Source organism: Chlorobaculum thiosulfatiphilum, assembly GCF_006265165.1.
GTDB lineage: Bacteria > Bacteroidota > Chlorobiia > Chlorobiales > Chlorobiaceae > Chlorobaculum > Chlorobaculum thiosulfatiphilum.
Genome location: NZ_VDCH01000007.1, coordinates 1 through 57,671, shown reverse-complemented (window position 1 = coordinate 57,671; position 57,671 = coordinate 1). Strand labels below are relative to the sequence as shown.

At 55.8% G+C, this 57,671-nt stretch carries 51 protein-coding genes (1 of these 51 running past the window's edge); 40 read left to right on the top strand and 11 right to left on the bottom strand.

Annotated features, from left to right (window positions below; all coding sequences use genetic code 11):
• The 6 genes from FGF66_RS05110 to FGF66_RS05085 form a co-directional block, all read left to right on the top strand.
• On the top strand, positions 1 to 1,227 hold the end of the coding sequence (locus tag FGF66_RS05110) for a molybdopterin-dependent oxidoreductase (RefSeq protein WP_139456617.1). Its footprint begins 1,566 nt before the window's first position; the window shows 1,227 of its 2,793 coding nt (coding positions 1,567–2,793); its start codon lies off the left edge, out of view; its stop codon occupies positions 1,225 to 1,227.
• Positions 1,228 to 1,245: 18 nt separating this feature from the next.
• Positions 1,246 to 1,845 (top strand): 4Fe-4S dicluster domain-containing protein, encoded by a 600-nt coding sequence (locus FGF66_RS05105; RefSeq protein WP_139456616.1) that lies wholly within the window; start codon positions 1,246 to 1,248, stop codon positions 1,843 to 1,845.
• 17 nt (positions 1,846 to 1,862) lie between these two features.
• Positions 1,863 to 2,786 (top strand): NrfD/PsrC family molybdoenzyme membrane anchor subunit, encoded by a 924-nt coding sequence (nrfD, locus tag FGF66_RS05100; protein ID WP_129052221.1) that lies wholly within the window; start codon positions 1,863 to 1,865, stop codon positions 2,784 to 2,786.
• Positions 2,787 to 2,862: 76 nt separating this feature from the next.
• Positions 2,863 to 3,429 carry a TorD/DmsD family molecular chaperone gene (locus FGF66_RS05095; protein WP_139456615.1) on the top strand — a complete coding sequence of 189 codons (567 nt, stop codon included), beginning with the start codon at positions 2,863 to 2,865 and terminating at the stop codon, positions 3,427 to 3,429.
• A 263-nt stretch (positions 3,430 to 3,692) separates the two neighbouring features.
• Entirely contained in the window at positions 3,693 to 5,831 is a 2,139-nt protein-coding gene (locus tag FGF66_RS05090; RefSeq protein ID WP_139456614.1) for a DEAD/DEAH box helicase, read from the top strand.
• Between the two features lie 10 nt (positions 5,832 to 5,841).
• The gene (locus FGF66_RS05085) at positions 5,842 to 6,510 is read left to right on the top strand and encodes a DUF2290 domain-containing protein (protein WP_139456613.1); all 669 of its coding nucleotides are present in this window, start codon (positions 5,842 to 5,844) and stop codon (positions 6,508 to 6,510) included.
• A gap of 220 nt (positions 6,511 to 6,730) precedes the next feature.
• On the opposite strand, the gene FGF66_RS05080 is transcribed toward FGF66_RS05085, so the two are convergent.
• Both FGF66_RS05080 and FGF66_RS05075 read right to left on the bottom strand, forming a co-directional pair.
• Positions 6,731 to 8,056 carry a DUF389 domain-containing protein gene (locus FGF66_RS05080; RefSeq protein WP_139456612.1) on the bottom strand — a complete coding sequence of 442 codons (1,326 nt, stop codon included), beginning with the start codon at positions 8,054 to 8,056 and terminating at the stop codon, positions 6,731 to 6,733.
• 93 nt (positions 8,057 to 8,149) lie between these two features.
• Positions 8,150 to 8,536, bottom strand: coding sequence for a hypothetical protein (locus FGF66_RS05075; RefSeq protein WP_139456611.1), 387 nt, complete (start codon positions 8,534 to 8,536; stop codon positions 8,150 to 8,152).
• A gap of 1,083 nt (positions 8,537 to 9,619) precedes the next feature.
• On the opposite strand from FGF66_RS05075, the gene FGF66_RS05070 reads away from it, so the two are divergent.
• From FGF66_RS05070 to FGF66_RS04940, 27 genes are all read left to right on the top strand, one after another.
• Positions 9,620 to 9,868 (top strand): hypothetical protein, encoded by a 249-nt coding sequence (locus FGF66_RS05070; protein WP_139456610.1) that lies wholly within the window; start codon positions 9,620 to 9,622, stop codon positions 9,866 to 9,868.
• Positions 9,865 to 11,946 (top strand): PAS domain S-box protein, encoded by a 2,082-nt coding sequence (locus FGF66_RS05065; RefSeq protein WP_139456609.1) that lies wholly within the window; start codon positions 9,865 to 9,867, stop codon positions 11,944 to 11,946. The genes FGF66_RS05070 and FGF66_RS05065 overlap by 4 nt, the downstream gene beginning before the upstream one ends.
• On the top strand, positions 11,943 to 13,598 hold the full coding sequence (locus tag FGF66_RS05060; RefSeq protein WP_139456608.1) for a SpoIIE family protein phosphatase: 1,656 nt from the start codon (positions 11,943 to 11,945) through the stop codon (positions 13,596 to 13,598). Before FGF66_RS05065 ends, FGF66_RS05060 begins: the two co-directional genes overlap by 4 nt.
• 91 nt (positions 13,599 to 13,689) lie before the next feature.
• Positions 13,690 to 15,039 carry a WecB/TagA/CpsF family glycosyltransferase gene (locus FGF66_RS05055; RefSeq protein ID WP_246046582.1) on the top strand — a complete coding sequence of 450 codons (1,350 nt, stop codon included), beginning with the start codon at positions 13,690 to 13,692 and terminating at the stop codon, positions 15,037 to 15,039.
• 5 nt (positions 15,040 to 15,044) lie between these two features.
• Positions 15,045 to 15,764, top strand: coding sequence for a sugar transferase (locus tag FGF66_RS05050; RefSeq protein ID WP_139456606.1), 720 nt, complete (start codon positions 15,045 to 15,047; stop codon positions 15,762 to 15,764).
• A gap of 11 nt (positions 15,765 to 15,775) precedes the next feature.
• Positions 15,776 to 16,141 (top strand): STAS domain-containing protein, encoded by a 366-nt coding sequence (locus FGF66_RS05045; protein WP_139456605.1) that lies wholly within the window; start codon positions 15,776 to 15,778, stop codon positions 16,139 to 16,141.
• The gene (locus tag FGF66_RS05040; protein WP_139456604.1) at positions 16,138 to 17,532 is read left to right on the top strand and encodes an NDP-sugar synthase; all 1,395 of its coding nucleotides are present in this window, start codon (positions 16,138 to 16,140) and stop codon (positions 17,530 to 17,532) included. The genes FGF66_RS05045 and FGF66_RS05040 overlap by 4 nt, the downstream gene beginning before the upstream one ends.
• A complete protein-coding gene (locus FGF66_RS05035) occupies positions 17,529 to 17,879 on the top strand; it encodes an STAS domain-containing protein (RefSeq protein WP_139456603.1) in 351 nt (116 codons plus the stop codon). The genes FGF66_RS05040 and FGF66_RS05035 overlap by 4 nt, the downstream gene beginning before the upstream one ends.
• Entirely contained in the window at positions 17,876 to 18,295 is a 420-nt protein-coding gene (locus FGF66_RS05030; RefSeq protein WP_139456602.1) for an ATP-binding protein, read from the top strand. Before FGF66_RS05035 ends, FGF66_RS05030 begins: the two co-directional genes overlap by 4 nt.
• 3 nt (positions 18,296 to 18,298) lie before the next feature.
• Positions 18,299 to 19,273: a glycosyltransferase family 2 protein gene (locus FGF66_RS05025; RefSeq protein ID WP_139456601.1), complete on the top strand. Its 975-nt coding sequence runs from the start codon at positions 18,299 to 18,301 to the stop codon at positions 19,271 to 19,273.
• A 6-nt stretch (positions 19,274 to 19,279) separates the two neighbouring features.
• Positions 19,280 to 19,789 carry a serine O-acetyltransferase gene (locus FGF66_RS05020; protein ID WP_139456600.1) on the top strand — a complete coding sequence of 170 codons (510 nt, stop codon included), beginning with the start codon at positions 19,280 to 19,282 and terminating at the stop codon, positions 19,787 to 19,789.
• 16 nt (positions 19,790 to 19,805) lie between these two features.
• Entirely contained in the window at positions 19,806 to 21,002 is a 1,197-nt protein-coding gene (locus tag FGF66_RS05015) for an SLBB domain-containing protein (RefSeq protein WP_139456599.1), read from the top strand.
• 53 nt (positions 21,003 to 21,055) lie between these two features.
• On the top strand, positions 21,056 to 22,210 hold the full coding sequence (locus FGF66_RS05010) for a glycosyltransferase (protein WP_246046581.1): 1,155 nt from the start codon (positions 21,056 to 21,058) through the stop codon (positions 22,208 to 22,210).
• Entirely contained in the window at positions 22,207 to 23,121 is a 915-nt protein-coding gene (locus FGF66_RS05005; protein WP_139456597.1) for a glycosyltransferase family 8 protein, read from the top strand. The genes FGF66_RS05010 and FGF66_RS05005 overlap by 4 nt, the downstream gene beginning before the upstream one ends.
• A 254-nt stretch (positions 23,122 to 23,375) precedes the next feature.
• Positions 23,376 to 25,127: a lipopolysaccharide biosynthesis protein gene (locus FGF66_RS05000; RefSeq protein WP_139456596.1), complete on the top strand. Its 1,752-nt coding sequence runs from the start codon at positions 23,376 to 23,378 to the stop codon at positions 25,125 to 25,127.
• Positions 25,124 to 27,421 (top strand): GumC family protein, encoded by a 2,298-nt coding sequence (locus FGF66_RS04995; RefSeq protein ID WP_139456595.1) that lies wholly within the window; start codon positions 25,124 to 25,126, stop codon positions 27,419 to 27,421. Before FGF66_RS05000 ends, FGF66_RS04995 begins: the two co-directional genes overlap by 4 nt.
• Before the next feature lie 7 nt (positions 27,422 to 27,428).
• Positions 27,429 to 28,568: a glycosyltransferase family 4 protein gene (locus tag FGF66_RS04990; protein ID WP_139456594.1), complete on the top strand. Its 1,140-nt coding sequence runs from the start codon at positions 27,429 to 27,431 to the stop codon at positions 28,566 to 28,568.
• Between the two features lie 19 nt (positions 28,569 to 28,587).
• Positions 28,588 to 29,118, top strand: coding sequence for a serine O-acetyltransferase (locus FGF66_RS04985; protein WP_139456593.1), 531 nt, complete (start codon positions 28,588 to 28,590; stop codon positions 29,116 to 29,118).
• A gap of 109 nt (positions 29,119 to 29,227) precedes the next feature.
• Positions 29,228 to 30,667, top strand: a complete 1,440-nt coding sequence (locus FGF66_RS04980; protein ID WP_139456592.1) for a hypothetical protein — start codon at positions 29,228 to 29,230, stop codon at positions 30,665 to 30,667.
• A gap of 12 nt (positions 30,668 to 30,679) precedes the next feature.
• Positions 30,680 to 31,084, top strand: coding sequence for a VanZ family protein (locus tag FGF66_RS04975; protein WP_139456591.1), 405 nt, complete (start codon positions 30,680 to 30,682; stop codon positions 31,082 to 31,084).
• Between the two features lie 12 nt (positions 31,085 to 31,096).
• Positions 31,097 to 32,191: a radical SAM protein gene (locus FGF66_RS04970; RefSeq protein WP_139456590.1), complete on the top strand. Its 1,095-nt coding sequence runs from the start codon at positions 31,097 to 31,099 to the stop codon at positions 32,189 to 32,191.
• 7 nt (positions 32,192 to 32,198) lie between these two features.
• Positions 32,199 to 33,299, top strand: coding sequence for a glycosyltransferase (locus FGF66_RS04965; RefSeq protein ID WP_139456589.1), 1,101 nt, complete (start codon positions 32,199 to 32,201; stop codon positions 33,297 to 33,299).
• Positions 33,300 to 33,359: 60 nt separating this feature from the next.
• Positions 33,360 to 34,433, top strand: a complete 1,074-nt coding sequence (locus tag FGF66_RS04960; protein WP_139456588.1) for a glycosyltransferase 61 family protein — start codon at positions 33,360 to 33,362, stop codon at positions 34,431 to 34,433.
• 61 nt (positions 34,434 to 34,494) lie between these two features.
• Complete coding sequence (locus tag FGF66_RS04955; RefSeq protein ID WP_139456587.1) at positions 34,495 to 35,715, top strand: glycosyltransferase family 4 protein; 1,221 nt, start codon at positions 34,495 to 34,497, stop codon at positions 35,713 to 35,715.
• Positions 35,715 to 36,917 (top strand): glycosyltransferase family 2 protein, encoded by a 1,203-nt coding sequence (locus FGF66_RS04950; RefSeq protein ID WP_139456586.1) that lies wholly within the window; start codon positions 35,715 to 35,717, stop codon positions 36,915 to 36,917. Before FGF66_RS04955 ends, FGF66_RS04950 begins: the two co-directional genes overlap by 1 nt.
• Before the next feature lie 447 nt (positions 36,918 to 37,364).
• Complete coding sequence (locus FGF66_RS04945; protein WP_139456585.1) at positions 37,365 to 37,769, top strand: DUF4332 domain-containing protein; 405 nt, start codon at positions 37,365 to 37,367, stop codon at positions 37,767 to 37,769.
• Between the two features lie 249 nt (positions 37,770 to 38,018).
• Complete coding sequence (locus FGF66_RS04940; protein ID WP_139456584.1) at positions 38,019 to 38,459, top strand: YidB family protein; 441 nt, start codon at positions 38,019 to 38,021, stop codon at positions 38,457 to 38,459.
• 84 nt (positions 38,460 to 38,543) lie between these two features.
• Here the strand turns inward: FGF66_RS04940 and FGF66_RS04935 are convergent, their stop codons facing one another.
• The 8 genes from FGF66_RS04935 to nifH all read right to left on the bottom strand — a co-directional run bounded on the left by FGF66_RS04935 (position 38,544) and on the right by nifH (position 50,322).
• On the bottom strand, positions 38,544 to 39,422 hold the full coding sequence (locus FGF66_RS04935; RefSeq protein ID WP_139456583.1) for an SDR family oxidoreductase: 879 nt from the start codon (positions 39,420 to 39,422) through the stop codon (positions 38,544 to 38,546).
• Positions 39,423 to 39,602: 180 nt separating this feature from the next.
• Complete coding sequence (locus FGF66_RS04930) at positions 39,603 to 40,358, bottom strand: HNH endonuclease (protein ID WP_139456582.1); 756 nt, start codon at positions 40,356 to 40,358, stop codon at positions 39,603 to 39,605.
• A gap of 128 nt (positions 40,359 to 40,486) precedes the next feature.
• Entirely contained in the window at positions 40,487 to 41,839 is a 1,353-nt protein-coding gene (locus FGF66_RS04925; RefSeq protein WP_139456581.1) for a sigma-54 interaction domain-containing protein, read from the bottom strand.
• Between the two features lie 77 nt (positions 41,840 to 41,916).
• Entirely contained in the window at positions 41,917 to 43,971 is a 2,055-nt protein-coding gene (locus FGF66_RS04920) for a hypothetical protein (RefSeq protein WP_170181219.1), read from the bottom strand.
• Positions 43,940 to 48,658 (bottom strand): hypothetical protein, encoded by a 4,719-nt coding sequence (locus FGF66_RS04915; protein ID WP_139456579.1) that lies wholly within the window; start codon positions 48,656 to 48,658, stop codon positions 43,940 to 43,942. The genes FGF66_RS04920 and FGF66_RS04915 overlap by 32 nt, the downstream gene beginning before the upstream one ends.
• A 119-nt stretch (positions 48,659 to 48,777) precedes the next feature.
• Positions 48,778 to 49,143 carry a P-II family nitrogen regulator gene (locus tag FGF66_RS04910; protein WP_139456578.1) on the bottom strand — a complete coding sequence of 122 codons (366 nt, stop codon included), beginning with the start codon at positions 49,141 to 49,143 and terminating at the stop codon, positions 48,778 to 48,780.
• A gap of 12 nt (positions 49,144 to 49,155) precedes the next feature.
• The gene (locus tag FGF66_RS04905) at positions 49,156 to 49,473 is read right to left on the bottom strand and encodes a P-II family nitrogen regulator (protein WP_139456577.1); all 318 of its coding nucleotides are present in this window, start codon (positions 49,471 to 49,473) and stop codon (positions 49,156 to 49,158) included.
• Positions 49,474 to 49,500: 27 nt separating this feature from the next.
• Complete coding sequence (nifH, locus tag FGF66_RS04900) at positions 49,501 to 50,322, bottom strand: nitrogenase iron protein (RefSeq protein ID WP_139456576.1); 822 nt, start codon at positions 50,320 to 50,322, stop codon at positions 49,501 to 49,503.
• A 574-nt stretch (positions 50,323 to 50,896) separates the two neighbouring features.
• Here nifH and FGF66_RS04895 point away from each other — a divergent pair.
• Complete coding sequence (locus FGF66_RS04895; protein ID WP_139456575.1) at positions 50,897 to 52,078, top strand: iron-containing alcohol dehydrogenase; 1,182 nt, start codon at positions 50,897 to 50,899, stop codon at positions 52,076 to 52,078.
• A gap of 480 nt (positions 52,079 to 52,558) precedes the next feature.
• Here the strand turns inward: FGF66_RS04895 and FGF66_RS04890 are convergent, their stop codons facing one another.
• A complete protein-coding gene (locus tag FGF66_RS04890) occupies positions 52,559 to 53,251 on the bottom strand; it encodes a hypothetical protein (RefSeq protein ID WP_170181218.1) in 693 nt (230 codons plus the stop codon).
• 474 nt (positions 53,252 to 53,725) lie between these two features.
• Between FGF66_RS04890 and FGF66_RS04885 the strand changes: the two genes are divergently transcribed.
• The 6 genes from FGF66_RS04885 (at position 53,726) to FGF66_RS04860 (ending at position 57,504) form a co-directional block, all read left to right on the top strand.
• Complete coding sequence (locus FGF66_RS04885) at positions 53,726 to 54,058, top strand: ArsR/SmtB family transcription factor (RefSeq protein WP_139456573.1); 333 nt, start codon at positions 53,726 to 53,728, stop codon at positions 54,056 to 54,058.
• A 74-nt stretch (positions 54,059 to 54,132) separates the two neighbouring features.
• Positions 54,133 to 54,438, top strand: coding sequence for a thioredoxin family protein (locus FGF66_RS04880; RefSeq protein WP_139456572.1), 306 nt, complete (start codon positions 54,133 to 54,135; stop codon positions 54,436 to 54,438).
• Positions 54,439 to 54,442: 4 nt separating this feature from the next.
• The gene (locus FGF66_RS04875; RefSeq protein ID WP_139456571.1) at positions 54,443 to 55,504 is read left to right on the top strand and encodes a permease; all 1,062 of its coding nucleotides are present in this window, start codon (positions 54,443 to 54,445) and stop codon (positions 55,502 to 55,504) included.
• 28 nt (positions 55,505 to 55,532) lie between these two features.
• Entirely contained in the window at positions 55,533 to 55,961 is a 429-nt protein-coding gene (locus FGF66_RS04870; protein ID WP_139456570.1) for an arsenate reductase ArsC, read from the top strand.
• A gap of 2 nt (positions 55,962 to 55,963) precedes the next feature.
• Positions 55,964 to 57,019 carry an ACR3 family arsenite efflux transporter gene (gene arsB / locus FGF66_RS04865; protein ID WP_139456569.1) on the top strand — a complete coding sequence of 352 codons (1,056 nt, stop codon included), beginning with the start codon at positions 55,964 to 55,966 and terminating at the stop codon, positions 57,017 to 57,019.
• Positions 57,020 to 57,066: 47 nt separating this feature from the next.
• Positions 57,067 to 57,504 (top strand): arsenate reductase ArsC, encoded by a 438-nt coding sequence (locus FGF66_RS04860; protein ID WP_139456568.1) that lies wholly within the window; start codon positions 57,067 to 57,069, stop codon positions 57,502 to 57,504.
• The last annotated feature ends 167 nt before the right edge of the window (positions 57,505 to 57,671 follow it).

Here is a 57,671-nt window from a genome sequence, read left to right as displayed (position 1 = left end):
TCGGCCTTCCTGCCCGCGATGGCCGACACCGGCCTGTACGAAGCGGTCAGGGGCGAACTGACCTTCAACGGCGAACCCTACCGGATGAAGGCGCTTATCATGAACGCGGCCAACCCGATCCGCCACTACTTCCCGGCAAAGCGCTGGGAGGAGATTCTCAGCAGCCCGAATCTCGACCTCGTCGTGGCCATCGATGTGCTGCCGTCCGACACGACGCTCTACGCGGACGTGATTCTGCCGAACCACACCTATCTGGAGCGCAACGAGCCGCTCCTCTATCCGCTCGGCCCCGAAACCGGCATCGGCTACACGACGCGCCTGCGGGCCATCGAGCCGCTCTACGACACGCGCGACACCACCGACATGCTCTGCGAAATCACGCGCCGCATGGGCAAGCTGGAGCCGTACCTCGACGGCATCGCCAACTACGCGGGTCTCGACGCCGACATGCTCAAGCGCGAAGTGAAAGCCGCGCAACAGGCCAAAAAGCCGCTCAACGAGGCGTTCCTCAAAACAGCTTACGTAGCGATGGGCAAGTTCTCCGGCAAGCTTACCGGCAAGGAGATGACCGGCGCAGAGGTCGAGGCCACCATCAGGGACAAGGGCCTGCTCTTGCTCAAAAACGCCGACGAGGTGGTCGAAGAGATGAATCTGCCGCGCAAGATTCCCGTGCCGACCATGTCGGGAAGGCTTGAGCTGTTCAGCCCGATTCTCGAATCGTTCACCGCAAAAGCCGGAGCGCAGCCGATCTTCAATCCCGTGCTCGGCTACGTGCCGCGCGTGCTCACCGAAAAGGGGGACAAGAACAATCTCGGCGCGGACGAGTTCTACTTCACCTACGGCAAGGTGCCGGTGGTCTCCCACGCCTCGACCAACAACAACAACGCGCTGCTCGCCGCGGTCACCGAACCGAAAAAAGGCCAGTTCATGGGGCTGTGGATGAACGCGACGAAGGCCAAAACGCTCGGCTTGTCGAACGGCCAGGAGGTCGAAATCACCAACCTGCGCTACGGCCCGAAGGTGAAAGCCACGCTCTTCACCACCGAAATGATCCGGCCCGACACGGTCTTTTTGCCCTCGGCCTACGGCAGCAGGAACAAAAAGCTCAGCGTCGCCGGAGGCAAGGGCACCGCGCTGAACGAACTGATGCCCTACAGCATCGAGCCGATCGCGGCGTCGTTCATGTCGCAGGAGTTCACCGTAAGCGTCAAGCCTGTAAACAGTTAACTGGAGGAGTAAGTATCTATGGCCCGTTATGGAATGGTAATGGATATGCGTACCTGCGTCGGCTGTCAGGCCTGCATGGCGGCATGTTCGACCGAAAACCAGACGCCGTTCTGGAGCGAGAAGTTCCGGACGCATGTCGAAGACAAGGAGCAGGGCGTCTTCCCTGATGTGCGCCGGGTGCAGCTTCCGCGCCTCTGTATGCACTGCGAAAACACGCCGTGCCTGTCGGCTTGCCCAACCGGAGCGACGCACATGGACAAGAACGGCATCGTGCTGGTCAACTACGACCGCTGCATCGGCTGCTACGCCTGCTGCATCGCCTGCCCCTACGACGCCCGCTACGCCTACGACGGCAAGGATGTTGACAAGGAGCGCGAGCTGTACGGCGAGAACGTTTCGCACGAAATGCCGCACGTTGACAAGTGCACCTTCTGCGTGCAGCGCCTGGCCGAGAAGCTGGAGCCTGCCTGCGTGGCGACCTGCCCGACGCACACGAGAATCTTCGGCGACCTGGACGACAGCAAGAGCGAGGTGCACAAGCTCGCCCGGAGTGGCAAGGCTCAACCGCTGAACCAGGGCCTTGGCACCTCTCCGAAAGTATTCTACATCCCATCATAGCAAGGAGGGCACTCATTATGACGTTTGTACATCAGGAAGTATGGCACTGGCAAATCGCGACCTACCTGTTTCTTGGAGGTCTGGGAGGCGCCACCTTCGCCATCAGCGCGATAATCCACCTCTTCGAGGGGTGCGACCGCAAAATGGTTTCCGTGGCCGTCATGTCATCGATCGCGTTTCTGGTCATCGGCACCGTCTTCCTGCTCGCCGACATGCTCCAGCCACTGAAAGCGATCTATGCCCTGACCAATCCAAAATCGTGGATTTTCTGGGGCGTGGTCTTCATCAACTTCTACTTCATTGCGGCCATCACCTATGTGATACCGCTGCTCGAAGCGTGGCCGAAGCTTGAGCCGTTCATCCGGAAAATTCCGGAACCGATCCTCGGCCTTCTGGAGCGCTTCAACAACCTGGCCGCTCTCGGCGGTTCGGCGGCGGGGTTTCTGGTGGCCATCTACACCGGCCTGTTGATTTCGGCGGCCCCGGCCATCAACTTCTGGAACACGCCCGCCCTGCCCCTGCTCTTCGTTATCTCCGGATTTTCGACCGGCGCGGCGTTCCTCTTGCTGCTCTCCACCTTCTCCGATAACGAGGGGGCGCACAAAATCGCATCCAGGCTCGAACAGCTCGACGCCGTGCTGATCGTCACCGAGCTGATTATCCTCGGCGCGTACTTCAACTTCGCGATGTTCCTGCCCACCGGCGCGCGAGCCTCCGCCGAGTTCCTGTTCCACAGCCCGGTCTTCATCGCCGGCTTCTTCGTGGCCGGCCTGATCGTGCCGCTGGCCATCGAGACCTACAGCATCTTCTTCAGAGGGCACGGCAACGAGGGCCGCAAGTCCGCCCTGCCGATTCTGGTCGCCAGTTCGCTGGTGCTCGTCGGCGGCTACCTTTTGCGTATCTACGTGCTCAAGGCCGGTATGTTCCAGTTTCCCTGGTAAGCCCGCCAGAACCCGACAATCCCGACGCCCGGCATCCGAAACAACGGAACGCCGGGCGTCCATCGTTTGACCAATCATGACCACGCCACTCCAAAAAGCCCACCGCTTCAAATTCCTGAGCCAATGCCTCGCCTTCCCGAACGAGGCGTTCATCCCCGCGCTGAACGAAGCGCTCGGCAAGATCGACGCAAATCGCGACGAACTGCTCGCCCTCGTCGCCGCCTTCGAGCGGGAGGAGACCGAGCCGCTGCAAGCCGAATATACCCGCCTCTTTCTCAACGGCTACCCGCGCACCGTCTGCCCGCCGTATGAGTCGGTCTATCTCGAAAAGCGGATGCACGGTGACGCCGCCGTAGCCGTGGCCGCCGCCTACGCCGAATGGGAGATGTCAGTCGAGCCGGGCCTGATCGACCACCTCGCCACCGAACTCGAATTCCTCGCCTTCCTCGCCTCCGCCGAGTCGCTCGACAACGCCATCAGCGCGGACGCCCGCAAAGCCTCGGAACGCTTCACGCAGCAGCACATGAGCCGCTGGACGCCGCAGTTCACCGCCGACCTGCAAGCAGGCGCGAAGCTGGATGCGTACCGGATGCTGGCAGAGTTGATGGAAAGTACCCTCACGCCATTGCACCCCAAATCCTGAAACAAACAAAGCGGGACGACTTGGAAAAGCCGTCCCGCTGAGTCCCCCAAGCCCCCCATCCTCCGTAATTTTTCTTTCAGAAATGCTTATAAAAGCAGGCGATTATCTACATTGAAAAATGAACGTTACTTGACTGAAAGGTTTCCCCATCCCAAAACCGCATTGAATCGAGCACAAAATTAAAGCCGAAACGTAAAAACATTGTATTAATTATTGATTTAGATGTGACTGACTAAAACAGTTATCAGCAACAGGATAAAATTATGATCAATACCGTCTGGGGCAGCACTGTAAAACCAGTTTCCAGTAAGCAGTTGGCAGAAACGCTCTCTTCTGAGCAGAAACTTGATGGAACGCTGTACATTGGATATCCGATCATAGGAACACCTGATGGATCATTTCCAATTGATGCCCTCTTGGTATCGCCACAGAAGGGGCTAATCTTATTCAACCTTATTGAAGGGCGAGAAGTTGGCGAATACGATTATGAACAGGATGAGGCATTCAATAAAATGCAGGCAAAACTCCTGCAGCACCAAACACTCATTCGGAAACGGCAACTCAGAGTCGAAATCCACACTGTGACATTCGCACCAATTGTGGCCAATCTTGACCCCTACTCAAAAGAAGACTATCCGCTTTGCAATAAACATAATCTGATTGCCACGATAGATACCTTGGATAATCAAGATGACGAAATTTTCAATCAGTTGGTTTCGGTTATTCAGGCTATTTCAACCCTTCGCCGTGGTCGCCGCAGACGCGACATAAAAGACCCCAATTCTAAAGGCACTAAAATCAAAGCACTCGAAGACTCAATTGCAAACCTTGATATGCAGCAAAGTGCAGCAGTTGTTGAAACATTCGAGGGCGTTCAAAGGATTCGCGGGTTGGCTGGCTCTGGGAAAACAATTGTTTTAGCACTGAAAGTCGCCTATTTGCACGCCAGGCATCCTGATTGGGACATTGCGATCACATTCAATACCCGATCTCTCAAAAAGCAATTTGAGACGCTGATCACGACATTTGTTCAAGAACAGGCTAATGCAGTACCGGATTGGGATAAGATTAGAATTCTAAATGCTTGGGGCGCACCTGGTGGGCAAGATAGAGCAGGAATTTACTTCGAGTTCTGCAGAGATCATGGTGTCGAGTATTTCGACTATCGGAGTGCCCTTGCGAAGTTCTCTAGAAATAAGGAGTTTCAAGACGCATGCGACATTGCTCTGGAGAGTGCTAAGCAATTTATCCCAAAGTATGATGCGATTTTCGTCGATGAAGCCCAAGATTTCGCTCCTAACTTCTTGCTGCTTTGTTATGAACTTTTAAAAGAACCAAAACGCCTTGTTTACGCATATGACGAGCTCCAGAATCTCGGTATGCGTTCACTCCCTCCAATGGAGGATATCTTTGGTAAAAAATCTGATGGAACACCCCGTGTGATTCTGTATCCGAAAGAGCCAGGCAAACCGAAACAGGACATTGTTCTTGATACTTGTTATCGGAACTCTCGCCCAGTGTTGACGTCGGCGCATGCCTTGGGCTTTGGAATCTATCGCCAAAAAGGATTGGTTCAGATTTTCGAAAACAGTCATCTCTGGCTTGATGTGGGCTACTCAGTAACAAAAGGGGAACTTGTTGATGGGAAGAAGGTTACACTTGAGAGAACCTCGGAATCTAGCCCTGAATTTTTAGAAAAGCATTCCTCGATTGAGGATCTGATTTCTTTCGAGGTTTTTGACTCAAATGAGGCTCAAATTGACCGGTTAGTTGAGGGTGTTCTTGAGAACCTTACCAAGGATGAGCTGCTACCGGATGACATTATCGTCATTAATCCAAATCCATTAACGACCAAGGAGGCTGTTGGCTCTGCGCGACGAGCGCTCTTGCAGAAAGGGGTCAACTCCAATCTTGCTGGTGTGACGAACTCGGCAGACATCTTTTCAGAACCAGGAACTGTAACATTCACTGGTATTTTTCGGGCTAAGGGTAATGAAGCCGGAATGGTTTACATCATTAATGCGCAAGACTGTTTTTCAGCTTTTCTGCCACGTGATCTTGCCCGTGTTCGCAATCGCCTTTTCACCGCGATCACCCGTAGTAAAGCTTGGGTCCGCGTATTAGGTGTTGGTCCTAATATGATGGCATTAAAAGAAGAATTTGAAAGTGTTAAAGATTCGGGTTTTAAGCTCTCATTTGATTATCCGACCGAGGGTCAACGTCAAAAAATGACTATCGTCAATCGGGACATGTCAAAAACTGAAAAGGAGCGACTTGATCAGAAACAACATACATTGCAGGACTTGCTTGAGTCCCTTGAATCGGGGGAAACGTTTATTGAGGATTACCCGGAAGATACCGTCAAGAAGCTACAGAATTTCTTGAACAGCATAAGAAAGTGAGGCCAATCCCATGAGAGCAACTGACACACTTTCTGAGATCGAGGCACTTACTGCCAACTTAGTTGGCCTGAGTCTATCAAACGAGCAGAACTTCCCCTCAACCCATGGCGATCCAAAATCCAATTTCGAGATTACTGTTAAGAACGCAAGTGCGCTCACAGTTGCATTAAGGAATGTCTCGTATCGAGATATTTATAGTACGCTATCTGATGCGAATTGCTTCAATATGAAGCTTCTTGATGGTGCTTTGGTTTGTCTTCGATATCGATTTGAGGCGGGGAAATTGGTTGAACATAATCTCGGTTATTTTCCATCGCCTGATTTAGAGCAATTTCAGAACGAGCCAGAGATTTACCTTTCAGACGACATTTATGCGGATATTGTCGCACACAATATCGTTCCTTTTCCAATACGCTTTGATTTCAATGCTGACGAGGCTCGCTACATTGATGTGGATCATCCATATTCTCATTTGACGCTGGGACAATACGAGAATTGCAGAATTCCAGTATGCTCCCCTGTTAGCCCTCTTATTTTTGGCAGTTTTATACTTCGCAACTTTTACAATACTGCTTTTCGCAAGTTTTCTGACGACATTCCTGCACCTAAATTTCGATTTGCTCAAACTATCAGTCCCAACGAGCAGAAGATTCCACATGTCGTTTTAGCGGCTCCATAAAGCTGAAGTCTAACCTAAGTTGAGCGATTCCTGTAAGAAAACGGCTGATCTTAAGACTATAACTTATTATTATATAATAATATATTTATCACAAGCAATCGCATGCAGCAAGCGAGTACTCAATAATGATATAAAATATTAAAAAATATACACTTAGGCCCTATGCGCGGTTAAGAATCGCTAAATTCAGGTCTAATATACTCCCCACATCCATTCACGCTCACTCAAACACCACGCGCAGGCTGTCGTTCTGCAACCTTGCCTTGAGCCAGCGCTCGACCTTGGCGCGGTCAGCCCGATCGACGGGTTTTGCCGATGACAGCAGTACGTAGCTCCGTTGCAGCGGCCTGGTTCCCGTGCTGTCCGAAAAGAGCCAGGGTTCGGCGTAGAGGCAGCTCGTGATCTGGGGAAAAAGCGGCTTGAGCTCTCTGAGCAGTTTCAGGCCGATATAACTGACCTGGCGCAGGCTGTCCTGCTGGCGGATGTTCGTTTGCAGCGCCGCGTTGAGGCGGGCGATTTCAAGCTTCTGGCGATCCGTCTCCTCCATCTGGTTCAGTTTGTCGAGATACTCCTCGCCGTTGGTGATCACCAGCCCCTGCTCGAACTTCAGGACCGTTTTTTCGAGACCGAACGTTTCGGCCCGCCGACTCAATTCCGCCTTGTCGTCGGCGGTCAGCGGATGACCGCCATACACCATCGTAATCACGCGCGTGTCGCCATCGATCTCGTATCGAAGCAGAAAATCCCCTTTGAACAGGCTGACGGTTCGCACGAACCGCGTGGCCGTGTCGATGAAATGCTCTTTCTCGACAAGCACGTAACCGAAATAAACGCTCGGAATCAGCGTGACGAGGATGACCGCCGTTATCATACGGTTGATGCGGGTTCGCTTCTCTGCATCGAGGGAAGAGCGCAAGGGAATGCGCATCAGGCGCGCAAAACCGACGTTGGCCAAGCCGATGAAAACGCTGTTGATCGTAAAAAGGTAGAGCGCCCCGAAAAAAAAGGTGAACTGACCGGTCGCAATGCCAAAACCCGCCGTGCAGAGCGGCGGCATGAGCGCCGTGGCGATCGCCACGCCCGGCACCACGTTGCCTTTGAGCTTGGTGGTCAGGGAGATCGATCCGGCCAGACCGCCAAAGAGCGCGATCAGCACGTCGTAGATGGTGGGACTCGTGCGGGCCAGCAGCTCGGAGTGCGCGCTGGAGAGGGGCGTGATGGCGAAATAAAGAGTCGAGGCGAGCAGGCTCGACGCCACCGCGAACGAGAAGTTCTTGAATGAACGCCGGAGCAGCGGAAAATCGTAGGTGGCCAGGCTGTAGCCCATGCCGTTGATCGGCCCCATGATCGGCGAAATGAGCATCGCGCCGATGATGACCGCATTGGAGTTCATGTTGAGGCCGACCGAGGCGAGGATGATGGCCGAAATCAGCACCCAGATTCGCGCGCCGCGAAACACGATATCGGCTTCGACCGCCGTTTGCACCGCGTCGAACGCTTCGGCGTCCTGTCGCAGGCTGAAAATACGCAGCAAAGACCTGATCATGGCAGAGCGGATAGTTGATCAAAGCCGTGCCGGAACAGCATCCCGGCACAGAGACAAACGCACGGAAGCTCCGAAAAACTTCCGCGAACCATCCTACAACTCGAACGGATCGTTGACGATCTCGAACGAGAGCTCCTTTCGATGGTCATGAAACCCGATTTTTATATACTGACGGTTCTCGTCTTTGAAAATATCCTCGCCCTTCTCGGCGGCGTGAAGGATGATATGGCCTTTGTGATTGCCCAGTTCCCTGGCAAGATCGCCCCATTTCCTGAACACAAGGTTGGTATAGGACTCCCCCTCCCTGATGCCGATCACTTCGGTATCGAGAAGATCGGTGATCTCGTCCGGCACCGAGAGCAGCGACATCTCCTTGCCAATCCAGATACTGATAATTTCGCAGTGAAACGGCAGAAACACCGAATTATGGACGGAGAAGCCCGTCTCCCCGTTACGAATAGATGCTGCAAAGCTTTTCATGGTACTCCGGATAGTTTCGTTTTCAGGAGTTCAGAATCTCTTGTTACGGAAACATACGCCATAACCCGTCAAAAAAACAACCGCAGCGCCACGCGCACGGGTTTGGCGCCCTCGGAAGGACGCCTTGACACGCGAGCTGGCAAACCGTGCGGAAAGTTTTTCTACAAGTCGGGCACGGCCAGAAACAAGGCCCCCTCTAAAAAGTGTCATGAGCGACCCCGGTGCAAGGCGGACGGAGCACAGAAACCGGAGCGGTCAACACAATCCGCGCTGCCTTTTCTCTCTTGCCATTACACATTTACAGATTCGATAGCTCGAACAGCTCTACCGCAACTGATCATCGAGCGCAACCACCGTTTGCAATTATCCTCCGCAAGTCAAACCCCATGCTGCGAGAGTTTCCTTTCTTTGTTTGAAACAAGAAAAAATATTCGGACGTGTGCTTTAATCAGGCTGCGTAAAAAAGATTATATCAAAAGCGCAGCCGTTTTATATAAAAAACATATACCTTATCACGAAAGCATTGCATATGACAACTAAAAAGAGTTATCGATAAAACGGTTAAAAGCTCTTACATTTAGAAAGTTCTTCAGCGATTATACCAAGAGCGTGATCATATTTTTTATCTTAATAAAAATTTGTCGTCCGGCATTTCGTCAATCTGCTGTAAATTCTTCAAAAACAACAAGAAAGAGAAACTGTGATTATAAAATCACAGTTGCATCTGATTTATACGTAATGTTAAATTAACGAGAGAAAAGAATGTTTTTCAGAGAGGCTCGGCAACTCATGCAGCATACTCCTGCGAATTTTCTTTTTTGTTTGACGGTTGACCAGAGAGAAGAGCGCCCTGGACATCCTTTGCAGACCTCCTTTTTGGGTAACAACCAACCATAGTTTGCTTGCGATAACCTTAAAGTTCCGATGCGCCGAGAGCCTCTGGAACGGCAAAGATGAAACATGAATGCGGGTTAAGCGGAGGCAGGGAGACAGGGCGCTCCGCCCGGCAAGTCAGAATGCCGAGAGCCTCGATTTTAGCCGGGTTTTCCGTTCATACGTCACCATCCGGTTATTCATGCAGATGTGCCTGAAGGCAGCGAAGCTGTAGAGTTCAACCCTGAAACCGGCGCTCATTCAACCAGCCGGAAAGCCTGCCGGCTTTCACCTCAACCACCGCCGAAAGCTCATGGCCATAATGACTTGCGCCTCAACCTCCTCATTCAGCCAGATGGTTTTTCAGTACAAAACGTCTATCAGCATCCCGGTTCGGGCGTCAAGGCGGCGATCGGCAAGCGCGCTAAACAAGTGAACGCCGCGGGCAGATTTTCATGAACGCCTTTCAGGACAGCCCGGGAACCATACCGTATGCTCCCGACAAGTACACGACAGTACTGATAGTCGATGCCGACCCCGATTCCCGAATCCATACGGCCGCCATCGTCGAGCAGCTCGGCTATACGGCGCTGACAGCCGACAGCGACGAGGCATGCATCGAGCTGTTCGGCACCTGCATGATCGAGCTGCTGCTGCTCGACATCAACGAACCGAGAAAGACCGGTCACAAAGTGCTCACCTACCTGCGCGAGCACAACATATCGATTCCGGTCATCATCGTTTCGAGTTCGAGCGACATCGAGCAGGTCATTTTCTCGATGAACCTCGGCGCATACGCCTATCTGCTCAAACCGGTCAACATCACCCGGCTTGGCATCAACATCCGGAACGCCCTGACCGAGTTCGAGCTTCGCAACAAGCTGATGCTCTTCTCGGCGGCCATCACGCAGCTTCCGCTGGCGGTGGTCATCACCAGTGATCAGGGCATTATCGAATACAGCAATCCTGGATTCACCGCGCTTTCAGGCTACACGGAGACGGAGGCGAAAGGCCAGCCCATGAGCATCCTGAACTCTGGCGTGAACTCGAAGCTCTTTTACCGGAACTTCTGGGAGACCATCAACGCCGGTAAAATCTGGCAGGGAGAGATCGTCAACCGCAAAAAAAACGGAGAACATTACACCGAATACTGCATCGTCTGCCCGATCATCGGCCCGGACGCGGAGATCATCCATTTCATCAGCATCAAGCAAGATATTACCCAGCGCAAAAAGGAGCAGGAGGCGCTGGCCGAAAGCGAACAAAGCTTTCAGGAACTTGCCAATCTGCTGTTGCAACCGGTCTTCGAGGTCGATCTGAAAGGCAATATCGTCTTTTCCAACAAGGCCGGACTCGACCTTTTCGGCTACAGCAGAAACGACATAGAAGAGCAGGAATTCGAAGCGACCAGGCTGTTTGCTCCGGTTGATCGCCAGAGGGTATTGCAGAACATGGCGGCAAGAATCCAGGGAACGGCCATTGACAATCACGAGTACACAGCGCTGAAAAAAGATGGCGCCGCATTTCCCATTCTTATTTACAGCGAACCGATCATCCGGCGGGGCATACCTGTCGGCGTTCGCGGTCTGTGCCTCGATATTTCCGAGCGGAAACGCAACGAGGAAAAATTGCGGGAACTCAACCAGACGCTCGAAGAGCGGGTCGATGAGCGTACGCGGGAACTCGAAGTGACTCACCAGCAGATGATTCTCCAGGAAAAGCTCGCCTCGATCGGCCAGCTCGCCGCCGGTCTGGCGCACGAAATCAACAATCCGGTCAACTTCGTCAGAATCAATTTCGCCACGCTCCGGGAGGATGTCAACGATTTGGGCCGTCTCATCAGGGAGTACCGGGCCGTTTTCCAGGAGATCGAACACTCCGGCCCGGCCCCCGAAGCGATGGAAAGGCTCAAGGCTCTGGAGAAAAAACTGAAGGTGGATGAAGTGCTCGACGAGCTGCCGGAGCTGTTCGACGAATCGCGGCGGGGCTTCGAGCGGATCGGCACCATTTTGAGCAGTATGCGCAACTTCTCGTTCCGCCACGCGCTCGACCAGCGAGTGCCGTTCGACCTCAACCAGGGCATCCGCGACACGCTCATCATCGCGCAGAACGAGTACCGCTACTATGCCGAAGTCGAGACCCGCCTCGGCGAGCTGCCGCCCGCGCCCTGCAATCCGGAGCAGATCAACCAGGTTTTCCTGAACATCGTCGTCAACTGCGCCCACGCCATCGCCTCGCAAAAGCGGCACGAAAAAGGGCGGATCGTCATCGAGACTGGCGACGGCGACGGCCAGGTATGGTGCACCATCGCCGACGACGGGCCAGGCATTCCGGCGGAGATCCGGAACCGGATTTTCGAGCCGTTCTTCACTACCAAGGATCCCGGCAAGGGCACCGGCCTCGGCCTGAGCATTTCGTACGACATCATCGCCAACAAGCATGGCGGCAGCCTCACCGTCTCCTGCCCACCGGAAGGGGGATCGGTCTTCACCATCCGGCTGCCGCTGAAAGCCGCCGAAGCATCGACACCATCATGAAACAACGTGACGAACTCGCCATCCTTTTCGTCGATGACGAGTCTGACATTCTCCACTCGCTCAACCGCTTCCTGCGGCGGGAGGAGTACCGGAAATTCTTCGTGGACAACGCCGTCGAAGCGCTCGAACTGCTGGCGAAAACCCCTGTCGATCTGGTCGTTTCCGACCTTCGGATGCCGGGCATGAACGGTCTGGATCTCATCAAGGAGGTCAAGCGTCTCTACCCCGGTACGCTGCGGATGATCGTCAGCGGCTCGCAGGACATCGAGCAGATCATCGAATCGGTCAACAAGGGCGAGATTTTCCGTTTCATTCCCAAGCCTGTCGAGCCTGAATCGTTCAAAAACATCCTGAACGACGCCCTCGACTACTACTGCATGAAGCTCGAACGCGAAGAGCTGTTCGACGAAATTTCACTCAAAAACGGGCAACTGACTGACGCCAACGCCACGCTCGAAAAACTCGCCGGCGATCTGAAAAGAAGCGAGGCGCAGTTCCGATCGATGAACGACGCGGCGCAGGACGCCGTCTTCATGCTCGACGGCAGCGGCCTGGTCCGCTACCGGAACACGGCGGCGGAAGTGATGTTCGGCTACCGCAGAAGCGAGCACCCCGCGCAGCCGGTCTCCGAAATTTTTCCGGAGACCTCGACGGCGCTGGAGCTGAATGATCTGGTCTCCTGCGACTCCGCCCTTCTGGCCAGGAGCTGCGCGAACCTCGTCATCCAGATCGAGGGACTCCGGAAGGATGGCTCTCGCCTGCCGCTCGAAATTTCGCGAGGGTGCGTGCATCTGGAAAGCGGCCCGCACAGTGTGCTCATCGCGCGGGACATCAGCACGAGGATCGAGGAGGAGAAGAGCCGCAAACAGTACGAAACCATGCAAAAAGAGCTGGAGTCGCAGATCGAGAAGAAGCTGTTGCAGAGCCAGGCTCCCATCACGCTCCGGCACATCGAAATCAGCTACCTGATGCACTCCTCCGGCCATCTCGACGGCGATTTCACCGAGCTGATCGAGTACGATCCGTTGCGGGCCGACCTGCTCATCGGCGACGTGATGGGCCACGGCATCCAGTCGGCGCTGGTGAGCGCGGGGCTGAAGTCGCTCTTTCTGAAGAGCATCGCCGAAGAGCGCAAAAGCCCGGAAGCGCTGCCGCCGCTGGAGCGCATCGTCGGAAAAATCCACGAGCGGTGCATTCACGAGCTGATCGATCTCGGCATGTTCGCCACCCTTCTGTTCGTGCGGCTCGATCTGAAAAACCGGCAGGCCTCCTTCGTGGATTGCGGCCACAACCCGCTCATCCACCTGCCGGCGAAGACGGGACGCTGCCGTCTGGTCAAGGGCGGCAATCTGCCCATGGGGATGATTGAAAAGGAGGAGTATCGGCAGGCGGAGTTCGCCGTCGATGAGAACGACCTGCTCGTGCTCTACTCCGACGGCATCACCGAAAACCGTTCGCCCGGTGACGAGCTTTTCGGCATCGAGCGCTTCAGTGCGCTCCTCGAAGAGCACGCCGCGCTGCCGACCGAAGCGATTGTCGAAAAAATCGAGGCGGCGCTCATGGAGTTCTGCGGCTGCACCAATTTTGAGGACGACGTCACCTGCATCGTGATCCGGATCAGCGGGAGCACGAAAATGCCGGATAACGGCTAAAGTCCGAAGCCAAAGAGAACCTGCGCATCGAACCCTTGCCGATGCATCGATGACAACCCGATCGACAAACCCCGAAAAGCGAACCCCGTCAATGACCGACAACAGATCGGCGCAAGAGGCCAGAGCGCTGGAAAAGCGGCTCGGCAGGCGCTCGAATGGGCGGCGCGGCTGGCGGCGGCGCGCGGCGTTCGCCGTGAGCACGGCACTCTCGGAGCTGATCGTGCGGCTGATCGAGATTGGCGCGGCGCTCTCGGTGACGCTCTTCGCCTTCGTTCCGGTGCTGCTTGCGCGGCTCGCGCTCCGGCTGCCCGCCGGAAAGCCGGTGTTCTCGAAGCGCTCGGTGTTTGGCCGCTCGGGCAAGCCACTGACGCTTTTGAGCTTCGACGGGCTTTCGGGCGGCATGGCCACATTACCGTGGTTTCTGGAGCTGTTCACCGGACGGCTCGCTTTGGCGGGCACCTCGATCCGTGACTGGCAGCCCACCGCTCCCGCGCCGGAGCAGGGGTACATCAGCATGGTGAAACCGGGCATCGTCTCGCTCTGGCGCGTCCGGCAAAGCAGCCGGATCGCCCACGAGGGGCGCGAGGCCACCGAGTGGGAGTACATCTTCAGCAAGCATCCGGCATACGACTTTCTGCTGATCCTGCGCGCCCTTCCGGCCCTGCTCTTTTCCGAAAAAGAGGCGTCGCCGTCACCGCTCTTCAATCTGCTCGACCTGAAGATCGACAACATCACGATGCGCGAGGCGATCGAGATGATCCGGCAGACGATCGAAGAGCGGCGGCAGTCGGCCATCTTTTTCGTCAATCCGGACTGCATGAACAAAAGCGTCACCGACCGCGAGTATCGCGAGGCGCTCGTGGCGGCGGATCACATTTTGCCCGATGGCATCGGCTTGGTCATCGCGGGCAAGATGCTCGGCACGCCGCTGCGCGAAAACATCAACGGCACCGACATGCTGCCGTTTCTGTGCGAGATGGCCGCCGAGGCAAAACGCTCGATCTACCTGCTCGGCGGCAAGCCCGGCGTGGCCGAAAAGGCGGGCGACGCCATCGCGCAAAAGTTTGCCGTCACCATCGCGGGCGTGATGCACGGCTACTTCGACCACAAAACGGAGAGCGCCGGGGTGATCGAAGAGATCAACCGCTCGAACGCCTCGATTCTGCTCGTGGCCTTCGGCGCGCCGCTTCAGGAGCAGTGGATCGTACGTCACCGCGAAGACCTCCGCCCGGCCATTCTGATGGGCGTCGGCGGTCTGTTCGATTTCTTTTCGGGCAACATCCAGCGAGCGCCGCGCTGGATGCGCGAAATCGGGCTGGAGTGGGTTTACCGGATTTTGCAGGAGCCTGGCAGGATGTGGAAACGCTACGTGGTGGGCAATCCCCTGTTTCTGTACCGGGTGATGAAGTGGAAAGTGCTTGGCCGAAATCTGAACCTCTGAAATCAATGGAACTCGACCCGACCGTCCGGCGAGAACTGATCCGGAAAATCGGTGACAACATCCGGCCATCGCTCCGGCTCCGGGGCAAAATGAAGGTTGCCGCCTGGGAGAACACCATCCGCCTCTCCTACCTTGCCAAGCGTCTGCTCGACATCGTGGTTTCGACGCTTGCGCTCGTCGCGCTGCTGCCAATTTTCGCGGTCACGGCGCTCTCGATCGTGGTTGAAAATCCGGGGCCGGTCTTTTTCGTGCAGACGCGGGTCGGCAGGAATGGCCGCCACTTCCGCTTCTACAAGTTCCGCTCGATGGTGGTCAACGCCGAAAAGCTCAAAACCGAACTCGCCGCCCGAAACGAGTCGAAGGATGGCGTGATCTTCAAGATGAAAAAAGACCCGCGCATCACCCGCACGGGCCGCGTCATCCGCAAATTCAGCATCGACGAGCTCCCCCAGCTCATCAACGTGCTCAAGGGCGACATGAGCCTGGTCGGCCCGCGCCCGCCGGTTCCGAAGGAGGTGGCGCAATACACCCTCGAACAGCGCAAACGGCTGCACGCCATTCCCGGCATCACCGGCCTGTGGCAGGTCAGCGGCAGGAGCGACATTCCGTTTACCGATCAGGTTCGGCTCGATTTGCAGTATATCCAGAGCGCCGGCGTCATCAACGACCTGCGCCTTCTTCTGAAAACCATCCCTGCCGTGCTCAGCGGCAAGGGCGCATACTGAAGGAACCCGTCATGAAATTCACGCTTGACAACATCGACGGCCAACTGGTGGGCATCGCGGAGCTGGAGGGACGGCTCGACGCCCGCAACAGCAAGCCGCTGCAGAAAACCTTCCTCGAATGGCTGGAAAAGACACCGCTGGTGGTGTTCGATTGCAGCCTGCTCGATTTTATCGACAGCAGCGGGCTGGGAGCCATTGTTGGCTGTTTGCGCAACGCGCTCGAAAAAGAGGGCGATCTGAGGCTTGCCGGACTGAACGAAAAGGTAGGCATGGTCTTCGAACTGACGCAGGCGAAACGGCTCTTTTCGATCTTTGCCAACCGGGGCGAGGCGGCTTCATCGTTCGCCGCCAAACCCGATTCAGGAACAGGGCGATGAAAACCATCCTCGCATTCAGGGAGGAGGAGTTTGCGTGGAGTCACGAGGTTTTTTCCTGCCTCCATCCCCTGCTTCTGCCGCTGTGCAACAAGCCTTTCATCGAATTCCTGATCGATTTTGCGATTCTGACCGGCAGCACGGCCGTTCGCATCCTTTGCGATGGCGGGATCAACCCGATCGAGCGCTACTGCGAGAATGGCAGCCGCTGGGGAATCGCGCTCTCCTACGGAAGCCTTCATGCCGATGATAGCGCCCAGATACTGCTCGGCAAGAACCGCAAGTTTTGCGGCGAAGAGCGCATCATGATCGTCAGCGGCTTCTCTTTCATCCGTTACGACAAGCGGCTCGATTACAAAAGCCTCGCCAGTTCGCTGCCCGAGGGCGAGTGGGCCGCCTGCCCCGGCGGAAGCATCACGCTCTCCGGCGCACCGGAAAAGCCGCCGGCGGACGGAGCAGCAGCGCCGCTTTCGCTCATGCCGCTCGACGGCATGGCGAGCTACTACCGCGCTTCGATGGAGGCGCTCGAAACCGGAGCCGACCGCTACGTTCTGCCCGGCTACGGCGGTGAACCGGGATGCGCCATCGGCAGGAACGTGGTCATCAGCAAATCGGCGCAAATCCGCAAGCCGGTGAGCATCGGCAACAACGTCCAGCTTCTCGGCGACACGATCATCGGCCCCTCGGCCATCATCGGCAGCAACGTCATCATCGACCGTGAGAGCTCGGTGGAATCGAGCATCGTGCTCGACAACACCTACATCGGCGAACACCTCGAAGTCAACGGACGCATCGCCTCGGGCAACCGCCTCAACGATCCGAGAAGCGGCGCGTCGATCTCGATGGAAGATCCGCACCTGCTCGGCAGCATCAAAAAGAGCCAAACCCTGAGCGCCCTTCCGCGCAAAGTCGCGCACGCCCTCGCCGCGCTCGTCATGATCGCCGTGCTCGCTGTTCCGTTCCTTTTTCTCTGGCCACTGCTCAAACTTGGCGGACGGTGGAGATCGGCCCAAATCGACTGCCATTCCGAAAATCCCGGCGAAACCATCTCGCTCGGGAAGGTCGAACTCGACGCCACAAACGCGCTGGGAGCGATAGCCTCCACTCTTTCGCTGGATCACTATTTCCGGCTCTTCCGGGTGCTCACCGCCGAGCTCGCGCTCATCGGCAGCACACCGCTTCCGGCTGAGGCGCAGCATCCGAACGCTCCGGCAAACGCGCTCGCCTACCGGCCCGGCGTCTTCAGTTATGCCGAAGCCGAACAGTGGCCCGCCACCGGCGACGACGCGGCCATCGTCGAGCGCTACCACCTCGTGCACAGCGGCCCGATCTCGGACATCGGCCTCGTCGTCAAAGCCTTCGTCAACCGCCCACATGAAAAAAGCAGCGCATGATTATTACCGAAACATCGGCAAACGGCATCGTCATCGTCGCCCTTGAGGGCAACCTCGATGCGCTCTCGGCTCCGAAACTCCGAGGCAGCCCTCCGGTTGCCGACCCGAAAACGGCGATTGTCCTCGATCTGGAAAAGGTGGATTTCATGGACAGCAGCGGCCTGGGAGCCATCGTCGGCGCGGCCAGGGAGAAAGACGATCCGGCTTGCGGCATCGTGCTCTCCTGCATGAACGACAAGGTGCGTAGGACCTTCGAGACCACCAACGCCCAGAGACTTTTCCATATTTTCGACGACACCGCCGCTGCCGTCGATTTCGCGGCAACCCGGCAAATCGCCCGCACATGAGCAGCATCATCACGCTTACCCTGCCGGGCGACCCGCTCTTCACTGAGGTTGCCCGGCAAACCACAACCTCGGTGGCCAGTCTCCTGACCGGCGAGAACCATTCCGCATCCGATGAGACGCAATTCGTCCACGACTTCGAGCTTGCCGTCAGCGAAGCCTTTACCAACTCGGTGAAGTACGCCGGAGAGCACGACACTCCGCCGACGGTCACGCTCAGCTTCGAGCTGGAAAAACGGCGGCTCACGGTGAGCCTGCTTGACGCCAACGGGCCGTTCAGCATTGAAACGCCCGCGCCCGACATCGAGAGCTATCCCGAAAACGGCTACGGCCTCTGGATCATCCGCAAGGTGATGGACAGCGTCACCTATCGGCGCGAAGGAAATTCCAATATCATCTCCATGTCAAAAACACTCTAACCGATGGTCACGGTCGTTATCGTCAGTTTCAACACGCGGGAGATTCTCGCGAACTGCCTCGATGCGCTTTTCAAGAGCGGCATGGGCAGCGAGATGGAGGTGTTCGTCGTGGACAACGACTCGCGCGACCAGTCGGCGGAGATGGTCGCCGAGCGCTTTCCGGAGGCGCGGCTCATCGCCAACAAACAGAACCTCGGCTTCGCGGCGGCGAATAATCAGGCGTTCCGGCAAGCCTCCGGCGAGTACATCGTGCTGCTCAATCCCGACGCCTACGTCCTTCCGTCGTCGATTCCCAACGCCGTGCGCTTCATGGACGAGCACCCGGAGTGCGGCCTGTGCGGCGGCAAGATCATCTCGCCGGAGGGACGCCTCGAACCGTCGGCGCGCCGCTTCCCTTCGCCTTTGACCAAGCTCTTGACGCTGTCGGGCCTTCGCGCGAAGTTTCCGAAATCGCGCTGGCTGAACTGGCACGAGTTCGGCGACTTCGCCCACGACCGCCCGATGGAGGTGGACTGGGTGCCCGGCACCTTCACCATCGTGCGCAAGGCGATGCTCGACAAAATCGGCCCGTTCGACGAGCGCTTCTTTATTTATTACGAAGAGACCGACCTCTGCCTGCGGGCCAAAAAAGCGGGCTGGAAAGTCTTCTTCATCCCGGACGCCGAGGTGATGCATATCGGCGGCGCGAGCAGCAAGACGCGCAAGGACAAGACCTTCGACAGCGCCGCCTCGCAGGTGCTCTCCTTCCGGATGCGCAGCGAGTGGCTCTACTACCGCAAAAATTATGGAATTGCGACGATGCTTGCGAGCGCTGGCATCGAGCTGCTGTGGTTCTCGATGCGCTACCTGAAAAACCTTTTGCTCCCGTCTGGCGACGCCGCGCGGAAAAAAGAGATGGCCCGTTCGACCATGAGCCAGGTCACTCGCTCGGTCGCCGACACGCGCTTCGGCAAGTTCTCGCCACCAATTCCCTGGTAAGTTCGCATGAGCCTTTTCCCTAACATACAGGCCGACCTGAAAACCTACGGCGGCCACTGGAGCCAGCAGGGGTTCTGGGTGATGGTGGTCTATCGCTACGGGCGATGGCGCTACGGCATCAAAAACCCGCTGCTGCGCAAGCCCTTTTCGCTGCTCTACCGGTTTCTCTACAAAATCGCGCAGATTCTCACCGGCATAGAGCTGCCCTGTGAAGTGCCGGTCGGCAGGAACTTCCGCATCGACCACTTCGGTGACATCGTCATCAGCGGCTACGCGAGCTTTGGCGACAACTGCATCATCCGCAACGGCGTCACGGTGGGGCTGAAGAACATCGAGGAAAAAGCCGCCCCGAAGATCGGCAACAACGTCAACATCGGCGCGGGCGCCAAACTGCTCGGCAACATCACCATCGGCGACAACGTGGATGTCGGAGCCAATGCGGTAATCATCGCCTCGGTACCCGCGAACTCCATTGCCGTGGGCATTCCGGCCAGAATCATTCCGAAAAAGTCTTGATCGATTCCACGTTTCCATGAGACGAACCGAACTGTTTTTCCCGCGCTACGCCTGGCGACAACCCGGCGCGACTCGCGGCGACGAGCGATTCAGGCGAGCGAGTTCCCTGCTCTGCTCGCTGCTGTTGCTCTTGCTCTCGGCGTGCAGCTCTATTTCTCCGAAGGAGACCGCCGTCAGCAAAACAGGCGAAAGCACCTTCAAGTCGGAGCCGCCGAAAAAGGTGCAGGCGTTCGCCACGCCCGAGCGGCTCAAGGCGCTCGACACGCAGGAGGCGTTCGAGTACAGGCTGGGGCCGGGGGACATGATCGGCATCCTGGTGTGGCGGCGGCCCGAACTATCGCAGGAGGGCATTCTGGTTTCGCCCGACGGCTTCCTCACCGTGCCGAGAATCGGCAACATTCAGGTGCTCGGCTTGAGCGTCGCCGAAGTGAAAGCGCTGGTCACCTCGAAACTCGAATTCTTTTACATTGAACCCGAAGTGACCATTCGCGTCCAGGAGTTCCACAACAACAAGGCGTTCGTGCTCGGACGGGTGAGCAAACCGGGCGTCATCAACTTCCCCGGCAAAGGCACACTGCTCGAAGCTCTCGCGCTGGCGGGCGGCATTCCCGACCAGAACAAGGATACCTCCTTGACCAAGTGCGCCATCATCCGGGGCAACGACACCATCATCTGGATCGACCTCGAAGATCTGCTCCGGAACGGCAACATGGCGCTGAACGCTCCGGTCAGGAACAACGACGTGATCTACATTCCGGAGTCTTCGGACGAAATGGTTTACGTACTCGGCGAGGTGCAGACGCCGGGCGCGATCCAGATCAGAAGCGGCATGACGGTGCTCAAGGCGGTGATGCTGGCGGGCGGCCTGAACAAGAATGCAAACGCAGAAAAGGTGTTCGTCGTCCGGCAGCAGACGCTCAAGGGGGACGTGATCAGGGTTGACCTGAAAAAGCTGCTCGAATCCGGCGATTTTACCCAAAACTTCTCGCTGATGGCCAACGACATCGTGTATGTCAGCCCCGGCGGCATGACAAAGTTCAACTATGCAATCGAAAAGATCATGCCTTCGTTGCAGATGCTGAACCTCGGTTTCAGCGACCTGGAGTCGCTCGGCGTCATGGAGCGATTGCGCTCGAAGATTTGGGGACAGTCCGGCTTCATCAACAGCAGTTCGAGCGGCGCCACATCCACCACGACCACCACAAGCCCGTAATCAGACTAATAAAAAGCACATTGCAGAAACCGCCGTTAACCATCATTCCTTCCGTGCCGGTCTGGAAACAGGGCGAAACCCTGCGGTTCGACCGCAAATTTTACGACGGCCTCTTGCTCTATGCCGAACTCTGGCCGGGGCCGATCACCTGCGTGATGTCGCAAAGCAGCTCTCCGCTCCCGGATTTCGGCGTCGTCGAGGCAACGCCCGGCGACATGCCATTTACCTGCATCGTGCTCAGGGAGAACAAAATCGCCGGTGGCGAACACATCGCCAACGCCGCTGTCGTGCTGGCATCGGCCGACGCCCACGACCAGCTCCATGTCGCCGCCTTGTGCCGACAGAAGGGCGTCAGATGCGTCTATGTCATCGAGTACATCCCCGAAACCCGCTACCAGATAGCCGCGCTCAGCTCCCGAAATCCGGTTCTGCGGCTCCGCCAGTACCTCTACCTCCGGCTCGGCGAACGCAAACGGCGCAAGGCATTTAAACGCTGCGACGGGCTTCAGTGCAACGGCGCTCCTGCCTACCATGAGTACCGGAAGACACCGAACCGGTTGCTCTACTTCGACACGCGGGTCTCGAAAGAGCAGCTCATCGGCGACGCCGAACTCGAAGCGCGCCTCTGTACGCTCAGGGAGAAAAAGCCGCTTCGGCTGGCCTTCTCCGGGCGGCTCGTGGCCATGAAGGGCGCGGATCACCTCGTCCAGCTCGCCCTGAAGCTCAAAAAGCTGAATCTCCCGTTCCACCTCTCCATCTACGGGGCGGGCGACCTGGAAGCGGAGATGAAACGCTCTATCGAAAGGAACGACCTGAACGAGCTGGTAACGATGGAGGGAGCGGTGGACTTCCACCGGCAACTGCTGCCCGACCTCAAGGAGAAGGTCGATCTTTTCGTCGCCCTGCACCGCCAGAGCGATCCATCGTGCACGTACCTCGAAACCCTCTCCTGCGGCGTACCGATCGTCGGCTACCGCAACCAGGCATTCAGCGGCATTCTCGATCTTGCCGAGGTCGGCTGGGGAGTCCGGCCCGATGACATCGACGCGGTCTCGTGGATGATTCTGCGGCTCGATCTCGCTCGCGAGGAGATAGCCGAAAAGTCGAGAAACGCCGCTGGCTTCGGTCGCCAGCACGATTTCGAAACCACCTACAAAAACCGGATCGACCACCTGCTTTCCATAACCAACGGACGGAAACGCACATGAACGAGAGGCTCAACATCGTCTTCGCTTCCGACAGGAACTACATCCAGCACCTCTCCGTCGCGCTGATTTCGCTGCTCGTAAACAACCGAGAACTGGCGTTCACCGTCAATATCATCAGCAGCGGCATGACGGCGAAAGACCGGCGCAACATCGGCGAGATCGTGAAAGGGTACGACTGCGAGGTCAGGCATCTCACCGTTTCGGACGACCTCTTCGTCACGCTGGCCACCGAACACCCGATGTACCCGAAGGGCATCTACTACCGCCTGCTCATTCCCTCGCTCATCGACGAACAGAAGGTGCTCTACCTCGATTCGGACATCGTCGTCAACGGCTCGATCCGTGAGCTGTACGAGACCGATCTCGGCGACGCTTATGTCGGCGCGATCGAAGACCCCGGTTTCGACCGCCACGACAAATTGCGCATGGACAAGTCGGCGGTCTATTTCAACTCCGGGATGATGCTCATCAATCTCAGAAAATGGAAAGAGACCGACCTCCAGAAAAAGATCATCGACTTCATTGAAAAACACCCGGATGACGTCTGGTTTCCCGATCAGGATGGCCTCAATTCGGTCATCAACGGCAGATGGAAAAAGGCGCCGCTGAAGTTCAACCAGTTTTCATCGCTGTTCGACGCTGATTTCGAAAGCCGGTTCGACTGCTTCGGCAAGAAGGAGCTTCAGGAGGCCCGGACGAAACCGGTCGTCATTCACTACAGCTCCGGCTCGAAGCCCTGGCACTTCAAAAACAGACACCCGTATAAAAGCTATTACTGGAAGTATCTGAAAATGACGCCGTACCGGCGCGCCATCTACTCCGACTTGAGGCCGCTGCATCTGTTGAAATCGATGATCCCGAAGAATTTCAAGGCAGCCATCAAGAAGGTGCTGAAAAAACAAGCCGGTTGACGCACGAAAGCCATCCCGCTTTCGTATCGATGGCAAACAGTTCTGAATCCACCGTCATTGCGAGGAGCATCGCGATGTGGCGATCCATGTGGATTCAGCGAAGGCTGTAAACGATGGATCGCCACGTCGCGACAGGTCGGGACTCGCGATGACGAGTCTCCATCACTGGAGGTGCAGACCGGCATGGTGAAATCAAAAAACACTGGACTGGCACAATCATTCGCCTGTTTTGCCTTGACACACCACTACCCACTATGATCCATAAGGAAAACGCGCAGAACAAGCTTGTCAGCAATGCAGTATCGGGCATCATGGCGACCCTCGTCTATATGCTCAGCCGACTGCTGCTGACGCCCTTCATCCTGCACTACCTCTCCTTGAGCGAGTTCGGCCTCTGGTCGCTCTGCTTCATCATCCTCTCCTACGCGGGCATGGGCGGTTTCGGCGTCAACAGCACCTATATCCGCTATGCGGCGCGTTACCTGGCCGAGGGACGGGAACAGGAGATCAGCCGCCTGCTCTCGACCGGCGTGGCCTACATGTTTCTGTTCTGCTCGCTCTTTTACGCGGGCCTCTATTTCTCGATGCCATTCCTGATGGTGCGCTTCAACATCGAAGCGGCGCAGCGGGCGGTGGCCACGACGCTGATTCTCGGCACGGCGATCGTCTTCAGCATCGAACTCGTCCTCGGCGGCTTCCGCTTCATCATCAACGGAATGCACGAATTCGCCAAGGAAAGAATGGTCACCACGGTCGCCGGACTGATCGAAATCGGCGCGATCATCGGCTTTCTCGCGCTTGGCTCCGGAGTGAAAGGACTGCTCTACGCCTACGCGCTGCGGCTCGTGCTCGAAACGCTCGGCTGCTGGTTCATCGCCAAATCGCTGCTGCCGTCGCTGCGCGTCTCGCTGCGGCTTTTCAGCCGCGAGCACCTGCGGCACTTTTTCGGCTTCGGCGGCAAGGTGCAGGTGCTCGGAATGCTCGGCATCTTCCTGACCGCCATCGACCGACTCTTCATCACCGCCATTTCGGGACTTGCCGCCGGAGGTTTGTTCGAAATCGGGCGAAAGCTCCCTTCGGCGGCGGGCGGAATCTCCTCGTCGGCCTTCGGGCCGTTCCTCTCGACGGCGGCGCATCTCGAAGGGAACTGGACGGGAGACAAGTGGAAAACTCCCGCCGAGCGCGCCGTCACCTATCTCATGGTCGCGCTGGCCTCCGTTGCGCTGGCGAGCGCGCCGATAGCCTTTCTCGACCGGGTGCGCGCCTTGTTGCCCGTCAATAGCTGGATAGCCGCGCTTGTCGCCGCCGGAGCGGGCGCGGTGCTGCTCGCGATGCTCGACCGTTCGTTCAAAACCGAAAACCGCCTCGATAGCGACGAGCTGAAAAAACTCTACCTCGACGGCATCCGCTTCACCAATATCATCAACTCGCTCTTGTTCGGCTTTCTCATCGCCATGGCCCGCCCGCTCATCGACGTCTGGGTCGGCACGAAGTATCCCGGCGCCGCCGAAGTCATGATCTTTCTCTCCATCGCCTACTCGATCCAGCTCTGCACCGGCCCGGTCACGCTGCTCTTCAGGGGAATCGATCGCAACGGGCGCGAGCTCGAATACATGCTGGCGCAGACGCTGCTCATGGTGCTCTGGATTCCCGCCGGAACGACCGTCTGGGGACTCACCGGCGCCGCTGCGGCCATCGCCGCGAGCATGTCGGCCAGCACGCTCTTCCTCATCTGGCGCAGCAACGGCACCTTCGCCATCCGCACGGGCGAATTTGTTACCCACAGCGTACTGCCAGCCCTGATTCCGATTGTTCCGGGAGTGCTGATTTTCACCATCTCCACGCTCTGGCCGCAAACCGGACGGCTGAATCTGATGCTCCAGATTGTCGCGTGCGGTACGTTCTTTGTGCTGTCGAGCGCCGGACTGTTGTGGAAATTCGTGCTCGACGAGGCTGAAAAAAGCAAAGCGTTCGAACTGCTGCCACTGAAAAAAGGATCGGCATGATCAAGGAAAACGCACCGAAAGAGGCGCTGCCGTTCGGCAAACCGAACAAACCGATCGACATCGTCGGCTTCATCAAGCGATACGGCCTGTTCGCGCTCGTGATCGGCGCGTTCCTGTTCACGCTCACGGTGCCGCTCGTGCTGCTCATCAGCAAACCCAATTACGAGGTTCACTCCCTCATGAGAATCGACCCGGTCATCCCCTCGGTCATCACCAAGTCCGAAGACCCGTCGATCATGAACTACTACTCCGATTACTCCAACACGCAGGCCAAGCGAATCCTGGGCTTCGATGTGCTCAAAGCTACGGTCGAAAAACTCACTCCCGATCAGCGAAACGCAATCTTTCCGCCGAACCTTCCTTCGGCAACCTGCGCTGAAATCGCCGGAATCATCATCAAGGTCAACCCAGTGCCAGGCACGCACCTGATCGACATCGGCGTTTCCGGCCCGAAGAAAAAGGGGCTTGCGCCGCTCATCAACACACTCATGCGCGTTTACCTCGACAAGGTGAGACGAGGCAACGAAATGCAGGATAACGAGCGGCTGGTCTATCTCAAAAACGAACAGCAGGCCCTGACCAACGACATCGCTGGCATCGAGGAGAAACTCAACCTGCTCACCAAGGACATTTCGACGGCTGATTTCGGTGAAGACAACAACAGGGCCAGCAAAAGGGCTGACGAGCTTCAGCAGGCCGCGGTCAACGCCTTCACGGAAAGAGTCTCTTCGGAAAACCAGTTGAAAGAGACCGAAACAAACAGCCAGCAACTCAAAAAACTGAGCCTCGATCCCATGGTCGAGGAGCGGGTGATGGGGGATCAATCCCTCCACTCCACCAGCTCGTGGACCTACCAGCAGCAGCAGCAGCTCCGGAGCACCACCGACGGCCTGACGCAGAACAACCCCGACCGCATCTACGTCGAGCAGCGCATGAAGGCCATGCGCGACTACGAGAAAAAGTTGCAGAACGAGGTGCGCAACTCCGCGAAAATGATCGTCTATGGCAAGCGCGATTACGAGCAGAAGCGGGAGCTGATCCTGAGCAAAAACAAGGCGGAAAAAGCCAAAAGCACCGAAGAAGAGCTGCTCGACGAGCTGGACAAGACCCGGCAGGAGTCGGTGCGCATCTCGCTCGGCCTGCACCTCGGCGAGGCGCTCAAATCGTCGCTGAAGCACAAGCGCGACCTGCTCGAGCAGATCGACACCCGCATCCACGAACTCGAACTCGAAGGCAAAGCGCCGCTGCACGTCGCCATCGAGTCGCTTGCCCGTGAACCCGAAAGCCCGGCGGGTTCCAATACCAAAAAGCTGATGCTGGTCTTTTTCGCCCTCTCGTTCAGCTCGGTCGGCGTACTGTTCGCAGCGGTCGATTTTCTCGACAACCGTATCCGGCGAAAGGAAGATATAAAGGCGGCGCTTGGCTATCCTCCAGCAAAAGAAATTGCCGAATCCGCCGAAGAGAAGCCGTTCCACAAGCTTCTCGAACTTGCGCCCACCGACCCCGCCGCGCAGGCGATACGAAGCCTCGCGGTGAAGCTCGTTCACGAAAACCGGCAGAGTGGCTCGAAGATCATTCTCTTCAGCGGCGTCGAGCGGCAAAGCGGCGTGACCTCGCTCGCCGGGAACTGCGCGCAGGCGTTGAGTTCGCTCGCGCCGAAGGTGCTGCTGATCGAGGCCGCCGCCAATGCGCCGACGCTTGCCGAACTCGACGGACTCGGCAATGAACCCGCTGGAGTTCGGGAGCTGCTGGCGGGTGCGAAATCGCCCGAAGAACTGATCGTCAGCGGCGGCGAAGGGTCGCCCGACACGCTCTACAACGGAAATGCGGTGGCAGGATTTACGCCGCAACAGCGCCTGCCCGGAATACTCGCCGGTCTCCGGGAACAGTACGATTTTATCTGCATCGACGCTCCCCCGGTGCTGGAGAGCAACCTGACCGAAAATCTGGCGCTCCATGCCGATATCGTCACGCTCGTCGCGCTTGGCGAAAGCACGATGTACCGCGACCTGCGGGCCGCCGCCGAGGTGTTCGTGCGGCTGGAGGTTCCGGCGATCATGCCGATCCTGAACTGGGGCGGCCAGGCAAAAAGCTCGAAGATCGACAAGCTGCTCGAAAAGCCTCCGGAGTTCCTCGACAAAATCGGCATCGAAAAGCTCGAAGCGATCATTCTGAATCTGCCGTCGGGACGCCGCCTGTTCGACCTCATCGACAGCGCATTCTCGCTGGTCAAAAAAGCGGCCAGGCCGAACAAATCGGGGCCATCCGGCAACAGACAACGCTCAAATCAGTGACACCGCAATGAAACACCTGCCGGTTCTGTTCGGCTACCACGCCTCGAACCTCGGCAACAGCCACGTGCCGCTCTCGCTGTGCCGCTACTGGAACGAATCGGGACGGCAATCGACGCTCACCGTGGCCAGCGCCGACGACGCCTTCGCGTTTCCGTGGCTCGATCCGGCCCTGAAAGGCATCAGGAAAGGAATCGTCTATAAACTGGGAGATCGGGTGCAGCCGAAGCAGATGACCGAAGCGCACTTTTTCCGCAAGGAAAGCGCCTCGTCGCCGGTCTATCTCTGGGCCGGGCTGTCGCTCGACATCTTCGAGCGCTTCCGTGAGCGCGGCGCGAAAATCGTTCTCGAACGAATCAACTGCCACCGGGCGACCTCGCGCCGGATTATTCTCTCCGCCTGCGAGCACTGGAACGAAGCGGTTCCGGAGACCTTTTCGGACAGCCAGATCGCCGAGGAGAACCGCAAGCTCGAACTCGCGGACGCAGTGTTTTGCCCGAGTCCGATGGTGAGAAAATCGATGCTCGACAACGGCGTGCCGGACGGGAAGCTGATACAAACCAGCTACGGCTGGGCGCCCGAACGCTTTCCGTCGATCGACGCGCCACGCAGGGAAAACCCGGAGCCGGTTTTCCTTTTCACCGGAACCCTCTGCATCCGCAAGGGTGTGTTGCTGCTGCTCGAAGCGTGGAAAAAAGCCAAAATCCGGGGCAAACTGCTGCTCTGCGGCGGCGTCTATTCGGACATCGAAGCGGCGATGGAGCGGCATCGGGACACGCCCAACATCGAGCACATCGCCTACACGAAGGATATTGGCGAGGTCTATCGCCGGGCCGATCTCTTCGTCTTTCCGAGCCTCGAAGAGGGCGGGCCGATGGTGACTTACGAAGCGATGGCGCACGGCATTCCGCCGCTCGTCACGGCGATGGGCGCGGGCGCAATCGTGCGGGACGGCGTCGATGGCGTCGTGCTACCCGATTTCGACGTCGATGCCTGGGCGGCGGCGATGACGGAGATGGCGGAAAATCGCGAGAAGAGAGCGGAGATGGGGCGCAACGCCCGCCAGCGTGCGGCGGAGTTCACCTGGAAGGAGGTGGCAGCCCGCCGCGCCGGACTGCTCGAAGCGCGTTACCCGGAGCTTTGGAAATGACGACCGGCTGCACACAACGATGAAGCCGGAACCAAACAGTGCGCCGATTTCGGCGACCGAGCCGGACTGGAGCCGCGAAGCGCCAATTCCGGGGCGCTACGAACCGTCGAAAAAGCTGCTCGCGGCGCTCCGACGCTATCAGCGGCTGAAGGCAAAGGGCGGCATCGCGGCTCGCGCCGTGCGCCCGTTCGTGGTGCTGCGGCACCGCATCTGGAGCGCCGTCAGCGGCGCGGACATTCCGCTCGACTCGAAGATTGGCGGCGGGCTGCTCCTGCCCCACCCGAACGGCGTGGTCGTTCACCCGGATGCGCGGATAGGCCCGAACTGCCTCTTCTTCCAGCAGGTGACGATCGGCATGGGCGGACGCAAGCCCGGCGCGCCGAAAATCGGCGGTCACGTCGATATTGGCGCGGGCGCGAAGATTCTCGGCGGCGTCACGATCGGCGACCACGCCCTCATAGGCGCGAACGCCGTCGTGCTCTGCGACGTGCCCGCGCACGCCACCGCCGTCGGCATTCCGGCGCGGATCGTTGCGCCGAACAAGAACTGAGGTTGTGGAAGTGATCGCCGGAGCATCAACGCCATGAAACGGCAGAAAAACACATTGTGGACGAGCGCCCTCCCGGCTCCCGGACAACGGCAAAACGGACGTCATCCTCATGCATGAAGGCGAAGGAAATATCATGGTGGCCGTCGCCCTGTTCGGCTGGATTCCGATTGTCAGGGCGATCTTCAAGCGCTTCGACGCGCGGACGGCCGTCGCCATCGCCTTTGTCGCCGGCTGGATGTTCCTGCCTGTCGCCGGATTCAAGCTCAAGGGCATTCCGTCCTACAGCAAGCTGACCGCCACCTGCATGGTCATTCTGTTCTGGGCGTGGAAATTCGACAAGGAGCGGTTCCAGGAGTTCAGTTTCGGCCTGATCGATCTGCCGATGCTCGCCTGGTGCATCGCGCCATTTTTCTCCTCGGCATTCAACGACCTCGGCGTCTATGACGGCCTCTCCCAAACCATGTACCAGAGCATCACCTGGGGCGTACCGTACTACATCGGCAGAGTATTTTTCAGTGACACCGACGGGCTGAAGCTCTTCGGCACGGCAATTTTCATTGGCGCGGTGATCTACATCCCCTTCTGCTGGTTCGAACTCGTCATGAGTCCGCAGCTCCACCGGCTGACCTACGGATTTCACCAGCACAACTTCCTCCAGACCCTCCGGGATGGCGGCGGATTCAGGCCGATGGTCTATATGGATCACGGCCTCATGACCGCCACCTGGATGGGTCTCGCGCTCTTTCTCGGCGCATGGCTCTTCTACACCAAAGAGCTGCCAGAAAAAATCCTGCGGCTGCCGTCGCTCTATCTGCTTCTCGGGCTTGGCGTTACCTTTCTCATGATGAAATCGTACGGAGCGATTTTCCTGATTTTTCTCGGGCTGATGTTCGTCTTTCTGTCGAGCAAGATGAAGAACATCTGGCTCGTCATTTTGCTGCTCTCCGCGCCCCATCTGTACGTCTATACACGCACAACCGGCATCTGGGACGGCACGAATCTGTCCGGCTTCGTGGCGGAAAAGTTCAGCCCGACACGCGCCCAATCGCTCCAGTTCCGTTTCGACAACGAAGCGATTCTCATCAAGAAAGCGATGGAGGGCACGGTGTTCGGCTGGGGCGGATACGGCCGCTCGCGCGTGTACGACGAATACGGCAAAGACATCAGCATCACCGACGGACTCTGGATCATCACCCTCGGCCAGAACGGCATCTTCGGCCTGATGGCCCTGATGTTCGCCGTGCAGACGCCGGTGATCTTCTACCTCATGCGAAGCGATCCGGAGCGCTGGAGCGAGAAAAACCGGGGCGCGCCCACGGTGATGATCGTGTTTCTGTCACTCTACATGATCGACAGCCTGCTGAACGCCATGGTCAATCCGGTGTACATGGTTTTCGGCGGCGGCATCGTCAGCATGTTGCTCAAGGGCGAAGCGGCGTTCAGCGCGAAACAGGCGAACGGCTCGTTCGAGGAGCCGCGGCTCGACATGCCGAAGACCCGCTTCCTTCCTTCGCCCTCCTTCCAGGGCTTTTCACGCTTTATCAGTTGAGAACTTCGAGGCATGAGTACAGCAACAAATGAACATGCCGGGTCCGGGTACTGCTCACCCTCCAGACTCGGAACCTTGTGGATCGCGGCGTTCGTCCTGGCGCTGGCGGGCGCGTTCGTGCCGAAGCCGGAGTTCCAGTACGGCTTTTTCATGATCGACACCCTCATCCACCTGGCGATTTTCGCGATACTCGCGTTCATTCCGATGATCCTCTTCAGATGTCGGAAAACCACCTTTCTGCTCGCCATTTCGATGGCTCCGCTCGGCTATCTGCTCGAAAATCTCCACCTGATGGTGACCGGCAGCAGCTTCAACGTCATCAACGCTCTCGCCAACAACCTCGGCGTCCTTGCCGGAATCGCCGCCGGATTCGTCCTGCGCCTGAAAAGCCACTACCAGCGCAAACGTCAGTCATAAATTTTTACGAAGATGAAAGTCACCGAACTGGCCCGCATGGGCTTGAACCATAGCCGCAACGCGCTTGCCGAGTCGCTCTACATCAAAAGCGGCGTCGATTTCACCCGCCCCGTCACCTTCCACGCGCTGGTCAACGAGCGCTGCAACTGCAAGTGCCGCCACTGCGAGTACTGGCGGCAGGCGGAGTACATTCCGGAGATGTCGATCGAGGAGTGGCAGAAAACGCTGCTCAGCATCAAGGAGTTCGTCGGGCGATTCTCCGTGAACTTCAGCGGCGGCGAACCCTTTATCAAAAAAGGGTTTATCGACCTCTTGCGCTTCTGCCGCGACAACGACATTCTGGCGGGCGTGACGACCAACGGCGCGTTGCTGAACGAAAAGAACGTGCAGGCGCTCGTCACCGCGCGTCCGTTCAACCTCAACATTTCGCTGGACTCGACCACGGCGGCGGTGCACGACTACGTGCGCGGCATGAACGGCCTGTTTGAGCGGATCGTGCGCGGCATCGGCCTGCTGAAGGCGGAACAGCAGAAGCAGGGGGTCACCTTTCCGATTATCGTCAAGCCGACCGTCATGTCCGCGAACTTCCGCGAGCTGCCGGAGATCGTGCGCTGGGCGGAGAATATGGGCGCGACGGCGGTGAACTTCCAGCCACTTGGACGCTGGACGCCGGAAACATACGACGAGCTGTGGATCGAAGAGAAAGAGATGGCCGAATTCGAAAAGGTGATCGACCAGCTCATCGGGATGAAACGCGCCGGGTCGCCGATCATGAACAGCGAGGAGATTCTGCGGCTCATGCCCGCGAGCTTCCGCGAGGAAAAAGCCTCGCCGGAACACCTCCCCTGCCGGATCGGGCTGCACGAATTCTACATCCGCCCCGACGGCGAGGTGAAGCTCTGCTTCCACTTCCCCTCCATCGGCAACACCACGAGGGAGTCGGCACGGGAGATATGGACGGGCGCGAAAGCGAAGAAGATACGCGAGGCGACGATCAAGTGCGACAAGCTCTGCCTGCTCACCTGCCTGTCGCAGAAGTCGCTCGTCAACAAGGCGAGCCAGGCGCTGACCATCCTCAACCGGCAGAAAACCAAGGCCGCGAAGTAAACTCACGATGAACGAAAAGCACCTCGACAGCCCGGCGTACCGCAATGGCCGCGACCTGCCGGAGATCGACTGCGTCCTGATCGGCGTCAACAGCGCGAAGACTTTGGGACGCTGCATCGAGTCGATCCGCGCGGGCAGCTATCCGGCGGAAAAGCTGCGCATCTGCTATGCCGACGGCGGCTCGACCGACGAAAGCATCGCGGTGGCGAAGCGCTACGACGGCGTGCGAGTGCTCGCGCTGACGCCGGAGTACCCGACGCCTGGGCTTGGCCGGAACGCCGGATGGCGAAGCGGCTCCGCGCCTCTGGTGCAGTTCCTCGACTCGGACACCATCGTCGATCCGGAGTGGTTCCGCAAAGCGGTCGCCCGTATGCGAGACGCCCGTTTCGGCGCGCTCATCGGCTTCCGGCGCGAGCTGCACCCGGAGCGCTCGGTCTATAACTGGATCGGCGACCTCGAATGGAACGGCCCGGTCGGCGAGTCGGATTGCTTCGGCGGCGACGTGCTCCTGCGCCGCGAGGCGCTCGAAGCGACCGGCGGCTACGACGAAACGCTCGTCGGCGGCGAAGACCCGGAGCTGAGCCGCCGCGTCATCCGCGCCGGATGGAAGATCGAGCGCATCGACGCCGTCATGACGCGGCACGACCTGGCCATGACGACGCTGAAGCAGTACCTCAAACGCGCCTACCGCTCCGGCTACGGCTTCGCCGCCGTGCGAGCGCGGGAGGCCCGGCTCGGCAGCCCGTTCTGGAAAGCGGATTTCCGCAAGATCGCCATCAAAGGCGGCGGCTTCATCGCCGCGGAGAGCCTGGCGACGGTGACGCTCCTCTCCGCCCGCCCCTCCGCAGCTTCGATGCTGGCAACGGCGACGTTGTGCCTGGCGGGAGTTCCGCTGCTTTTTTCGCCGAGGCTCTTCAAGGTCGGCAAGTTCATGCGGGAGAACAAGTTGACCCGCAACGAGGCAAAGACCTACGCCTGGCACTGCTCGGCGGTCGTGCTCCCGCAGCTCGCGGGGGTCGTGCGATACTACGCGGGCGCAATCGCCAAACGTCCGCTGAGGAACAAACGAAGCGCTTTGAAAACCGGACTCTCCAATCCCGAAGCCTGACGCCCGGCCACACCTCCAGCGCCGCATTCGACAAGATTCAGATAACCATCCCCTCGCCCCATGCCGATAAACCTGCCCTATCTCCGCCGCTCGCTCTGGCGGCTGCTCGGCAACGGCTCCTTGCCGGAGCTGTGCGAAAAAGAGTGGACTGTCGCCCCGGCCTGCGTGACCAGTACGCGTCCAGCCTTGTACATTCCGGGCGCGCTCGACAACGTCACCGCGTCGTCGGCCTCCTCGAATCTGGAGCAGGAGATGCGGAGGATCAAGGGCGGACGCACGGAACACGCCGCCACCATCGCGCGGGCGCTCGCAGACGTGACGCTCTCTGACGGCTACCTCTACAAGCAAGGCGTCAAGATTCCGGTGAGCATCCAGAAGGAGCGACTCGTCATCGACCGCCAACCGACGGCCAGAAAAGAGGTTGCGGTGCTGGCGTGCGGGCTGACCGACATTCAGTTTTTCGGCCACTGGATGACCGACGGCCTCCCGCTGCTCATGGCCGCCCGCGATCTCGGCCCGCCGATTCGCAATGCCGCGACGCTCACCGGCCATCAGAAGGAGTATCTCTCGATGCTCAATCTTGGCTACGACCCCTTCACCGCCGGAAAGATCGGAAAGCTCATCGTGCTCGAAGATTACGGGCAGAACAACTACAAGCGGGATCGTTACCAGGCGATGCGGGCGCGCTTCCGGGAGGTCGCGCCGAAACCCGCTCACCCCGGCGCGCTGCTCTTGCGCGGCACATCCGGAGTCGTCACGCCCGACGCGCAAGGCAACCGGCGCATACTCGTCAACGAGGCGGAGATCGCCGACTACCTGCAATCGATCGGCTTCCAGCTCATCGATTCGACGAAACAGAGCGCCAGAGAAATCGTCGAGAAAACCTCCGGCTCGAAGATCATCATCGGCGTCGAAGGAAGCCAGATTCCCCACGGCCTTTTTACGATGGCCGATAAAGGCACACTGATAAACATTTTCCCGCCGTTCCATTTCAACAACGTGCTCAAAGGCCAGACCGATTGCATGGAGATGCACTACGCCTTCACGATCGGCGAGGTGTGCGAAGGCGGGTTCCGCCTGCCGCTCGACACGCTCAAAAAAACGCTCGACCTCGTCGCGGCAAAGACGGCCTGAATTTCGGCAATCATCACTTGAAACGATCCCCCGTTCAAACCAGACTTTCAAATTCAGTAGCATGACCCGGAACACTGTCGCCTATCTGTGCAGCGAGTACCCGGCTATTTCGCACACCTTCATCTACCGCGAGATCGAGTCGCTGCGCAAGGCCGGAATGACCGTCCATACGGCCTCGATCCACAGGCCGGAAAAGCTCGATCTCATGACCCACGCCGAGCGCGAGGAGGCCGCAAACACGCTTATGGTGCTCTCGCAACCGGCGGCGGCAATCATCGGAGCGCATCTGCACTGCCTGGCCAAAAACCCCGGCGGCTACCTGAAGATGGCGGCGGACGCCTTCCGGCTGCTCTTCACCGGCCCGAAAAATCTCGTCAAGGCGGCGGCCTACTTCGCCGAAGCGGGCATTCTGCTGCGCTGGGCGCACCGGCACGGCATCACGCACATCCACGAGCACTTCGGCAACCCGACGGCGCTGGTGGCGATGCTCATGAAGCGCTACGGCACCGTCACCTTCAGCATCTCGGTGCACGGCCCCGACATCTTCTACACCGTCGATTCGGCGATGCTGCCCGACAAGGTGCGCGAGGCCTCGTTCGTGCGCTGCATCAGCCACTACTGCCGCAGCCAGATCATGCGCATCAGCGAGGTGGAGCGCTGGGATCGCTTCCACATCGTGCGCTGCGGCATCGATCCGGAGCTGTACGCGCCGCGCCCCGAACCCGGCAACGCCGTGCCGGAGCTGCTCTGCGTCGGCAGACTGACCCCCGCCAAGGGCCAGCACATCCTCATCGAAGCGTGCGCCATGCTCGACCGCGAGGGCGTGCCGTTCCACCTCACCTTCGTCGGCGACGGCCCCGACCGCGAGTCACTCAAAAGCTACGTCGGGACGAACAAGCTCGGCAGCAAAGTCACCTTCACGGGCGCGCTCGGCCAGGACAAGGTGCGCGGGCACTACGACCGCGCCGACATTTTCGTGCTGGCGAGTTTCGCCGAGGGGGTGCCGGTGGTGCTCATGGAGGCGATGGCCAAGGAGATTCCGGTCATCTCGACCCGCATCACCGGCATTCCCGAGCTGATCGAACACGGAGAGGACGGCCTGCTCGCCGTGCCCAGCGATCCGGAAGATCTGGCGCGGCAAATCCGCACGCTGCTCGAAAACCCCGATCTGCGCACACGCTACGGCCAGGCCGGACGGCAAAAAGTGATCGCGATGTACAACCAGCACAAGAACAACGACCTCTTGGCCGAGCACTTCAAGAATGAACTGAACGACGCCTGATGCACATCATCGTACCCATCGCCAAGCTGCTGGTCATCCTGCTTTCGATTCCGGCGCTCTACCTCGTGATAGTCACCATCGCCGCATACCTCTTCCGGAAAGAGGCGCTGGCGGCAAACCGCATCCTCGAAATCGGCGTGCTCATCCCGGCGCACAACGAGGAGGCGGGCATCGCTCACACCATCGAGAGCATCCATGCGAGCGACTACCCGGCGGAGAACGTCAAAATCTTCGTCATCGCCGACAACTGCGACGACAAAACCGCCGAGGTGGCGCGAAACGCGGGCGCGACGGTCTTGGCGCGATTCGATCTTGAAAACCGTGGAAAAGGGCAGGCGCTCGACTGGTTTCTCCGCCAGCACAAGGCGCTGTACGACGGCCTCGACGTCATCACCATCATCGACGCCGACGTCCGCGCCGACCGGAACTACCTGCGAGAAGTGAGCCTGTCGTTCAGCCAGCCGGGCATCCAGGCGCTGCAAGGCTACAACGGCGTCAGCAACCCGGAGGCGGGATGGCGGCCCGGACTGCTCGACGCGGCCTTCAACGTCTTCAACCACCTGCGCATGGCCGGGCCGTTCCAGCTCTCCGGAACCTGCGCGCTCAAGGGCAACGGCATGGCGTTCGACAAATTCCTGATCGAGGAGACCGGCTGGCCCTGCCACTCGATTGTGGAGGACATGGAGTTCAGCTTCCTGTTACTCATGAACGAGATCAGCGTACACTACAATCCGGATGCCGTCGTGCGAAGCGAAATGGTCACTTCGGGCGCAAACGCTTCGAGCCAGCGCAGCCGCTGGGAGAGCGGGCGCTTCAAGCTGGTCAGCCAGATGGCTTTGCCGCTGCTCAGGCTGTTCTTCAGCACCGGCCAGATCCGCTACCTCGTCGCCTTCGCTGAACTCGCCGTCCCGCCGCTCACGCTGCTGGTGCTGCTTTTCGCCGTAACCTCGCTTTTGTCGCTGATCTTTCTCGACAGAGCATGGATGCTGTCCGTCGCCGCATGGTGGCTCATACTCTTCTTCTACGTGGTATCGGGCCAAATCCAGCGCCACGCTGGACTCCACACCTGGCGCGTCCTCGTCGCCGCCCCCCTCTACATCCTCTGGAAAATTCCCCTCTACCTCGCCATGGCGATACGCAAAAAAAGCGACGCCTGGGTTAGGACAAAACGCGAAAGCGAAAGTTCAGAGATCGGGAAGTGATTGCAACTTTGCCAGACACTCTCTGACACCAGTACGCTTGCTTTTATCCCTCCTGCCGGTATCGTCTTCGAGGCAATCCGGTTGATAACTCGTTTCTACGTAAACTGATAAGGCGGCTGGATGTTGCCGTAAGGATCGATCTGGCCAGGTTGAAGACAACTCCGGAAACCACCCGGCGGCATGTCAATGTGTTGTCATTTCAGCTAATCTTCCTTAAACTTGAACTGATAGTCTCTGACGCTGCATATCGGACTTTCAGGTACAAAATTTATATGCGCCGTCCCTGACCCGGCCTGACAGCAAAGCCTCCCCTCGATGCATCCAGAAGGGTCTTGGCCACGATAACGACACCTGTAGATCCACAGCTTGCGGACGAACGAGATCATCGAACAGAGAAGTATAGCGACGGTATCCTGAAGAAAACATGAATGATTCAAGGAGGAGATTATGTCCAGAATCGCGGGTATTGAAGGGATTGACGAAGTGCATGGGGAAAAACTCCACGGCATGGGAATCACTACTGTTGAGGTATTGCTTGAAAAAGGGGCTTCTCCGGCAGGAAGAAAAGCCATTGCCGATGCAACCGGAATGAGTCATGCGCTCGTGCTCCGGCTGGTGAACCAGGCTGATCTGTTCCGCATCAAGGGCATCGGAAAGGAGTATGCCGACCTGCTGGAGGCGTCAGGCGTGGACTCGGTGCCTGAACTGGCGCAGCGAAAAGCCGAGAATCTGCACTGCAAAATGGCTGACGTCAATGCCACTAAAAATCTCGTCAAACGATTGCCCCCCGAACCAGAGCTGGAGGAGTGGATCACACAGGCCAAATCGCTTCCAAGAGTGGTGACGCATTGAGCGATCGATGAAAGCTGATGGGCGCTTCGACCTGACGCCGGGGCGCCCTGTCGGTAACATGACGGTATGGTTTCGGTGGCTTTCTTCAACAAATTCAGAGTACCGCCAAAGTCCCGGAACCGTGTCGGATAGCGAGCTGAATGGAACTGTTTTCAAAGCCAGCCATCGAAAACGCGACTACTATCCGCGCAAAAACCCGTTGAGATACCCCTGTCGTGAAGTGATTTTAAAATCTAAACATACACGATCATGGACTTATCAAATCTCCTTCAACTTGGCGCTTCCGCCATTCTGCATAACAGTGATCAGGCGACCAATGGCCTTGACAGCAATGAGCTGGTTTCAGCGCTGTCAGGCCTGTTGGGCGGGGGCGGCGGCAACCTGAATCTCGGCGCTATCCTCTCCAAAATGCAGCAAAGCGGACTCGGCGACATCGCGGCCTCGTGGCTCGGCAATGGCGCGAACGCGCCGATCTCGCCCGGGGCGGTGACGGATTTGATCGGCAGTGATAAAATCGCCGATTTCGCCTCCCGCTTCGGCCTTTCCGAGGAGAGCGCCAAAAACGCAATCGCCAGCGCCTTGCCGGAGATGGTGGACAAGGCCAGCCCGAACGGCTCGCTGCTCGAAGGTCTCATCGGCAGTATCGGCGGGTTGGGCGGACTGTCGAACATGGTGAACAAGTTCTTTTGAACCATCGAAAAGCATCGAGCCACAGCACAAACGCATGAAGCCGGAGAACATCCGGCTTCACTGGTTTTATGACGAAACCACGCCTCAGAGCGGCAGATTCTTGCACTCGTTGAAGAAGTCGCGCAGGCGATGGGTGCCGTACTTCGGCGAAACGAAATCCAACTTGCTGAGCGTGGTGGCAAACAGCGCAACATCATGCACGTCGCGGTTGAAAATGCCGACCGCGCCGACGATGCCGTCAGCCAGCCAGAAAGGCAACGGAACCAACGCGGGCTGCGTACCGGCGATTTCGATAGCCAGGTCAACCATTTCACGGTAAGTGAAGACCTCCGGGCCGCCGACCTCGACTTCGCGCTCGCTGCTGTCAACCGCATCGGCGCAGACCTTGGCGAGGTCAGCGCCGTGGATCGGGTTCTGGCGGTTGTAGCCATCGCCAATCCACAGCATGAAGCCCCGGCGGGCGCGGGCGACGAACTGGCCGATCTCCGAGAAGAAGCCGTTCGGGCGGATGATCGTACTTTCGATCTCCGCTGCCTGCAACTCGCGGACGAACTTTTCGTGCGCCTGCACGTTCGGGATGTTCATCATGCGGTGCGCGTCGAAGACCGAAACATAGATGAATTTTTTTACGCCAGCCTTGAGCGCCTCGGCAAGGATGTTCATGTTGCCCTGATAATCGACGTCGAAGTTGTCGTGCTCGAAGTCGGGCTTGATCATGCCGAGCGACGAAAAGACCACGTCGATGCCGTCGCACAGCCCGGCGATGGTTTCCGGCATGGTGGCGTCGCCGAAAACTACGTCATCGACGAGGGTGTCGATCTCTGGCGCGAAAAACGGCCCCGGCTTTTTGAACTTTTCGGGATTGCGCACCAGCGCGCGCACCCAGTACCCGCGATTCTTGAACTCCTGCACCGCATAACGGCCGAGGTAACCGGTCGCCCCGGCCACAAGCACTCTCTTCATTGATTCCGCTGATAAGGTTGATGGATAAAGCTTTTTCGACGGGCAATATACGCAATTCAGACGAGGGGCGGAGAAAGAGGAATCCCGACCTCACAGCCGGGATCGCGGGAGATGCACGAGCACGAACAAGTGCGTCACGAAAAACCTGATGCATCTTTGGAGTCAGAACCTTCGTCAATCTCACGCACCGCCTGCTTCTTTTTCGGAACGCATGAACTCCGACCAGCGAAGTTCCAGTGCTTCGTGGTCTGGAAAGTCCTCCTGAGCTTCCGGACTTGCTAAAGGCATCATATGAAACGACGCATAACTTGTCCTCATCAAACTTTTAGACAATTGAACAATGAGTGTTGTTGGCTCGATAGCAATCAAGTTGAGGTCAAATAGCGTATGAAGATCGGCTCGCAGCAGTAGACCATTTCGCGTGACATTTGATTGAGCACCCAAATATGGAGATATGTGCGCTGCCTCCAGCGCTGGAACTGCATCACAGTTGGAGATGGCACAGCGATAATGATATGCAGATAACAAACCCTGACGGAACAACGGTTGACCTTTGCGCTGCACTACTTCGACAAGCGTACGTTGACGGTTATCGATTTCCTCATTCACTGACCAGTACCCACTCTTTTCGAGTGATTCAGATACACGAACTTCCTGAGCACTCGCGAACGGAATGATACTTGACGCGCCAATGTTAGCCTTGCCCTTTTCTGAAAGCCGATACCACCCATGCCTAATTTGTAAAAATAGGCCGCGAGCATGTTCAGGCACTGATGGTGCTGAGCCAGGATCCGTACGCATACCTTTGAAAATAGGCGAGAAGCTGCCTTCAGGAACGCCACAAATTTTCCTTAGCTCCTGAGGTTGAAATTCTTCATCCAGGTTTGTCCCCAGCCTGATCTTAGCAGCGGCGATAATGGAGTCATGAATGGTCATAGTTGTGAACACGCTAAAAGTGAGACACTATTATCTGATAGTACAATTCGCCCACGAATCACCTCTAACCACCGTTCCAAAATAACAGATAAAATCATCAATCTCAGCGCTTTACAATCCCCCCCATCTCACCGGTAGTGCTTATAGTTCATGCCGAACTTTTGCATTTTCAGGCTCAATGTACGGCGGGTGAGGCCGAGGGATTCGGCGGCGGCGGTGATGTTGCCTTTATGCGCGGTCAGCGCTTCAACGATCATGCCGTATTCGACCGAGTTCACTTTGGCGACCAGCCCCGCCTGCTCCGTCGCCGCCGGAGCCACCGAACTCTGGAGCGAGAGCGGCAAGTCGTCGCCGTCGATGACGTTTTCATCGACCAGAATCACCGCGCGCTCAATGACGTTTTCCAGCTCGCGCACATTGCCCGGCCACGGGTAGGCAAGCAGCATCTCCTGCGCGGACTGCGAAATAGCGGTGATCTCCTTGCCGAACTGCCGGGCGAAACTCGATACGAAAAACTCCGCCAGGGCGATGATGTCGCTATTGCGGTCGCGTAGCGGCGGAATGACGATCGGAAAAACGTTGAGCCGGTAGTAGAGGTCTTCGCGGAATTTGCCCGCGGCGGCCATCTGCTTGAGGTCGCGGTTCGTGGCGGCGATGACGCGGATGTCGATTTTGATCTTCTGGTTCGAGCCGACCCGCTCGATGGTGCGCTCCTGCAACACGCGAAGCAGCTTGGCCTGGATCGGCAGCGAAAGTTCGCCGATTTCGTCGAGAAAAATCGTGCCGCCGTCGGCCTCCTCGAATCGGCCCTTGCGCGGTTTGTCGGCTCCGGTGAAGGCCCCCTTTTCGTGGCCGAACAGCTCGCTTTCGATGACGCTCTCCGGCAAGGCGGCGCAGTTGAAGGTGACGAACGGCTTGCTCGCTTCGTTGCTGTTGTAGTGAATCGCGCTCGCCACCAGCTCCTTGCCAACGCCGCTCTCGCCGAGAATCAGCACGGTGGAGCGGGTCTTGATGATTTTGGAGATCAGCGCATAGACCTCCAGCATCGGTTTGGAGTTGCCGATGATGTTCGACGGGCGGAACTTCTCCCGGAGAGCCTTCTGGAGCCGCTCGTTCTCCATGCGGAGATTGTGCTTGTCCTCGTTTTCGATCAGGTAAAGTTCGACCGCCTGGGCGATCATCGAGGCGATGATACCGAGAATCTCCACGTCGAAGCCGAGCAGCTCGTGGTCGTCGCAGCGCCGCTCGACGCTGATCGCCCCGAGCACCTTTTTGCCCTGCTGGATCGGAATGCAGACGAAGGAGAGCGAATGATCTTCGGTGGAGGAGAGGCTGCCGGTGCGGTTCAGGAAGTTCGGCTCGTTGCCGATGACCGGCACGATGATGCGCTCGCCGGTTTCGACCACTCTGCCGGTGATTCCCTCGGCAACGTTCTCTTCATGCTTACATGTTGGAACAATCGAAGCATAACTCGCAGTTATGACAGATCGATCATCTTGTCATGCAAGACGCTTTCATTCTCTATTCTTTATACGTTTTAATCTGCATGTTTTCAATATTATATAACATGTAAGCTCGCCATTAAACCACGCAGCTTCCCCGCAACCCATGGAGGATAGTCATAGCGAATAGTTTCAACTCGATCCTGATATTCTTTGACGTACTCCATGAACTTCGCCTTATGTTCTCCCCTCAGAAGGCGACGTACCGCGCTTACCGTATCAGACGCAAGACTTGTATGGATTACATACAAAAACAGAACTCGTCTGTGTTCATCAGTTTCCTCCTTCTCACATAGCTCTGCAATGAAATGTGGCAAATACGAGTACCACTTGTCACCATTTTCAATTAAAAGTGTGCACAAAGAATCAATGAGTGACGCTTGAATATGATAATCGATATTGCCAAGTACATTCTTTCTCCATTTAAAGTCGGAAATAATTTCCCAAATTCCCTCTGTAAGTGTCTGATCAATAAGTAATTTTCTTTTTAAGGCGAAACACACGACAACCTGTTTTGGTAGATCAAATTCACCCAGTTTTTTTATGGCATCCAATAACCCTTCGCTGCTTCCAAGTGTATCGCTCATCTCTACGAGTTGTTGCAATCCTTTTTTATGCTCCTCTGGTTGATATTCAGCCCATTTAAGAATGGTATCAGCAAGTGAGCCTTCTAACGCAAAAGTCGGATCATCCGTTATCTTGATTGAAAAAGGCAATACAGAAAACGTGTTGAAGACCAATGCGTCTTGGAATCTATTACGGCTATCCTCTGCCAGATCAGTAGGAACAAGCTCATTCATGTGCTCTCCCATCATTGTCAATAGTGATGCAGCCCATGGAGAATTAACACATAAAGTGATTTGTCTTAGAAACGAGCGCTGAATGGGAGCACTTGCAGCCAGCCATGAGAGAGACGAAAACTCTAAAGCAGGCTTGACCCATTTTTCACGGCAGAACTTAGCTGAGAGAATGTCAGGTGGAAAAAGAGCTGCAACCTGCTCCGAAAACCACCATGCAAAATAACCAATACTCCCACCATCATTTTCTGGCAAACGTGCTTCAAGGTGGTATGTGTAATGAAGAGCAAGGTCTCTACGGAGTGCCCATGGACTAAACTCTGGAGAGCTTTCATTTTTCTTGTCTGAGTTCTGCACTACTGTGAGAATTTGTTCCCACAGATTCGGTAATTTACCATCAGGAATGAATTCGGGGAAAAGAACGAAAACTGAGCAAGCATGGTATCTTGATAAAGAAGTATTTTGAAAGTCAACCCATTTCCACACATCTTGCCAAACATCAATACTATAATTTTTAGAAGAGACCAAATTTTTAACAGCTGTCGCCATACTATATGATGGTGCAAAAGGAAGAAATCCCATTTTTTCAAGATAGCTGCTGCATAATTCGGTAAGACTCGAAGAGCTGTTAACTATATCGGATAACAGTGTTTTTAATGTCCCATGATCTCGTTCCGGGTTCCCAATAGAAAGACTAATCGAGTCACATGAAATAACGCTGGGATGAATAACCTTAGGTGCATAAAATTTAAGTGCATCTTGAATTACAGGCTCATTTTGCAGGCTCTGACGGATTCCTGATAAAGAAAAAAGAATATCATCGTTTAAAGTATCATATACTAATATTGCTTTAGGCCTCCAATTTTCTGGATTCGGTGATGATATTGCATTGCGAGATGCTTTCAATAATCCAAAACTCTTCGAAGTGAGTATCAAAGGATTCTTTAAAAGCATTTTTTCAATGGATTCTATAACTGCTATTCGAACATCACGAGAATCAGAGAGAATGAGAATGGTAAGGTCTTCGAGTATTAATTTTGAATCATCATCTTCTTCTGATTTATAAAGAAATAAAGGACCTTCTGTAAGCTTTTGCCTTCTTGCGTGTTGATGATCACGTATGACTTCGATCTCGATATTAGTCCCAAGAGGAACTGCTGCATCACTTATCAGACCAATATCCTGTAAGGCACGATATGCTCTTGCTTCCATGTGTTCAATGTTGCTTAGAGCGATCTTTCCCATACGCATCTGTATTGATCGCTTAACATTTTTTATATCATCAGGACTCGGAATCTGTTCTTTGTGTATCATTCAAGATTTCAGTTACTATTGATAGATATTCTTCTTGTGAAAGCTTCAGAGCTGATTTAACAGCCATCAAGGCATCAGATACTCGCTCATCATCATCGATAGAATTTGAATTCAGTAACATATGTGTTATAAGAATTTTTTCGACCAATGATCCCATCCTACCCTTGATAGCACCAGGAACAACACGAGGCTGAGATGGAAGAAACTCCTGAACACACCATTCCGTTAACCGCGAAGCGGCACCCTTCGAAATTTTGTCATCTAACCATAAATCTACAATCCATGATGCCAGAATCTGCATCCAAGACATGTAGAGTTGCATTGACATAGATTGAGTGAAATCCGTTTTCTCTAATCCACCAAATAGACCGGTATCCCGCATGCAATCGTGAACGTATTCTGCCACCTCTTGGAGTGGAAGTCCAGGTGGATTCATACGATACTGTGCTGCATAGGTTTTTAAAATTTTTGCTGTTGGAACAATGAACCGATAACGCCACCGCATCATTGTCAGAATTGCCGCTGCAGCTTCTGTATCATTTAACCTCTCAGATTCATGCAAAGCAAGAACTACAGCATCTGATCCGAAAGAACCATATGGTGCATTATCCTGCACATTAAGAGTCATCGCCTGACATACTCGGTCATCAGCCAGCAGAGGTAGACGCTGATCTTGAGCCATGAAGCTTGAAAAAAATGCAATTACATTCTTGTTATCACGAATGTTAATTTGCACTCCTTGCGGTAGAGGCTGTCGAACAAATCTGAATCTCTTGTCATCACGAATTCGATTCCAAAGATCAAAATGCCAAACTCTTGTTTCTTCCTGGAAACATAAGAGATCAAGACGCTGCCTTACTTCAATACGAGCCTCACTTGTAATGTACACACGGTAGAACTTAGTGATCTGATCCAGTAACCCAAATGAGGTTAGCGTTTCAAGAGATAGCAGTTCAATATGAACGCTCTGGAAATGTCCAATTGGAGGATGTTCACCATCTACACTGGATGGTTTTAGACACACTCTTTTTACTCGTTCGTATGTCAATTCATCAACAAGCCCCGCCTCATAAATTGGAGCGATCACATCGATAAGATGATACCTGTGTCCGTCTGTTTCATTATACTCGTCCACGATAAAAATCGGATCATTTCTGCCATTTTGCTCAATCGTAATCACTTCATCTGCTACATAACGATTGATCTCATCTGCTGTTCGCTGCTTTGAGCGTTGATGAAACACCATTTTCTTACCATCCTCCAACACGGTTGCTAAATACTGCTCAGGGATAAGAATTTCGCCGAAATAATCGGCAGCTTTGTCCAATAGGTCAAGTCTGTGAAGTGAAATCAGAGCTGATAAATCGGCAACAATTGTAGTGCCTGAAACTGGGCATTCTAAAGGAAGCAATGCTCGTTTTCCGTCATCCATTTGCCCAGCATGGAATCCGTTTGTCGAATAGATCGAATAACAAGCCCGATTGATCTGGTCGTCGTTAATCCACTTCAGTTCTTGTGTACGCAATCGCCAAGACCAGTAAACAGCATCACCAAAAGCTTGCGCTACCAAAACCCATGGCATACGTCCCGTCAGTATTTCCGTATGGATGTGTTTTTTTCTATCCTCTGTAGCTTTGAAGGACTCTTTAAACATTTCGATTGCTTCGTCTGTCTGAACCAGATGAAACGAATGCTCATCAACTTTTTTAGCAACTCGGAGTTCATTGAGCTTGCTTAGCGCCGCATGTGCAAATTCCTCATCACCTGCTGCATATGCGGTATTCATACAAGCAAGGAGAAAATCTGGGATTTCCCAGAAGCAATCACGAAAATTCTTAATTGAGTCGCAGGCCTCATCTGGTTTCCCCAAACTTAAATAGAGTTCAGAACGACCTAATACGGCTCTAATTTCTGGCTGTTCAACCTTGCATTCTTCATCATATAGCGCTAAGCTCTCATGTGGTCTATAAAGTTGAGCAAAGCAAACCGCCAAATTAATGGTGTATATATGATTACTAGGCTCTGCATCATGCAGGGCCTGGTAATGAATGGCGGCCTTGCCTATGTCGTGTAAATTGAAGGCGTACAGAAAGGCAAGACTACTCCGAGCAGCATGGTTGTCAGGTTGCGCCGCCATAAGCTCTTCATAAAGTCTCACAGCATCAACTACCTTTTCTGCCTGAAAAGCAAGGTTAGCGGCTTGATGAAGTAATTCTGTGGAACCTGTCTGAAGAGATGCAAGCCTAAACATCTCGACTGCTTCAGGAAGACGACCATTTAGCCTCAATGCTTCACCTCGTAATTGCATCCAGAAAACATCGTCCATGGCTGGATACCGGTCAAGCACATCAAGAGCCATATCCGGCTTACCGTTACGGAGAAATTGATTAGCATCGAACATCGCCTGCATTCGCGGGTTGTGATCAACTAATGGTCGAGCTATTTTCTCACACTCATCAAGAGTATCACCATCCAATTCTTGAACCAAATGCTGAAACAACTTAAAAAGCTCATCCTTCTTTTCATTGGTGTCTGCGAGTACAAGGAGCTTCCTTGCCGAATCATAAGCAGTTTCTGGTTGCCCCATTTTTGACTCAATGACAGCTGCGAGAATGTTCGCATTAAGATCATCAGGATAATCGTTTCGCAATCGCTGAGGAAGGTCTGGCGGTGGAGTGATAAAACCGCTCATTACGCTACGTGCAACATCGAGTTGAATGGGCGTACGAGTTGACATAAGCCGAGTCATTTTTGCCACTTCTTCTGGTTTCCCAAGAAAAATATATGCTTTCCAGGCAATATTGACTGCATAGGCGGCCAGTTCCGAATCAATCGAACCTCGACTCATGATGACAGACAACACAGGGTCAATATCTTTGAGAACCTGTTGGATGGCGGATTTCTCGGTTTCAGTAAGATTTTGCGGCAAGATATTTTGACCCGGTTCCTGGTTGATCAACGCCCGAACTAAAGACGCATCGGCAAGGAGTACAACACATTGGGGATATTTATTCTTTTTGTCTTGTGCATTGGCCCAGTCAACTAGTTTCAGCGCTTTTGCTCGATGCCCAGCACCGGCATATGCTGCAACGCCAAGATCACACCACTTCAAATGTGGAGGGCGCACATCAATTAGCCTTATTGCTGCCTCTAAATCATTTTTTCTTAAATAAATAGCAAGGCGTATCCGAATAGCGTATGGGTCTTCACGGTCAGCTAAATACTCAAGTGCGGCATCTTCACCATTTTTAATCTTTTCTATCGAACCCCTTAGTGCGAATACATCTGCAGCAAGCTCTGGTCGAGGTGAAACCGCCAAATACTTGTCTATCTTGTTAAATAATTTTTTAGCTCTCTCGATATGTTTTGCTGACTCTGAATCTTTATTCTCAGCACAACTTACATGTACTCTTGCTATCAAAAATAAGTAATTAAGAAAGCGTTTGCTTTCAGAGATATTTGTTTTTTCTATATACTCTTTAAGTTTTCCTGCTAGACTAAGTGCCGTATCATTATTCCATAATGATAGCTGAGATAGAATCTCATTTTCAATATCCTTTGCAGTTTCATATTTTTCAAATAGATCGTCAATATTTATAAGTGACAATCTATCTTCCGAACTCTTGAAAACCTCTTCGGTAACGATGCCTGATACATGTTGAGACCTCTGTAAAAACGGTAATTGATAATTCCAATCTTGTGCCTCTTTTGCCAAATATTTTGTAACCTCATACGGTGCCCCGGGGGGGGGTGGTGATGTGAGACGATTGATCGTATTTGCTTGTGATTGGATAACGCTTATGAGTTGATCAGCTTGGGGTGATGCAATCGTTATTGATTCGTTAGATGCGTTACTTGTTGAAATTGAAGAATTAACTGTAATCGAGATAAGCACATGGCTTTTCAGAAGATTACTCGCCGCTCCGTAAATATGCGTATTTCGATTAAGTGGTCTGGAAATTGAAATATGGTCTTCGTCAAGTGCTATAGGAGCAGAACCAACGCCAGGGTGCGCTGAGGATGGGTTAACAACGGAAAGAAAGCCATTAACCGGTTTTGTTTCATAATATGTTCGAGTCTCTATTCCAAGACGCTGGGCTTGGCCACGATACCATTCAAGCAAATCGCGAAGATGGGCATCGTGCATTCGAAGATCCTTGATGCTTTTTGTGGTTCGGAAGATTTTTTTTAAAGCATCAAGAAATGAGGCGAGTTCTGCTCCAGAATGTGGTGTAGAAAGAAAAAAAATAACTTTTGTCTGGTGTAGTAGGTCTTGCATGCACGGTTCATCCGGTTTGTCGCTGGCTTTTCGAAGCAACTGCTTAACCAAAAGACCTCCCATGCTATGGCAGATGAACATAAGAGGACGTGTGCCAAGACCGTTTTGTGTTAAATATGTTAATACCTCCCACGCGCGGTCTGGCAATGACTGGGCGTGCCCTGAGTTCTTAGAACCAAAACCGAGTATTTTTGAAAATACCTTAGATTTCGTCGGACTTGCCTCATAGTCTAGTGACCATACTCCGATCTCAGGAAAATCCTCCCCAAGCCAATGCGGCCATGAAGTCGAATCGTCTTTTCCATAGCGCCATGTCTCACGGGCATCACCACCCAAGCCATGAACAAAAATGACATCCGCCTTACGGTTGACATTCTCACAACCAGATATTTGTATTAATTCACTCATGACCTATAAAGCAGTAGTGCAGTGGCATTGTTAATTAACAACGCAATTTATAAAAATCTTTTATAACAAGACCGTATAGCAGAATACAAAAACACACTCGTCACTGTTCGTAAGAAATCTCACTTGATTGCCGCCTCGCCTTCCTCGTCCGTCCTGATCCTCACGACGTTGTCGATCGGGCAGACGAACACCTTGCCGTCGCCGTACTGCTTCGTCTGGTTTACCTTCAGGATCGCCTTGACCACCAGGTCGGCGTCCTCGTCGGGCACGATCAGCGACACCATGCGCTTGGGGACGTACTTCGAGCTGCCCGGCGTGGACTCCAGCCCCTCCGGCAGTTCGCAGGCGATCTCCCCGGCGATGCCTTTCTGCTTGCCCCGCCCAAGCACGGCGACCGCGCTGAAGGCCGGAAAGCCGAGCTGTTCGAGAACATCCTTCGTCCTCTTGACCTGTTTGGGACGAATCACTGCCAGTATTTCCTTCATAGCCGTATCTCCTTATAAGCCTGCCTGGCCGGTGCGCACGGTGAATGCGCCATCGACGGGCGTTATGAAAATCTTGCCGTCGCCGAAGTTGCCGGTATAAGCTTTCGACTTCATCACGGCCACCACATCCTCGACATCCTCGTCATCGACCACGAGCAGCATCATCACCTTCGGCAGCTCGTCGTAGTGGACATCGCCGATCTTGATGCCCTTCTGCTTGCCCCGGCCAAAAATGTTCATCTTGGTCATCGAGATGAAGCCCGCCTCGGCCAGCCCGTCCGACACAGCATCCGCAATTTCGGGACGCAACATTGCCCTCACCATTTTCATTCGCGTATCTCCTTGTTTGATATTGAATTAATCGCACAGACCGTACTTGATGACCATCGATTCGAGCTCGTCGATGTTGAGCGGCTTCGGAATGACCAGCATCTTGTTTTCGATGATCTTGCGCGCCAGTTCGCCATACTCCTTTGCCTGGTCTGATTCCGGCGCGAACTCGATCACCGTCTTGCGGTTGAACTCCGCTTTCTGGACGATGTTGTCACGCGGAACGAAGTGGATCATCTGCGTACCAATCGCGGCGGCGAACTCCTCGACGAACTCGCGCTCCTTATCGACTTTTCTGCTGTTGCAGATGATGCCGCCAAGGCGTACGCCGCTCTGTTTGGCGTATTTGACCAGCCCCTTGCAGATGTTGTTAGCCGCATAGACCGCCATCATCTCGCCAGACGCCACGATATAGACCTCCTGCGCCTTGCCGTCGCGAATCGGCATGGCGAAGCCGCCGCACACCACGTCACCAAGTACGTCGTAAAAGACGTAATCGAGATCTTCGGTGTAGGCTCCACTCTGCTCCATCAGGTCGATGGCGGTAATGACGCCTCGCCCCGCGCAACCGACGCCCGGCTCCGGGCCGCCGGATTCGACGCAGCGGATGCCCTGAAAACCGGCCATGACCATCTTGTCGGAGATCTTCTCCGCACCGGAATCCCGGAGCATGTCCATAATCGTCGCCTGGTTCATGCCGCCGAGGATCATGCGGGTCGAGTCGGCTTTCGGATCGCAGCCGTGGATGAAGACTTTCTGGTTGTGAAAGTAGGCCATGGCCGCCGCGGTGTTCTGCTGCGTCGTGGACTTGCCGATACCGCCCTTTCCGTAAATGGCTATCTTTTTCATATCGATACGTTGATTAGGGTTGTTGAACCGGTTCAGGCTCCGGTAAATCCGTTATACCCTGAACTACATATCGATATTCAAAAAGAGTGCCAGACTGGCGCGAAAAGGAGATTGAGGCTGGAAAAATGATGAGATAAAACAGGCAAGAAGGGCGAAATCAAGAGGTAACGTCAATGAAAAGCGTCTGTTACAAAAAAAGTGGATAACATTCGGCGGCGATGCTGCCACGCTGTTTTGCACCGAAAAAAAGCTGTTCCACCCCAGCCGCCGCCAAACTCTGAACCAGACGGAACACTTGTCTTAATATTTCGCACTATATCGAACATTTTGCCTTAAATTTTTAGACAAAATTTCACATCCATAAAATTTATAACGGCAAGAGAGTCGAAAAACCTGAAAAACAGCAATAAAACCAGAGTATTCCGCGCCAGCCGCCCTGCCGACAAACTCGCGCAAAGCAGCCTCCGGCTTGCCATCGAAAAGCTTGCAAAATTCGGTCGCGGATTTGCACATTGCAGTCGACTCCTGTCTGGCGGACAGGAAAACAACGGACAACATTTTCAGGAGTACCCATATGAAATTCGAGTATCAAAATCCAACGCGCATGATCTTTGGAGCCGGAACGCTTTTGCGGCTCGGCGAAGTAGCGCGCGAATACGGCAACAAAGCGATGATCGTCACCGGCGGCGGCAGCGTCAAGCGCAACGGCGCGTTTGACCGCGCGGTCGCGAGCCTCGACGAGGCTGGAGTGTCGGCGGTGGAGTGCAGCGGCGTCGAGCCGAACCCGCGCCTTTCGTCGGTGGCGCGGGGCGGCGAGATCGCCCGGCGGGAGAGTTGCGACGTGGTGATCGCGCTCGGCGGCGGCAGCGTGATGGACGCCGCGAAAGTCATGGCGGCGGCGGTCTTTTACGAGGGCGACCTGTGGAACATGTTCCCGCACGGCCAGGCGGCGCGGCGACTTCCGACCCGCGCGCTGCCGATCATCACCGTGCCGACGCTTGCTGCAACCGGCTCGGAAATGAACAGCGGCGCGGTCATCACGGACGAGAAAACGATGATCAAATCGTTCGTCGGCGCGAAGTGCCTCTACCCGAAAGCGGCCATCGTCGATCCCGAACTGACCGTGAGCGTTCCGCCCGACCAGACCGCCTACGGCATCTGCGACCTCATCACACACATCACCGAAGCGTACTTCAATGGCGTTGACGGTACGCCGGTGCAGGATCGCTTCGCCGAAGGGGTGATCCTCACCGCGATGGAGTACGGGCCAAAAGCGGTCGCCGACGGTAACGACCTCGATGCGCGCGCCCAGACGCAGTGGGCCTCGGTAGTTGCGCTGAACGGCTGGGTGCAGGCCGGAACGCTCTCGCCCTTCCCGGTGCACATGATCGAGCACACGCTCTCGGCGCAGCACGACATCGCCCACGGCGCGGGCCTCTCCGTCGTCAACCCGGCCTGGATGCGCTTCGCCGCCAAGACGCGGCCCGCGCGATTCGCGCAATTCGCCCGGCGCATTTTCGGCATTACAAAGTCTGACGACATGGAGGCCGCGCTGGAAGGCATCGACCGCTTCGAGGCATTCCTGCGCTCCATTGGCTGCCCGACGCGCCTGTCGGAATGCGGCATCGGCGACGAACTCCTCGACCGCTACGCCGAAGACACCCTGCTCGTCGCAGGTAACGCAGAAGGCCAGCTCCCCGGCAGACCGATGATGACGAAAGCGGACATCGTCGAGGTGTTGCGAGCGGCGGTGTGATAGATGTTACGATAGGGGGCTGATGATGAACACAAGCCCCCTTAAACCCTTCCAGAACAACCGACCGGAGAACCTCAACCTTCAACCTCGACCTCTTCAGAAGCCTCACGCTTTCGTCGGACATCGAAGGCGCGATCTCGGAGAAGGTGCTGGAAAAAAGCAGGGGAAAGAAAGGTGGGAAGTAAAAAACGGTTTTGGCGCCAGGCTGGGTTTATTCCAAAACATCTATCCGCGACGCCGTCAATTGAATAGATCATGAAAGCTGACGAGAATATCTACATCGTTTTCGCCGATATTTTTACCTGATGTAAAAGAGCTGTCAGCCCCCCTGAGGTTGTCGATGTTTTTGACAAATAAAAACCCGGGATCCAACAGCTACTCTTATCGTCTAACGGTGAAATAACCTGCCGGCCGAAAGGTTGCCCACCTTTCAAGAATGCGGCTATTTCCGGTCAGGTTTATTGACTGGTTAAACCGTGTTTAATACTTTTCAAAATTAGCAGCAGCATAACCATCTTTCCATTCGCAACTCGGACAAAGTTGTGCCTCTTCGCCGTACTCGCATGATGAAAATATATATGGTTCTTTGCACCATTTGCACTCAAGAACTTCTTCGCTGTGCCCGCAGACGAGGCACGCTTCTTCGTCCACATCGAATGTTTCGTTGTGGCAAGAGGTGCATTTGATTACATATATCTCATTTGCATCAATCTTTTCTTGTGCTTTACGAAGTAAATCATCATAAAATTCCGTGTACTGGCGAAGAATCAACCATTTACCGTCTTTCAGATGAGAAGCTTTCCACTCCAAATTCAAGTGCTCATCGGCAAAGCTAAATATGAACGAAAGCACCTGACCGACAAGCGCTTTAGCTTCATGTTCAGTAATTGAAAACTCAAAATGCTCGATTTCGTTTCTTTTTTCTCTCGCCGTATTGATGGCGCTTATTTCCTCTTTTGAAAACTGAATATTGCAAATTTTTTGAAGCCTTTTGAATACCTTTTCTGCTCCGACTGTGAATGCGTCATTTGATGGATATTTGTCAATATTGTCGAAAACAAAAGCAGAGTGTGTCTGGCGTAACTTTTCTTTGAATAGCAATTCAACCACATGGGCGAAGTCTACAATTATCCGTTTCCAGTCACCGACGCCGTTCTTATTGACCGGCCCCATGTGTTTGATTGCATGCTCTAAAGAGTCGTTTGCATTTTCGATTAAATTGAATTTATGCATATGTATAGGCTTAACATTGTTTATACTGATCCGCCTAAACTGCGGATTTTTGAATCACAGCCCATATAAAACGCAATCGAGAAGCCATTACAAATACTGTTAATAACCTGATTTTTAATCACTTAAACCTTACATTGCGTTTTATTTTTGCGTCTTATACGGATCGGCATAAGAACACGGCTCACAGCCCATCGACTGACCCACACCAAAACCGAAGCCGAGAACACACCCGCAAATCAATCACCTGAAAAATTAGCGCAAAATTATCCACCAAACAACCAGAATCATCTGAGCCGCAATCCTCCACCCATCCGCCCCGTCCCTTAAAACGACGCCGTTCTTACCCCCCGCGCACTTTTCGACTTGCATCTTTCAACATTCATCGTATATTTACGATGAATTAAAAACACACTCATGCAGAGAACCCTTTCCGACATCGGCTACAGCACAAGCGAGATTGAGCTTGCGGTGATGGCCAAGGCGCTGGGCCATCCGGTGCGGATCAGAATCCTGCGGCTGCTGGCCGGGGAGACTTGCTGTTTTACGGGGGAGCTGACCGGGCTGATCCCGATGGCGCAATCGACCATTTCGCAGCACCTGAAGGCACTCAAGGAGGCGGGGCTGATCCAGGGGGAGATCGATCCGCCAAAGGTGAAGTACTGCATCCATCGTGAAAACTGGGCAAAGGCCCAAGCGCTCTTCGGTGAGTTTTTCGCCTCCGAAAAGAGCGGCGGATGCGGGTGTTGAGATCGAAATTCGTCGAAGATAAAGCTTCTTTAACAAATCGTTCATTTGCGATAAACTCAAAAAAAAACAGAACAATGAAAGAGATCAAGATTCTCGGATCGGGATGCGCCAAATGCAACCAGCTCGCCGACGCAGTGAAAGCGGTAGTCGCCGCTGAAAACATCGAGGCCGATGTGCAGAAGGTCGAAGACATTCAGGAGATCGTGTCGTATGGCGTGATGTCAACGCCCGGCCTCGTGGTGGATGGCAAGGTGGTGTGCAGCGGGCGCGTACCGTCCAGCAACGAGCTGCGTCAGTTCCTTACCGCCGCTCCGAAGCCCTCCGGCTGCTGCGGCAACCACGCCAAAGGGATCGGCCGCCAGAACGGAACCTGCTGCTGAAACGATGCAAACGCACGATTCGCGCAACTCCAACGGCCTACGAGCTTCGACCCCGGCGTGGATCGCCGGGGCGCTTGCGGCGGCGGCGCTCTGGGCGGCGCTCTACCTGAATCTCGAAGCGGGCGCTGGCTTGCTGGTCGGCGCTCTCGGCTTGAGCCGCGCCACCCCGTTCGGCGAGGCGCTGCACTTCTTTATCTACGAAACGCCGAAGGTGCTCCTGCTGCTGACGGCGGTGGTGTTCGCGATGGGGGTGGTGCATACCTTCATTTCGGCGGAGCGGACGCGGGCCATGCTTTCCGGCAGGCGCACGGGCGTCGGCAACGCGATGGCCGCCACGCTCGGCATTGTGACGCCGTTCTGCTCCTGCTCCGCCGTGCCGCTTTTCATCGGCTTTTTGCAGGCGGGGGTGCCACTCGGCGTCACCTTCTCGTTCCTCATCTCCGCGCCGATGGTCAACGAGGTGGCGCTTGCGCTGCTTTTCGGCATGTTCGGCTGGCAGGTCGCCATGCTCTATCTCGCGATGGGCCTGCTCGTTGCGGTGATTTCGGGGATGGTGATCGGCAAGCTCCGGCTGGAGCGATTTCTCGAAGAGTGGGTGCAAAAGCTCCAGAACAGCGCGGTTTCGTCGGAATTTTCCGCTGACGCCGTGAGCTGGCCGGAGCGGGCGGGCGAAGGTGTGCGCCACGTGCGCCAGATCGTCGGCAAGGTGTGGCTCTACATTGTGCTCGGCGTGGGCCTCGGCGCGGGCATCCACGGCTACGTGCCGGAGAACTTCATGGCCTCGCTGATGGGCAACGAGGTGTGGTGGTCGGTGCCCGCCGCCGTGCTGATCGGGGTGCCGATGTACTCCAACGCCGCCGGAATCATTCCGGTCGTGCAGGCGCTGCTGGGCAAGGGGGCGGCGCTCGGCACGGTGCTCGCCTTCATGATGAGCGTCATCGCCCTCTCCGCTCCGGAGATGATTATCCTCCGCAAGGTGCTCCGCCCGCAGCTCATCGCGATTTTCGCGGGAGTCGTGGCGACGGGCATCATGCTGGTCGGCTTCGTTTTCAACGCTGTTTTCTGAATCGCATAACTCACATTCTGAAAAAGACATGAAGCAATCGATACTCATTCTCTGCACCGGCAACTCGTGCCGGAGCCAGATGGCCGAAGGGTTCCTGCGCTCCTTCGACCACGAACTCGAAGTCTTCTCCGCAGGCACGATTCCGGCTGGCGAAGTTCATCCGCTGGCGGTTCAGGTGATGCGGGAGGTCGGCATCGATATTTCGGCAAACCAGCCGAAAAGCGTTGACGTATTTCTCTCCAGGCCGTTCGATTACGTCGTGACGGTCTGCGACGGCGCCAAAGAGAGCTGCCCGCTCTTTACCGGCGAGGTGAAGCACCGCCTGCACATCGGCTTCGACGATCCGGCGGCGGCCACCGGCAGCGCTGAGGAGGTGCTCGCTGTCTTCCGCCGGGTGCGCGACGAAATCGAAGCGCGGTTCGGCGAATTTTATCGCGAAACCATTGCAGGAGCCTGATCATGAGTAACACGACAAAACAGCTCTCTTTCCTCGACCGCTACCTGACGCTCTGGATTTTCCTCGCGATGGGCGTCGGGGTGCTCTCCGGCTATCTCTATCCGCAGATCGCCGGATTCTGGAACCGCTTCCAGTCCGGCACGACCAACGTGCCCATCGCCATCGGCCTCATCGTCATGATGTATCCGCCGCTCGCGAAGGTGAAGTACGAGGAGCTTGGCGACGTATTCCGCAACACGAAGGTGCTCGGCCTGTCGCTCGTGCAGAACTGGGTGATCGGGCCGGTGCTGATGTTCACGCTCGCCGTGCTGCTTCTCGCCGACATGCCGCACTACATGGCGGGGCTGATCCTGATCGGCCTGGCCCGCTGCATCGCGATGGTGATCGTCTGGAACGAGCTGGCCAAAGGCGACACCGAGTACGCCGCCGGGCTGGTGGCCTTCAACTCGGTGTTTCAGGTGCTCTTCTTTTCGGTCTACGCCTGGGTGTTTCTGACGGTGCTGCCCGGCTGGCTCGGCATGAGTTCGTTCCGCGTCGAGATCACCATCGCCGAAATCGCCTCGTCGGTCTTCATCTACCTCGGCATTCCCTTCATCGCCGGATTCCTGACGCGCTTCGTCATGCTGCGGCTGAAGGGGCGCGAGTGGTACGAAACGGTCTTCGTGCCGCGCATCAGCCCGCTGACTCTGGTGGCGCTGCTCTTCACGATTGTCGTCATGTTCTCGCTCAAAGGTGAATACATTGTGAAAATTCCGATGGATGTGGTGCGTATCGCCATTCCGCTGCTACTTTATTTTGTCATCATGTTCCTCGTGTCGTTCTGGATGGGGCGCAAGATCGGCGCGGACTACTCCAAAACCGCCACGCTCTCCTTCACGGCGGCGAGCAACAACTTCGAGCTGGCCATCGCGATCGCGGTCGCGGTCTTCGGCATCGACTCCGGCGAAGCCTTCGCCGCCGTCATCGGTCCGCTGGTGGAAGTGCCCGCGCTCATCGCGCTGGTGAACGTTTCGCTGTGGTTCAGGGAGAAGTGGTTCGGCGGTGTGAGCGAAGCCTGACAACGCCTGGATTTTTGCTTCGACTTCAAACAAAAACCTGTACGAAGATGGAAAAGAAACAGAATGTGCTCTTTCTCTGCACCGGAAACTCGGCGCGGAGCCAGATGGCCGAAGGGCTGCTCAGGGAGATGGCCGGCGACCGGTTCGTCGCTATGAGCGCCGGGCTGGAACCAAGAGAGGAGGTGCATCCGCTCGCGGTTGAAGTGATGCGGGAGGTCGGCATCGACATCGCCTCGCAGAAACCCAAGCCGGTCGAACTCTATCTCGGCAGGGTTCCCGTGCACTATCTCATCGTTGTCTGCGACAAGGCCCAGGCAAGCTGCCCGAGAATCTGGCCGGGCCTTCTCGATGGACGCCGTTTTTTCTGGCCTTTGCCGGATCCTGCCGATCAGAGCGGCGCCAGAGAGGAGCAGCTTGCCGGTTTCAGGGCGGTGCGCGATGAGCTGCGCGGGAAATTGCAGGAGTGGCTCGACAATATGGATTGACTGCGCTACGCCTGTTGCTCCGGCGAGTTGAAACTTCGGATCGCGCCTGCCACGAACAGCCAAGGGTAGCGCAGATAAACCAACTCCACGAGGCGATCTCGAAAAAAGCGCTTGAGAAAAGCGGAAGGAAAGAGGAGAAATAAGATGCGGTGATGGCGATGGGCGGG

Excerpts from the sequence above, each read along its gene's own strand:
- FGF66_RS05090 (WP_139456614.1), top strand. The coding sequence starts at position 3,693 with ATGATCAATACCGTCTGGGGCAGCACTGTAAAACCAGTTTCCAGTAAG.
- FGF66_RS05000 (WP_139456596.1), top strand. The coding sequence starts at position 23,376 with ATGATCCATAAGGAAAACGCGCAGAACAAGCTTGTCAGCAATGCAGTA.
- FGF66_RS04870 (WP_139456570.1), top strand. The coding sequence starts at position 55,533 with ATGAAGCAATCGATACTCATTCTCTGCACCGGCAACTCGTGCCGGAGC.
- FGF66_RS05015 (WP_139456599.1), top strand. The coding sequence starts at position 19,806 with ATGAGACGAACCGAACTGTTTTTCCCGCGCTACGCCTGGCGACAACCC.
- FGF66_RS04930 (WP_139456582.1), bottom strand. The coding sequence starts at position 40,358 with ATGACCATTCATGACTCCATTATCGCCGCTGCTAAGATCAGGCTGGGG.
- FGF66_RS04950 (WP_139456586.1), top strand. The coding sequence starts at position 35,715 with ATGCACATCATCGTACCCATCGCCAAGCTGCTGGTCATCCTGCTTTCG.
- FGF66_RS04910 (WP_139456578.1), bottom strand. The coding sequence starts at position 49,143 with ATGAAGGAAATACTGGCAGTGATTCGTCCCAAACAGGTCAAGAGGACG.
- FGF66_RS04890 (WP_170181218.1), bottom strand. The coding sequence starts at position 53,251 with ATGGGGCCGGTCAATAAGAACGGCGTCGGTGACTGGAAACGGATAATT.
- FGF66_RS04990 (WP_139456594.1), top strand. The coding sequence starts at position 27,429 with ATGAAACACCTGCCGGTTCTGTTCGGCTACCACGCCTCGAACCTCGGC.
- FGF66_RS04955 (WP_139456587.1), top strand. The coding sequence starts at position 34,495 with ATGACCCGGAACACTGTCGCCTATCTGTGCAGCGAGTACCCGGCTATT.
- arsB (WP_139456569.1), top strand. The coding sequence starts at position 55,964 with ATGAGTAACACGACAAAACAGCTCTCTTTCCTCGACCGCTACCTGACG.
- FGF66_RS05080 (WP_139456612.1), bottom strand. The coding sequence starts at position 8,056 with ATGATCAGGTCTTTGCTGCGTATTTTCAGCCTGCGACAGGACGCCGAA.
- FGF66_RS04880 (WP_139456572.1), top strand. The coding sequence starts at position 54,133 with ATGAAAGAGATCAAGATTCTCGGATCGGGATGCGCCAAATGCAACCAG.
- FGF66_RS05020 (WP_139456600.1), top strand. The coding sequence starts at position 19,280 with ATGAGCCTTTTCCCTAACATACAGGCCGACCTGAAAACCTACGGCGGC.
- FGF66_RS04945 (WP_139456585.1), top strand. The coding sequence starts at position 37,365 with ATGTCCAGAATCGCGGGTATTGAAGGGATTGACGAAGTGCATGGGGAA.
- FGF66_RS05075 (WP_139456611.1), bottom strand. The coding sequence starts at position 8,536 with ATGAAAAGCTTTGCAGCATCTATTCGTAACGGGGAGACGGGCTTCTCC.
- nrfD (WP_129052221.1), top strand. The coding sequence starts at position 1,863 with ATGACGTTTGTACATCAGGAAGTATGGCACTGGCAAATCGCGACCTAC.
- FGF66_RS04875 (WP_139456571.1), top strand. The coding sequence starts at position 54,443 with ATGCAAACGCACGATTCGCGCAACTCCAACGGCCTACGAGCTTCGACC.
- FGF66_RS05095 (WP_139456615.1), top strand. The coding sequence starts at position 2,863 with ATGACCACGCCACTCCAAAAAGCCCACCGCTTCAAATTCCTGAGCCAA.
- FGF66_RS04975 (WP_139456591.1), top strand. The coding sequence starts at position 30,680 with ATGAGTACAGCAACAAATGAACATGCCGGGTCCGGGTACTGCTCACCC.
- FGF66_RS05065 (WP_139456609.1), top strand. The coding sequence starts at position 9,865 with ATGAACGCCTTTCAGGACAGCCCGGGAACCATACCGTATGCTCCCGAC.
- FGF66_RS04965 (WP_139456589.1), top strand. The coding sequence starts at position 32,199 with ATGAACGAAAAGCACCTCGACAGCCCGGCGTACCGCAATGGCCGCGAC.
- FGF66_RS04985 (WP_139456593.1), top strand. The coding sequence starts at position 28,588 with ATGAAGCCGGAACCAAACAGTGCGCCGATTTCGGCGACCGAGCCGGAC.
- FGF66_RS05060 (WP_139456608.1), top strand. The coding sequence starts at position 11,943 with ATGAAACAACGTGACGAACTCGCCATCCTTTTCGTCGATGACGAGTCT.
- FGF66_RS04980 (WP_139456592.1), top strand. The coding sequence starts at position 29,228 with ATGCATGAAGGCGAAGGAAATATCATGGTGGCCGTCGCCCTGTTCGGC.
- FGF66_RS04935 (WP_139456583.1), bottom strand. The coding sequence starts at position 39,422 with ATGAAGAGAGTGCTTGTGGCCGGGGCGACCGGTTACCTCGGCCGTTAT.
- FGF66_RS04920 (WP_170181219.1), bottom strand. The coding sequence starts at position 43,971 with ATGATACACAAAGAACAGATTCCGAGTCCTGATGATATAAAAAATGTT.
- FGF66_RS04915 (WP_139456579.1), bottom strand. The coding sequence starts at position 48,658 with ATGAGTGAATTAATACAAATATCTGGTTGTGAGAATGTCAACCGTAAG.
- nifH (WP_139456576.1), bottom strand. The coding sequence starts at position 50,322 with ATGAAAAAGATAGCCATTTACGGAAAGGGCGGTATCGGCAAGTCCACG.
- FGF66_RS05045 (WP_139456605.1), top strand. The coding sequence starts at position 15,776 with ATGAAATTCACGCTTGACAACATCGACGGCCAACTGGTGGGCATCGCG.
- FGF66_RS04940 (WP_139456584.1), top strand. The coding sequence starts at position 38,019 with ATGGACTTATCAAATCTCCTTCAACTTGGCGCTTCCGCCATTCTGCAT.
- FGF66_RS04995 (WP_139456595.1), top strand. The coding sequence starts at position 25,124 with ATGATCAAGGAAAACGCACCGAAAGAGGCGCTGCCGTTCGGCAAACCG.
- FGF66_RS04860 (WP_139456568.1), top strand. The coding sequence starts at position 57,067 with ATGGAAAAGAAACAGAATGTGCTCTTTCTCTGCACCGGAAACTCGGCG.
- FGF66_RS05040 (WP_139456604.1), top strand. The coding sequence starts at position 16,138 with ATGAAAACCATCCTCGCATTCAGGGAGGAGGAGTTTGCGTGGAGTCAC.
- FGF66_RS05005 (WP_139456597.1), top strand. The coding sequence starts at position 22,207 with ATGAACGAGAGGCTCAACATCGTCTTCGCTTCCGACAGGAACTACATC.
- FGF66_RS04905 (WP_139456577.1), bottom strand. The coding sequence starts at position 49,473 with ATGAAAATGGTGAGGGCAATGTTGCGTCCCGAAATTGCGGATGCTGTG.
- FGF66_RS05035 (WP_139456603.1), top strand. The coding sequence starts at position 17,529 with ATGATTATTACCGAAACATCGGCAAACGGCATCGTCATCGTCGCCCTT.
- FGF66_RS05050 (WP_139456606.1), top strand. The coding sequence starts at position 15,045 with ATGGAACTCGACCCGACCGTCCGGCGAGAACTGATCCGGAAAATCGGT.
- FGF66_RS05105 (WP_139456616.1), top strand. The coding sequence starts at position 1,246 with ATGGCCCGTTATGGAATGGTAATGGATATGCGTACCTGCGTCGGCTGT.
- FGF66_RS05055 (WP_246046582.1), top strand. The coding sequence starts at position 13,690 with ATGACCGACAACAGATCGGCGCAAGAGGCCAGAGCGCTGGAAAAGCGG.
- FGF66_RS05025 (WP_139456601.1), top strand. The coding sequence starts at position 18,299 with ATGGTCACGGTCGTTATCGTCAGTTTCAACACGCGGGAGATTCTCGCG.
- FGF66_RS04885 (WP_139456573.1), top strand. The coding sequence starts at position 53,726 with ATGCAGAGAACCCTTTCCGACATCGGCTACAGCACAAGCGAGATTGAG.
- FGF66_RS04895 (WP_139456575.1), top strand. The coding sequence starts at position 50,897 with ATGAAATTCGAGTATCAAAATCCAACGCGCATGATCTTTGGAGCCGGA.
- FGF66_RS04960 (WP_139456588.1), top strand. The coding sequence starts at position 33,360 with ATGCCGATAAACCTGCCCTATCTCCGCCGCTCGCTCTGGCGGCTGCTC.
- FGF66_RS05030 (WP_139456602.1), top strand. The coding sequence starts at position 17,876 with ATGAGCAGCATCATCACGCTTACCCTGCCGGGCGACCCGCTCTTCACT.
- FGF66_RS05085 (WP_139456613.1), top strand. The coding sequence starts at position 5,842 with ATGAGAGCAACTGACACACTTTCTGAGATCGAGGCACTTACTGCCAAC.
- FGF66_RS04970 (WP_139456590.1), top strand. The coding sequence starts at position 31,097 with ATGAAAGTCACCGAACTGGCCCGCATGGGCTTGAACCATAGCCGCAAC.